Source organism: Hymenobacter segetis (genome assembly GCF_038448715.1).
GTDB lineage: Bacteria > Bacteroidota > Bacteroidia > Cytophagales > Hymenobacteraceae > Hymenobacter > Hymenobacter segetis.
On sequence record NZ_JBCEVZ010000011.1, the window covers coordinates 1 to 57671 of the forward strand.

Below are 57671 nucleotides of genomic sequence, written 5' to 3' on the forward strand. Positions count from 1 at the left end.
ATAATAAGCTCGTCATCTACCAATTGATGACGCGCCTGTTCGGAAACAAAGTGGCGCTGAACAAGCCCTACGGCACCATCACGGAGAACGGCTGCGGCAAATTCAACGACATTACCGATAAGGCCCTCGAAGAAATCAAGGGCATGGGCGTGAGCCACGTGTGGTACACCGGCGTGATTGAGCACGCCACCATGACCGACTACACCAGCGCCGGCATCCCAGCCGACGACGCCGACGTGGTGAAGGGCCGCGCCGGCTCGCCCTACGCCATCAAGGATTACTACGATGTGGCCCCCGACCTGGCCGTGACGGTGAAAAACCGCATGTCGGAGTACGAAGCCCTCATCAAACGTACCCACGACCACGGCCTGAAAGTCCTCATGGACTTTATCCCGAACCATGTGGCGCGGTCTTATAAGTCGGATGCCAAGCCCCAGGGCGTGGTGGATTTGGGTGCTAATGATGACAAAAGCAAGGCTTTCGCGCCCAACAACAACTTCTACTACCTGCCCGGCAAAGCCTTCGTGGTGCCTGCCAACTACAACCCGCTCGGCCCGCTGAAAGGCCCGCGCGAGGACGGCAAGTACGCCGAGAACCCCGCCAAAGCCACCGGCAACGACGTTTTCTCCGAAGCACCGAGCGTGAACGACTGGTTCGAAACCGTGAAGCTGAACTACGGCGTGGACTACGTGAACGGCCGCAAAACCTACTTCGAGCCCGTGCCCGATACCTGGAAGAAGATGCGCGACATCCTCGTGTTCTGGGCCGGCAAGAACGTGGACGGTTTCCGCTGCGACATGGTGGAAATGGTGCCCGTCGAGTTCTGGGCCTGGGTCATTCCGGAGCTGAAAAAGGCGAAGCCCGGTCTCGTGTTCATCGGCGAAGCCTACAACCCCAAGGAATACCGAACCTACCTGGAGAAAGGCCATTTCGATTTCCTGTATGACAAAGTGGGCCTCTATGACGACCTGCGCAAGCTGATGCGCCAGGAAGGCACCACCGAGGACATCACCAAAGTATGGAAAGAGGAAAGCAACGGCTTCTCCTCGCACATGCTGCGCTTCCTGGAAAACCATGACGAGCAGCGCATTGCCTCGCCGGATTTCGCCACCGACCCGCGCCGCGCCATCCCGGCCATGGCCGTGGCGGCTACTCTGGCCAGCGGCCCAGTGATGCTCTATTTCGGGCAGGAAGTGGGCGAGCCCGCTCGCGGTACCGAAGGCTTCAGCAGCGAGGACGGCCGCACCAGCATCTTCGACTACTGGGGCGTGCCCGAGCACCAGAAGTGGCTGAACCAAGGCAAGTTCGACGGCGGCAAGCTCAGCCCCGAGCAGAAAAGCCTGCGCGACTACTACCGCCGCCTCCTCACCCTCACCAGCAGCAGCGAGGCCATCCGCAAGGGCCGCTTCTACGAATTGCAGGACGCAAACAACCTGGGCAAGGAGTACAACCAGCGCCACCTCTACACCTACCTGCGCTACACCGACAAGCAGCAGCTGCTCATCGTGGTCAATTTCAGCGCCGACAAAACCTACAAGCCTACCCTCAACATTCCCGCCGAGGCCATGACAGCCATGGGCCTGAGCACCAAGAAATTCTACACCTACACCGACCTCCTCGCCGACGGTGAGCCCCGCAACGCCCTCAACCTGACGTTGGCCCCGCTCTCAGCCCATATTTTCGAGATAAAGGCTCGGTAACACTGCCTGATTATTCCGGCGAATCAGTAAATTCGATAATCGCACTGCGCTCATTTTCAGGGCGCATCTCCCACATTTCTTCTCCACTTCCACATGGCTGCTCCCACCGCCGTCGCCACCTCCTCCAGTACCCGCGAAAAACCCCGGCTTAGCTTCTGGCAAATCTGGAACATGAGCTTCGGCTTCCTTGGCATTCAGTTCGGCTTTGCGCTGCAAAACAGCAACATGAGCCGAATTTTTGAAACCATGGGGGCCAAAACCGACGAAATTGCCTTCCTGTGGCTGGCCGCGCCCATCACGGGCCTACTGGTGCAGCCCGTCATCGGCTACCTCTCCGACCGCACCTGGAGCCCGCGCTGGGGCCGCCGCCGGCCGTTCTTCTTCGTGGGGGCGCTGCTGGCCTCGCTCGCGCTAATCGTGATGCCCAACGTGACGGCCCTGTGGATGGCCGCCGGGATGCTCTGGATTCTCGATTCGAGCATCAACATTTCGATGGAGCCTTTCCGGGCGCTGGTCGGCGATTTGCTGCCCTCGCAGCAGCGCACCACCGGCTTCGGGGCCCAAACGTTTTTCATTGGCGTGGGGGCCATCGTGGGCTCGTCGCTGCCCTGGATGTTCGCCAACTGGTTTGGCATTTCCAATACGCCCGAGCCCGGCCACATCTCGCTTTCGCTGAAATACGCCTTCTACGTGGGCGGCCTGGTGTTCTTCCTAGCCGTGCTCTGGACCATCCTGCGCACCAAGGAATACCCGCCCGAAAACCTGGCCGAATTCGAGGCCGAGAAGGCCCGCACCGCTGGCTTCGCCAACGGCTTGAAAGAGTCGTTCGAGGGCATCTTCCACATGCCCAAAACCATGCGCCAGCTGGCCGTGGTGCAGTTCTTCTCGTGGTTTGCACTGTTTTCGATGTGGATTTATACCACCCAAGCCGTCACCAGCCACATTTTCCACACCACCGACACCACTTCGGCCCTCTACAACAAAGGCGGCGACTGGGTGGGCGTGTGCTTCTCGGTGTATAACGGCCTGTCGGCGGTGGTGGCGCTGCTGCTGCCCGTGGTGGCCCGCGCCACCAGCCGCCGCTTCACCCACATGCTGGCCCTAGTGATGGGCGGTGTGGGGCTAATTTCGATTTATTTCATCCAGGATTACCACTACATTCTGGTGTCGATGGTGGGCGTGGGCATTGCCTGGGCCAGCATCCTGAGCGTGCCCTACGCCATGCTGGCCGGCGCGCTGCCGTCCAACAAAATGGGCTACTACATGGGCGTGTTCAACTTCTTCATCGTGATTCCGCAGGGTGTAGCCGGCCTGATTCTGGGGCCGCTGACGAAGCACGTGTTTCACGACCAGCCCATCTTCACGCTGGTACTCGGCGGCGCGTCCATGATAATCGCGGGCCTGCTGACCCTGCGCGTACACGACGCCGACGACATCCGCCTCCCCGCCGAGCCAGAGCCCGCCGAATCCCTCGGCTACGATGCCCTGCCCCCCGCCAACCCGCAAGTGTAACTGTTATTTTTGAATACAAAAAGGCCCGTTTCTTCAGTGAAACGGGCCTTTTTTATTGTGATACAACTCTGGTCAAATTAGCTTTTGACAATCATCTCGGCCACTTCGCGGCCGGTGGCCAATGCCGCGTTTAGCGAGGGATAGGAGGTCCAGTCGCCGCAGCGGTAGAGGTTGTCGGCCAGTTTCAAGGGTTGCTCCACGGGCTGACCGGGCAGGTACACGGGCAGCGCTGCCGGAATGCGATAGGTGCGCAGATGCTCCCACTGCCGGGCGGCCGTCCCGAACCAAGCGGCCAGCTCCTCACGCAGGCGGGCCGTCAGCTCCTCTTCGCCAAGGCTGCGCTCGCCGTGGGTGCTCACCGATATCAGGGCGCGGCCGGCTGGGGCGTACGCGCCGCTCACATCGGAGGGGAAAGCCACGTTGTGAGCCAGGCACGAGGAGGCCGCGTTCAGGCGCAGCAGCTTGTCGTTGCGGCCCGGCGAGTGGCCGCCGGGCGTGGCAAAGTACGTGCAGGTGGTGATGCGGGCCGCCGTGGGAAAGCCGGCCGGCTGGGCGGTCAGGCTGTCGTCGGGGTTGCCGCTGCGGCCGCCCAGCAGGCGCAGCGTACTTAGTCCATCGGTGGCCAGCACCACGGCCGAACCTTGCACTACCTGGCCGGTGGTGAGGCGGACATGCGTGCCATCGACCACGCCGGCTACCGGCGAATTGAGCCGCACGGTGCCGACGGGCAGACGGGCCGCCAGCTGCTCGGGCAGCTGCTGCATGCCCAGGGCGGGAACGGCCGCCTCGCCGGTCACGAACTGCTGGAACACGAACTCGAAGAAATTGCTGGCCGTGGTCAGCTCCCTATCGAGAAAAACGCCGCCGAAAAATGGCTTGAAAAACGAGTTTATCATCTGTTCGCTCCAGCCGTAGCGTTGCAGGAAGCCGAGGGTATCGGTGGCCGGGCGGGCCAGCAGTTCCTCGGGCGTATACTTCAGCACGTGCCGCACCAAGCTGAGGATGCGGAGCTTGTCGGGCAGCGTGCCGATGGGCGATTTGAGGGCCGAAAGCGCCGCCAACGGCGCTTGCAGTGGGTTTTGCAGGGTGGTTTCCTGCCCATCGGCCAACCGTATGACGGCCCCGGAGCGGAAGGCTTTCAGATTGAGTACGCCGTAGTCGAAGATGCGCCGGGCCTCGGGGTAGTTGGTGAGCAGCACCTGAAAGCCGCGGTCGAGCCGGAAGCCTTCGGGGGTAATATCGGTGCGCACGCGGCCGCCCACGGCGTCGGCCGCATCCAGAACAAGCACGGCGTGGCCAGCACGGTGCAGCCAGGTGGCGCAAGCCAGCCCGGCCATGCCCGCGCCGATGATGATAACGGGTTTGGAATCAGAAGAAGTCATAAGGAAACAGCAGACAGGGTTTCGCGCAGCGTTTCCTTGTTTCACGTCACGGAGCGCGAAAGGTTGGGCTTACCGCAACTGTTTGGCGTGTATTGTTTTCATCGACTGTCATCCTGAGCACCGCGAAGGACCTTATTACATCAAACATTTTGCAGCAATTCTAACGGCGCAAATGTGACAAGGTCCTTCGCTGCGCTCAGGATGACAGGAATGCCCAACTGGTAGCAGTGGCCTGATGCCCTCGCCCTCAAAACAGCTTCGGCATCTTGTGCTCCTTCCATTTCTTGCGCGTTTTCATCGTCCAAAACTCGGCCACGCCGGGGCGTTGCAGGCTGAGCTGCCACGCACCCATGGGCTGGCCCAGCCGGTAGCCAGTGGCTTGGTCCTGCGGGAATTTCTGCTTGATAACCGCGTAATCAGCCGCCGAAATATCCTTGCCGACTTCGCCGTGGCACCGCAGGCATAATTGGTTATTAAGCACAATAGGCCGCTGATAGAAAAACACCTCCTGCGACAGCCGCTTGATGGTGCGCACCGTGTCGGGCTGCATTTCTTCGGCCAATAGCGGGACCTGGCTGGCAGGGTTGCGCGGCCGCTCGCTCACGCGGTGGGCCGTGGCCTTGAGCACGCCGGCCAGGGAATCGACGGCCCCGTAGGTTTCTGGTTTGCAGAAGGCCATTGCGTGGGCCACGCCCCCGGCGGCCAGCTCGCGGGCCAGGGTACGGCGTAGCAGCGAGTCGGCGGTGGCGGTGAGGGAATCGCCGGCCCAGCGGGTGGCGTGCAGCAGGTCCTTAGGCATGATGCGCTTCACCTCCCAGTTTTCGGCCTCGATGCCAATGCGCTTGCTGTCCTTGAGGTGCTCCACTTGGTCGGGGCGGCAGGCGGTGAAGGCCAGGGCCAACGCCGGCAGGGCAATTTTATACAGCAGGTTTTTCACGGAAGCAGGCATTGGGCTGATTTTACGCAAAGGTCCGAACCGCCGCCCCAATGGCCCAAGCTGCCGCCCGGCTACATCAGGTAGGCTTTCAAATCTTCGTAGTTAACCGCCAGCGACACGCTTCGTTTGGCCCGCCCCTGCAAAGCCTGCACCACGGCCGGCAGTTCGATGGCCCGGCCGAGAATGGGCTCTACTACATCAGGAAATTTCACGGGGTGGGCCGTGGCCAGAATCAGGCCCGCTGAGCCCGGGTGCTGGGCCTGGTAGCGGCGCAGGGCCGTATAGGCCACCGCGCCGTGCGGGTCGAGCAGGTAGTCGTCGCGCTCCCACACCTGCCGGATGGCGGCTACGGTATCGGCGTCGGTCACGGTGTCGGCGCTGAGGGCGGCGCGTAGCTTGTTCAGGTCGTTATCGAACAGCTCCAGAATACGCACGAAGTTGCTGGGGTTGCCCACGTCCATGGCATTGGAGAAGGTGGGCACGGCCGGGCGCGGCGTGAACGTGCCCGTGCGCAGGTACACCGGCACTGGCTCGTTAGCGTTGCAGGCCGCGATGAAATGCCCCAACGGTAGCCCTGAGGCTTGGGCCAACAGCCCTGCGCACAGGTTACCGAAGTTGCCGCTCGGCACCGAAACCACCGGTGCGGGTGCCCCAACCGGCCACTGCTGCATGGCAAAGCAGTAGTACAGTTGCTGCGGCAGCCACCGCGCCACGTTGATGCTATTGGCCGACGTGAGAAAGCGCTTCTGCGCTAGCTCGGAGTCCAGAAACGCCTGTTTCACCAGCGCCTGACAGTCATCGAAAGTGCCGGCTACTTCCAGCGCCGTGATGTTCTGGCCTAGCGTGGTGAGCTGCTGCTCCTGCACCGGGCTCACCTTGCCCGAGGGGTAGAGGATTACCACCTCCACACCCGGCACGCCCAGGAAGCCGCTGGCCACGGCCCCGCCGGTATCGCCGGAAGTGGCTACCAGCACGGTCACGGGCGGCGTGTCGCCGCGCTGGGCGAAGTAGCCCAGACAGCGGCTCATAAACCGCGCCCCCACGTCCTTAAACGCCAAAGTCGGCCCATGAAACAGCTCCAGCGCCGACACCTCCGCCGCCACCGGCACCAGCGGAAACTCAAAATCTACCGCCTCGGCGCAGATACGCTGCAAGTCGGCCTCGGCGATGGTGCTGCCCACGTAGGGCCGCATCACATTAAAGGCCACGGTGGCCTTGCTCAGGCTACGCAGCTCGTGCAGGAAGCCGGCCGAGAATTTCGGAATGCTTTCGGGGAAATACAGGCCGCCATCCGGGGCCTGACCGGTGATGGTAGCGGTGCGGAAATCAACCAGCGGCGACTGGTGGTGGAGGCTGTAGTATTTCATTTTTTGTTATCTGTTATCTGCAGAAAGCCCGTCATGCCGAGCGCAGCCGAGGCATCTCGCGTGCTGTAGTAACTCATTCGTGAAGCCGATAATAATTAGCGGTAGCACGCGAGATGCCTCGGCTACGCTCGGCATGACGGGCTTTTTATTCTCTGAAATCTATTCCTCCTCAACCGCCCGTGCTCCCGTCGTGCCCACCGGCCCCACGTACACGTTGCATTCAATCTTCAGCTCCGTAAACACGCTGCCCATCGCCTCGCCCACGGCCTGCGCCGTTGCCTCCGTCCGGTTCAGCATGAAAATCGAAGGCCCCGAGCCCGAAATACCGCCACCAATGGCCCCCGCGGCCAGCGCCCGCATCCGTGCCTCCGCCAGGCCGGGGATGAGCGGCAGCCGCGCCGGCTCCACGATGTAGTCGTCGAGCGAGCGGCCGATGAGGTCATAATCAGCTAGCAGGAATCCTGATACCAGGCCCGCCACGTTGGCCCACTGGCGCACGGCCAAGCCCAGCGGCACGGTGGCCGGCAGCACCTTGCGCGAGTCGCTAGTTTTCACCTCAATCTGCGGGTGCACCACCGCCACCCACAACGGCGGCGCGGGCAAGGCAATAATATCAATGACCGGCTCCAGCGCCCGCACCACCGTGAAACCGCCGAAAATGGCCGGCGCGATGTTATCAGCGTGGCGTGCGCCGGAGGCCACGGCCTCGCCTTCCATCGCAAAATCCACCAGCTGCATTTTGCTGAAGCGGTTGCCCAGCAGCGCATTGGCAGCCACCACGGCCCCGGCGGCACTGGCCGCGCTGCTGCCCACCCCACTGCCCGGCTTGATACCTTTGGTGATTTCCAGCTCGAACCCCACGGCTTCCGGCACCTGCTTTAACAAAGCCAGTAGCGCCACTCCAGCCACGTTGTGCAGCGGGTCGGTGGGAAGGTTGTACGGGTCGTGGTGCTGAATGCGGATGCCCGGCTTATCGCTGCGGGTGAGACGAATAATGTCGTAAGGCTCGGCCAGGGCCAGGCCGAATACATCGAAGCCGCAGCCCAGATTGGAGAGCGTGGCGGGGGAGTGAACGAGAACGGAATCAGGCATAGTAGCGCGGACTTTTAGTCCGCGAGTAAGCAGGTTGAGTAATGGTTAGACGAGCATAGAACCACATAGTCGCGGACTAAAAGTCCGCGCTACAGCCTTGCGGCGCGAATGATATCCGCAAATACGCCCGAGGCCGTGACCTCCGCCCCTGCCCCAGCGCCCTTCACCACCAGCGGCTGGTCCACGTAGCGGTCGGTGTAGAAGAGCACCACGTTGTCCTTGCCGCGCAGGTCGTACAAATCGTGTCCGAGCGCTACAGTTTGCAGGCCCACGGCGGCGTGCCCATCAGCGTAGCGAGCCACGAATTTCAGGCGCTTGCCGGCGGCAGTGGCGGCGTCATAGAGGGCACGGAAGTGGGCTTCGTGCGCCGCCATCTGGGTGTAGAAGGCTTCCACATCGCCTTCGAGGCATGCGGGCGGCAGGAAGGTATCGATTTCGATTTCGCTCATTTCCATTACCTGGCCGGCTTCGCGGGCGAGGATGAGGATTTTGCGGGCCACGTCCGAGCCGCTCAGGTCGAGGCGCGGGTCGGGCTCGGTGTAGCCTTCGGCCTGGGCCTGGCGCACCACCTCGGCGAAGGGCCGGGAGCCGTCGTAGTTGTTGAACACGAAATTGAGCGTGCCGGAGAGCACCGCCTCCATGCGCCGCACCACGTCGCCGCTGCGCGTGAGGTCGTTCAGCGTGCCGATGATGGGCAGGGCCGCGCCCACATTGGTTTCAAACAAGTAGCTGGCGTTGAATTCCTTCGAGAGGCTTTTGAGCTTGGCATAATGCGCGTAGTCCGACGACGCGGCCACCTTATTACAGGCTACGATAGCCACGCTTTTGGCCAGCAAGTCGGCGTAGATACTGGCGGCGGCCGGGTTAGCCGTCACGTCCACGAAGATGGAATTGCGCAGGTTGCGGGCGATGATGAGTTGGGTGAATTCCTCCAAAGTTTGGGCCGGGGCTTGCGCCAGTTCCTCGGGCCAAGCAGTCAGGTCGAGGCCGTTTTCATCGACCAGGCAGTGGCGGCTGTTGGCAATAGCCACCACGCGCACCTGCAAACCCAGCTTTTCGAGCAAGTGCGACTGCTGCCGCGCCAGCTGTTCCAGCAGCTTGCTGCCCACGTTGCCGGGGCCGAGGATGAACAGGTTGACCTGCTTCTTGGTGGCCTCGAAAAAGGCCTCGTGCAGCACGTTGATGGCCTTGCGCACGTCGGCGGCACGAATCACCGTCGAGATATTCTTCTCCGACGCGCCCTGCGCGATGGCCCGGATATTCACCCCATTCTGCCCCAGCGCGCCAAACAGCTTGCCGCTGATGCCGGGGTGGTTTTTCATGTTCTCGCCCACCAGCGCCACGATGGCGAGGTCGGTTTCGGGCCGCAGCGGCTCGATGCGGCCGGCCGCGATTTCCGTGGCAAACTCCTCATCCACGGCCAGCTGGGCGGGCGCGGCATCCTGCGCGTTCACCCCCACGCAAATGGAATGCTCGGAGGAGCTTTGGGTAATGAGAATCACGTTGATGCGCTCGCGGGCAAGGGCTTCAAACAGCCGCTTCGAGAAGCCGGGGATGCCCACCATGCCGCTGCCTTCCAGATTTAGCAGCGTGAGGTTGCCGATGCTGGAAATGCCCTGCACCACGGCCGGCGTGCGCGGCGGCTCCACTTCCACCAGCGTGCCGTAGTCGTCGGGGGCGAAGGTATTTTTTATCCAGAGCGGAATTCCGCGTTGCATCACTGGCTGAATAGTAGGCGGATAGAGCACCTTCGCGCCGAAGTGCGACAGCTCCATGGCCTCCTGATACGAGATGTGCGCAATAGGCCGGGCGCTGCGCACGAGGCGCGGGTCGGCGGTCATCATGCCGCTCACGTCGGTCCAGATTTCCAGCACTTCGGCATCAAGGGCGGCAGCGAGCAGGGCGGCCGTGTAGTCGGAACCGCCCCGGCCCAGCGTGGTGGTAGTACCGTGGGCATCAGCCGCGATGAAGCCGGGTACTACCCAGATTTTTGCCAGGTTTTCGGCTTTAAAGGCGGCTACTTTCTCTTCCGTGGTGGCCATATCAACTTCGGCCGTGCCGAAGCGCGAATTGGTGCGGATAAGCTGCCGGGCATCGGCCCATATGGCATCTAAACTCTGCACTTTGGCCACAGACGCAATGAGGTGCGACGACAGCAGCTCGCCGTAGCTCATGAGTTTATCCAGCGTTCTGGTTGATAATTCACCCAACGCGAAAATGCCGTTGCACAGGCTGGTCACCTCTCCAAACTGGGCTACCAACTGGCCTTCGGCGGCCGTGTGCGCGGCGGGCAGCAGTTCCTGCACGGCCGTGTGCGCGGCGGGCAGCAGTTCCTGCACGGCCGTGCGGTGGCGGGCGGCCAGCTGTAATAAAGTATCGCGGTAGCCCGCGTCGCCCGCAGCGGCGGCCCGGCCCGCGCCAATCAGGGCATCAGTAGTCCCGCCCAACGCCGATACGACCATGACGACTGGTGCGCGTTCAGCGGCTCTGGCTACAATGGCCAGCGATTTGCGGATATTCTCGGCAGAGGCCACCGACGTGCCTCCGAATTTCAACACTTGCATTGCAGTTTCTGGTTGGTGAAGTAGCGGTGCCGCTTGGGTGGGAAGTGCGAAACCAGAAGAGTTTGAGAGCTTGAACGAGTATGGCTGAGGGCGTAAAAAAAGCTGTTTGGCGGGGTGAGCACCGGGATGAAATAGCTGTGCTACCCCACCGCCCGGCCCCGGCCGCGCCCAAACAGACGGGCGCAATGTAGGGCGCGCCGGGGCCATTTTCCGCATCCATTCGGCGGTTTGTTTGGTGCGCTGGCTTGCTAGTAGTATTCACCTGACTAAGCCAGCGAACCAACGTACTGAATAGCGGTGTTTAGAATCCGTATCTTTGCCCACTATCTGATTATTTCCCGAACACCCGATGCTCGATAAACTAGAAGCCATCAACCAGCGCTACGAAAACGTCAACGAAGAGCTGATGCAGCCCGACGTGATGTCGGACCTGAAGCGCTACAAGTCCCTGAACAAGGAGTATAAGGAGCTGGGCAAGATTGTGGCCCAGTACCGCAACTACCAGCAGGTGCTCAGCAACATCGAAAACGCCCGCGAAGTCATTGCCACCGAAAAGGACCAGGACTTCCGCGAGATGGCCAAGGCCGAGCTCGACGAGCTCCAGCCCGAGCAGGAGCGCCTCGAGGAAGTGATTAAAGACCTGCTGCTGCCCAAGGACCCCAACGACTCGAAAGACGTCATCATGGAAATCCGGGCCGGCGCGGGTGGCGACGAAGCGGCCATTTTTGCCGGTGACTTGCAGCGTATGTACATGCGCTTTGCCGAAAAGCAGGGCTGGAAAATGGAGCTCATCGACGCTATGGACGGCACCGCCGGCGGCTACAAGGAAATCATCGTGGCCGTGCGCGGCGAGGATGTGTACGGCAAGCTGAAGTTCGAATCGGGCGTGCACCGCGTGCAGCGCGTGCCGGCCACCGAAACCCAGGGTCGTATCCACACCAGCGTGGCCTCCATCGTGGTGATTCCCGAAGTGGAAGAATTCGATGTGGAACTGAACATGAGCGACATCCGCAAGGACTATTTCTGCTCCAGCGGCCCCGGTGGCCAGTCGGTAAACACTACCTACTCGGCCGTGCGCCTCACCCACTTGCCCTCCGGCCTCGTGGCCCAGTGCCAGGACCAGAAATCGCAGCTCAAAAACTTCGACAAAGCCTTGGCCGTGCTCCGCTCCCGCGTGTACGATATGGAGCTGGCCAAGAAGAACGAGGCCGACGGCATCGTGCGCAAAAGCATGATTGGTGGCGGCGACCGTTCGGATAAAATCCGCACCTACAACTACCCGCAGGGCCGCGTGACTGACCACCGCATCGGCTACACAGTGTATAACCTGGCCAGCGTGATGGAAGGCAACGTGGACGACTTCGTGGAGCAGCTCCGCATCGCCGAAAGCGCCGAGCGCCTGCAGGAAGGCGTGACGAAATAAGCAGAACGACCAACTCCCCTCCTTACCAAGGAGGGGAGTTTTTGCGAAGCAAAAACGGGGGTGGTTGCGGGTGTTGAACGATGCCGGAACTGCTTGCGCATAATGCTCTCATATACTTATTTCCCAGCGTTCGGCGTTCACGCCCACAACCACCCCAGCGTCCGCTACGCGGCCGCGTCCCCTCCTTGGTAAGGAGGGGAGTTTGCCCCGCCTGCCCAACGCCTGCTTATGCGCCACCTCTTCCCGCTGTTTCTGGTCCTGAGTTGTTTGCTCACCTTCCTGCCCGGTTGCGAGCCGAAAGAGGATTTGGTGCAAACCTCCGGCAGCCTGGAGTTTGCCACCGACACGGTGAAGTTTGACACGGTGTTCACCACCATCCAGACGGTGACGAAGCGGCTGTGGGTGTACAACCGTAACAGCGGCGCGGTGAAAACCGATGTAAGCCTCGCCGGCAAGCTGGGCACCACGTACTCGCTGATTATTAACGGCGATGCCGGCCCGAGCATCAGCGGCATCACCATCCGGGGCAAGGACAGCCTACTAGTGCTGGTGCGAGCCGTGCTGGGTGACAACGGCAAAGACATTAAACCTTTCTTGTTGGAAGACCAGGTGAATTTCCGCACCAACGGCAACGAGCAGAACGTGAAAGTGCTGGCCTTCGGCCAAAATGCCTATTTCCACCGGGCCGATTACATTACCGCTAACACGACTTGGCGCACGGACAAGCCCCACGTCATTATTAATGCGAACAAAGTGCTTCCCGGCGCAACTACGCCTTCCTTATTTGGGGTACTCGTGGGCCAGGGTGTCACCCTAACTATTCCTAAAGGAGCCCGCATCTATTCCCACGCTGGCTCTTACATTCAGGTGAATGGTACGTTACGAGTTAACGATGACTTCGTGCCCGGCACCGGCCTTACTGATACCGTAAAGGCCAAAAATCTCAACCTCGTCCGTTTCCAGGGCGACCGGCTGGAGCCGTTCTATGCCGACATTCCCAGCCAGTGGGGCGGCATCATTTTCACCAGCACCAGCCGCAACAACAGCATCCGCTACGCGGAAATCAAGAACGCCACGTTCGGCGCATTGCTCTACAACCGCGATGCGTTGCCGGCTCACCCCAATCTGACGCTGAACAACACCGTTTTCCGGAATATCTCGGGGTCGAATGTCTCCTTTGCCAATGCGAACCCCGGCACCGGCGGCGGCGTCATCAGCTATTCCGGCGATGTTACGGCCACCAACTGCCTCTTCACCAACTGCGGCGAATACGCCATGGTAGGCATCGGCGGCACTTATAATCTGAACTTCTGCACCATCGCCAACTACACGCCCGCATTTCGGCGCGAAACCTCTTCCCTCACGTTCACCAACGTGGACGATGCCCTGAAGAACCCGCCGAAAATGACCACCAGCGTCACCATCCGCAATTCCATTGTGTGGGGTTCTTTTGAGGATGAGCTGTTTTTGCAGAACAACGGTGACGCCGGTTTCACCTTCAATATCCTGAACTCGCTGCTGCGCACCAAGGAATATCAGGCTACTACTGATGCCACCGGCAAGCCTGGCCTGGCCCTCGCCGCCCGCGCCAATATCGTCAACAAAGACCCGCTGTTCGTCCGCACCTCGCTCACCAGCAGCCAAGCCGATTACAGCCTCCAGGCTACCTCGCCGGCTACCTCGCCCCGCCAGCCCATAGCACCAGGTTCAACAATACTTTTACGCGACCTCATCAATCTGCCGCGCAACAACCCGAATATGCCCAGCCTGGGTGCCTACGAGCACAAATAAGCCGTGCCGGTAGCCTTACTCTACTCGCCCGGCCGCCGAGTAGCGCAACGTATCAAACAACACCAACTTCTGGGTTCCCACCACCTCGTAAGTGCGCAGCTGGCCATTTTCCAGCTGCACACGCAGCTGCTTCTGCGCCGAAAACAACGGGTTATTCTGAATAATAGTAGCCGCGATTTCCTGCGGCACCGCGCCTTGCTGCACCACCGTCAGGCTGGCCACGGGCGCATTGGGCTGGCCCGGTAGCCGCGTGTAGGTGTGGCGCAGCAGCCCACCGGGCAGCGCCACAGAATCCACGGCGTAAGCCCCGCGCAGGGCGGCTTTATTAATGTCGGCCTGAAAGAAGATTTGGAGCTCGTCGTTCCACTTCACGGTGGGCACGCGCACGGTTTCGGGCGCGTTGCCACGTAGGCTCACGTGCTTGGTCACGGCGGCGTGGCGCTGCTCCAGCTGCGCCACCTGCCGCGTGAGCAGGCCTTTCACATCGAAATACAGCGGCTTGCGGGCGGCGGGCGCGGCCGGGCCGGCCTCGCCGCAGCTGGCCAGTAGCACCACACCCAACGCCCACCCGCCTATCGCCAGGCCGCGCTTACGCATTCGGGGCGGTGCTGGGCCGCAGGATGCTTACGCCCGTCATCTCGGCTGGCTTGGGGATGCCCATCAGCTCCAGGATGGTGGGGGCCAGGTCGCCGAGCTTGCCATCGGCCAGGGTGCCGTGGTAGTCGTTGTCGGCCAGGATGCAGGGGACCAGGTTGGTGGTGTGGGCGGTGTTGGGCGAGCCGTCGGCGTTACGCATAAACTCGGCATTGCCGTGGTCGGCTATGATGATGCTGGCGTAGCCAGCTTCCAAGGCGGCTTCTACCACGGCGCGGGCGCAGGCGTCGGTCGTTTCCACGGCCTTCACCACGGCCTCAAATACGCCTGTGTGGCCCACCATGTCGGGGTTGGCAAAGTTCAGCACCACGAAATCAGCCGACTTGGCCTTCAGCTCCGGCACCAGCGCGTCGCGCAACTCGGCGGCGCTCATTTCGGGTTGCAGGTCGTAGGTCGCCACTTTGGGCGAGGCCCGCAGGATGCGCGTTTCGCCCTCAAACTCATTTTCCCGGCCACCCGAGAAGAAGAACGTGACGTGCGGGTACTTCTCAGTTTCGGCAATGCGAATCTGGGTTTTGCCGTGCGCCGCCAGCACTTCGCCAAGCGTATTGTTCAGGTTGTCCTTCTCAAAAATGGGCGTCACGCCCACGAACGTATCGTCGTAGTTGGTCAGCGTGAGGTAATGCAGGTTGAGGCGCTGCATCTGGAAGGCGTTCATGTCCTGCTGGGTCAGCACTTCCGTAATTTCGCGGCCCCGGTCGGTGCGGAAGTTGAAGCACAGCACCACGTCGCCCTCCTGAATGGTAGCCAGCGGCTGGCCATCGGCCCCCGTCTTCACAATGGGCTTCAGGAACTCATCCGTCACCCCTTCCTTATACTGTTCCTGAATGGTTTGAATCAGGTTTTGCGAAGGCGTGCCGATGCCGTTTACCAGCAGGTCGTAGGCAACTTTCACCCGCTCCCAGCGGCGGTCGCGGTCCATGGCGTAGTAGCGGCCCACCACCGAGGCGATTTTGGCCCCGCTGCGCACCATCGATTCTTCCAGCTCGTTCACGAAGCGCACACCGCTTTTGGGGTCGGTGTCGCGGCCATCGGTGAAGGCGTGCACGAACACGCGCCGCACACCCGCCTCGTGGGCAATGGTGCAGAGCGCCTTCACGTGGTCGATGTGCGAGTGCACACCGCCATCGGAAAGCAGGCCGATGAGGTGCAGCGGCTTATCATTGGCAATGGCGTAGTCGAAGGCTTTCACCAGCGCGGGCATCTGGCCCAGCTTACGCTCCCGAATGGACTTGCCGATGCGCACCAACTCCTGGTCGACTACGCGCCCGGCCCCAATGTTCATGTGCCCCACTTCGGAGTTGCCCATCTGGCCCTCCGGCAGGCCCACAGCTTCGCCCGACGCCTGCAGCGTGCTGTGCGGAAACCGCTGCAACAGCTCGTGAAAGAACGGCGTACTAGCCGCGTCTACTGCCGAAACTGCCGTGTTCGGGGCAATGCCCCACCCATCCAGAATTACCAATAATACCTGCTTACTCATGCTGCAAAGATACGGCGGGTCCGCGCCTCTGGTTGAAATTTTCTACCTTCGTACCCGCTTTAAGTTGGGACATTTTTCGGCTGCTTTTCGGCTCGGCTGAAGCCATTCATTACTTACTGGCACCATTTTCGCTTGACTGCTTTTGTGTATGACGCACTTATTACCCTTATAATGAAACGCTATTTAATTAGGACTCTATTCATCGGATGGCTGTTCCTGCTCGGTTCTGTCGCGGCTCACGCGCAGGCCGATAACCTCGGAGCCGTTCGGTCGGCCTTGCGCAACGCCTCTTCCCGCGAGTTGTCGCAATATTTTGCTGCTACCGTTGAAATTGGTTTCGATGGGGATAAGCAGGGCTACAACGCCACCCAGGCCGAAATTGTCATCAAGGATTTTTTCGGCAAGACCGCGCCCAGCAGCTTTGAATTTATTCATCAGGGCGAAAGCCAGGAGCATATTCAGTACGCCATTGGCCGCTACGTGGGCCGCAGCGGCACCTACCGCGTGTATGTGAAGCTCAAACCCTCGCGCGGCGCGCCGGTGATTGACACGCTGGATTTCACGAAAGAATAACCTTAGCCCCGGCCCCCACAGGCCGGGGCTTTTTCGTGAGAATCTTCCGCTTTATTGGCCGCCGCAAGGGCCGTACCTTTGCGCCGTGCAAACTCCCTCCGCTTCCTATTCTTATCTCACGCCCGAAGCGCTGACCACCTTCATCCGCACGGCTTTGGCCGAGGATGTGGGCGACGGCGACCATTCGGCCCTGGCCTCCATTCCGGCCGATGCCCGCAACCGCGCCCATCTGCTGGTGAAAGGCGAAGGCATTCTGGCCGGCATGGCCTTGGCTCCGCTCATTTTCAAGGAAGTGGATGCCTCGCTGGTGGTCACGCCCCTGCTTGCCGATGGCGACCGGGTGAAGCATGGCGACATTGCCCTCACCGTGGAAGGCCCGGCCCGCAGCATTCTCACCGCTGAGCGACTGGTGCTCAACTGCATGCAGCGCATGAGCGGCATCGCCACCTACACCGCGCACCTGAACACGCTGCTGGCCGGCACCTCGGCCAAGCTGCTCGACACGCGCAAAACCACGCCCAATTTCCGCATCTGCGAGAAGTGGGCCGTGCTCATCGGCGGCGGCGTGAACCACCGCTACGGGCTGTTCGACATGATTATTCTTAAGGATAACCACGTCGACTACGCGGGCGGCATTGCGCAGGCCATTGCGGCCACGCACGCCTACCTCGCCAAGACTGGCCGGCAGCTCCCCATCGAAATCGAAACCCGCTCGCTCGATGAAGTGCAGCAGGCCCTGGACGCGGGCGGCATCGACCGCATCATGCTCGACAACATGAACCCCGACCAGCTGCGCGAGGCCGTGGAACTCATCGCCGGGCGTTTTCCGACGGAAGCCAGCGGCGGCATCACCGAGAAGACCATTGCCGAAGTAGCCCGCACCGGGGTTGATTATATTTCAGTGGGTGCCCTCACACACTCCGTCAAAAGCCTGGATTTGAGCCTGAAGGCATTTTAGTTGTCGGTTGTTGGTTATCAGTTGTCAGGGCATGGCCCATCAAAACTGAGACTAACAACTGACAACCAACAATTAACAATTACCCCATGAACCAACCTAACCAACGCGGCGGCGGTGGCGGCTTCCGCCAGGCCCAGCAGGCTCCGTCGCTGGCCATTCGCACCAAGAAAACCCAGCTTACCACCGACACCTACACCAAAATGGTGATGGGCGAAGTGTGGAAAAAAGACTGGGTATATGCCCTCATTCCCTTCGCGCTGGGGCTGCTGCCGGCCATTTTTGTGCACTCGTGGTGGTGGATTGTGCTGGCCGTGGTGCTCACTATTCTGTTCGTGCTATTCCGCTCGGCGCAGGTGACGGGCGTGACGCAGATGGAGCAGAGCAAGCCCCTGTTTGAGCGCATGGCGTTTGAGATGGACAACAAGCAACTGTTGCTGCGCGTGGGCCCGGAGAAGGAAGGCAAAGCCATGCAGCTGACCTGGGACATGATTGGCCGGGTTCGCCGCGATGTGGATGCCTACGTACTGTACCTCAAGCCCGGCACGCCCCCGGAGGGCATGGCGGCTTGGCGTTTGTGGCTGGCGCGCACGTTCGATGTGCCGGTGTTTTTACATTTGCCTTTCAAAATTTTCAACGCCGACAACGACCGCCGCTTGTTTGAGTCGATGTTGCGCCGCAAAAACCTGCTGCCCGCCGAAGCCGGCGCGGCCACCGTCTAAATTTCAACCCCTGCTAATTTTACTTCGATGAAATTGACCTCCACCCTGTTGCTGGCTGTTTCCGCCGCTACTTTGGCCCTGACTTCTTGCAGCAGCGAGCCCTCCGACTGGCGCCCCGATGAGAAAGTATCGACCGACGTGGTAGCCCCCGGCACCCGCGACGACGAGAACTTCGACCACTCGGTGCCGAACGGCTCCATCGAAAACGCCAACTCGCCCCTGATAAAAGAGGCCAAAGGCGAAGCTGCCGAAACCGAAGCCAAGCACCCGGCCGCTGAGTCGGCCATCTCGGCCAACGCTGAGGAAGGCATGCGCAAGCGCGGCCAGTTGCACGACGCCGGCAAATCGGGCCAGGCAGACACGGCCGAAAACGGCCACCAAATCCAGCGCTAAGGCGCGCTGATTTTCAGGTTTCTCTCGTTTGGGTGGCAGCTTTGCCCGCCGGCTGGCGGTAGCAGAGCTGCCGCTTTGCGTCATTTCAGAATGAAGAATGAGGAATGAAGAATGAGGAACTGACGCTTGTGCTGTCAGTCCTTCATTCTTCATTCCTCATTCTTCATTCCTCATTCTTTACTGTATGGGGTTTGCAATTTTTCTGCTGCTGCTCACGGTGCTGGGCGCGGGCGCGGCGGCAGCCTGGGTGCCAGTGGCGCGCGGCGGGCAGTGGCTGAAGCCGCTGCTGGCCTTTAGCGGGGCGTATCTGTTCACGCTCACGGTCACGCACATTCTGCCCGAGGCGCTGCAATTGCTGCCCGAACACCCGACACGGGTAGGCTACTGGGTGCTGGCCGGCTTTTTTGGGCAATTGCTGCTGGAGGTGCTCTCGCAAGGCGTGGAGCATGGGCACGTGCACCACGAAGCCGCCCACAGCCCGCACGAGGGTGTAGGCAGGGTGCCTTTTTTGCTGCTGGCAGCGCTGGTGGTGCACTCGTTTCTGGAAGGCAGCATTCTGGTGCACAGCCCGGAAGTGGGCCAAGTGAGCCAGAATTTCTACGCCATTGTGGTGGGCGTGGCGCTGCACCACATGCCAGCGGCCTTTGCGCTGGCCACGCTGCTGCGGCTGCGGCTGGGCAGCTTCCGGCGGGTGTGGCCGGGGCTGCTGATTTTCGCGCTGGCCTCGCCGGTGGGTATTATCATCAGCAACTATGTAGTGCTCTCGCAGCTGCTGAGCAGCGGCTGGTACGCGGCGCTACTGGGGCTGGTAGCGGGCAATTTCCTGCACGTTTCGACCACCATTCTGTTTGAAACCAGCCCGGAGCACCGGCTCAACTGGCCCAAGCTGGCGGCCACGCTGGCGGGGTTGCTGCTGGCGCTGGCCGTGGCGTGAGCCGACAGGGTGAGCTTAAGTTAGAAATAGTAGCGTGGATTTTATCGTTGCGGGCAGCATGTTAAAATAACTACCCTTATTTACATCTTATTTTTCTGCTAAACACCACTCATGGTGCTTCTAAAGAGAAGGAGGTGTAACATCCAATATGCGCGATAGAATGCCTTATACGTTTACCAGTGTCCGCCTAATTGTTGGGTGGGTGCTGTGCATCGGCTTGTTCTTGGGCAGGGCAAGCAGTCCAGTCCAAGCCGCCCCTCCGCGGCACTACACCATCGGGTTCTCGCAATGCACCACCGGCGATGCCTGGCGGCAAGCCATGCTGGCCGGCATGCGTAAAGAGCTGAGCTTCTACCCGAATGTGACATTCCGCCTGAAAGACGCGCGCGACAATAGCAACCGCCAGCAGCAACAAATTCAGGAATTTCTGAAGGAGGGAATTGACCTCTTAATTGTATCGGCCAACGAAGCCGAGCCCGTAACGCCGGTGGTGGAGGAAGCTTTCAATCGCGGCATTCCGGTGGTCATCCTGGACCGGCGCATTGCCTCCAAGTTGTACACGGCCTACGTGGGAGGCAACAACCTGGAAATAGGCCAGGCTGCGGGGCGGTACATCGGCAGCCTGCTCGCTGGTCGCGGAAATGTATTGGAAATCGAAGGGCTGGCCGGGGCATCGCCGGCCGTCGACCGGCACCGCGGGCTGGCCAACGCCCTGGCGGCCTACCCCGGCCTTCACCTGGTGGCCCGGGTGCAAGGCGACTGGAAGCGGCCGTCGGTGATTACCCGCCTGCCCGCCGTGCTGCGGGCCCACCCCGAGGTGAATGTGATTTTTGCGCACAACGACCGCATGGCCCTGGGGGCCTACCAGGTGTGCAAGCAGCTGGGGCTGGACCGCCGCATCCGGGTGGTGGGCGTGGACGGGCTGCCGGGCCTGCACGGCGGCATTCAGTTTGTGCAGGACGGCGTGCTGACGGCTACGCTGCTCTACCCGCCGGGCGGCGAGGAAGCCATTCGCACGGCCATGAACATCCTGGAGCACCGCCCCTATGCGAAGGAGAATATTCTCGGCACCATGGTTATCGACTCGACCAACGTGCTGACCATGAAGATGCAAACCGAGCAGCTGTCGAGCCAGCAGCAGGACATTCAGCGGCAGCAGCGGCTGCTGCAGCAACAGCGCGATACCTACGCCAGCCAGCAAACCGTGCTGTACGTGCTGGCCGGGGCGCTGCTGGTGGCAGCGGCGCTGGGCCTGCTGGCGTGGCGCGCGCTGCGGGCCAACCGCCGCATTACCCGCGTGCTGGCCGGGCAAAACGATGAAATCCGCTCTCAGCGCAACCAGATTCAGACGTATGCCGAGCGGGCGAAGGTGGAGACCGAGGCCAAGCTGCGCTTCTTCACCAACTTCTCGCACGAGCTACGCACGCCGCTCACCCTCATTCTGGGGCCGGTGGAGGAAATGCTGACCAGCGGCACTTCCTTTGATGCGGCCCACCGCCACGACCTGGGCCTGGTGCGCCGCAACGCCCAGCGCCTGCTGCGCTTGGTGAACCAGCTCATGGATTTCCGGAAGATTGACGTGGGCAAAATGCCGGTGCACGCCACCGAGGGCAACCTCGTGGCCTTTGTGCGGGAAATCCTGGATTCCTTCGAGAAGTCGGCCCGGCAGAAGGGGGTGACGCTTTGTTTTTTGCCCGCCGAGCCCGTCATCAGCCTGCCCTTTGATGTAAACATTCTGGACAAGGTGTTCTTCAACCTGCTGGCCAACGCCCTGAAATTCACCCCGGAGCACGGGCAGGTGACCGTGAGCATTGAGGCCCTGCCCACTGAGCGCACCGTGCGGGTGAGCGTGGAAGATACCGGCCGGGGCATCAGTGAGCAGGACCAGGCGCACATCTTCGAGTGGTTTTACCAAGGGCAGCACCCGGGCGCGCAAGGCTCGGGTATGGGCCTGGCCCTGGCTCTGGGGCTCACCCGTTTGCACCTGGGGCAGCTCACGTTTGCGAGCCGGCCGGGCCAGGGCAGCACCTTTGTGGTCACGCTGCCCCTCAACCTGCCGGATGCGCTGCTGGCACCGGGCAAAGCCAGCATGCCCAGCCTGGGGCCGCTGGTAGAGGAAGCCCTGGTGGCGGCCCCGATGGCGACCGATGAGGACTTCGAAGCCCGCTTTGCCACCGGCGAAGGCCGGGACGCGCTGGTGCTGATTATCGAAGACAATGAGGAGGTTAACGCCTTTCTGGCCCAGAAGCTGCGCCCGCATTTCCAGATACGCACGGCTACCGACGGAGCGGCGGGCCTGCGCCTGGCCGCCGAGTTGATTCCCGACCTCATCGTGAGCGACGTGATGATGCCCGAAGTCAGCGGGCTGGAGCTGGTGGTGCAGCTAAAGGGCGACTGGCGCACTTCCCACATTCCCATTGTGCTGCTCACGGCCCAGGGCGCGCCCGAGCAGCAGGTAGAGGGCGTGCAGGCCGGGGCCGACCTCTACCTCACCAAGCCCTTCAACCCCACCTTCCTGCTCGAAAGCCTGCGCACGCTGCTCGGCAACCGCGAGCGGCAGCGCGAGCACTTCCGCCGCGAACTGAGCGTGGACACGGCCACCGTGGCCCCGGCCCAGCGCGTCGACCAGAGATTTCTGGCCACCTTCTCGGCCATTGTAGAGGCCAATCTGGAGCGGGCCGACCTGAGCGTGGAGGACGTGGCGCGCAGCTTGGGCATCTCGCGGGTGCAGCTCTACCGCAAGGTGAAGGCCGTGCTCGGCACCAGCCCGACGGACTTTATCCAAAGCGTCCGGCTTACCAAAGCCCGCCAGCTATTGCTTGATGAATCCCTCACCATTGCGGAGGTGGCTTATCAATTGGGGTTCAATTCGCCCTCCTACTTCTCCACCAGCTTTAAGGGGCGTTACCAGATTTCGCCTTCCGAGTACCGCGCCTTACACATTGCGCCCGTGGGCTGAACGGAAAGTGAAAGCCAGGTAACATGGGTGTAATCTGAAATAGATTCCCAATCGTTTGCAATGACGTAAGTAGTTGACAATCAAAAAACAAAATACATTTCATGCAGTGAACGAATAGTTAACGCTTTTGAGAGGATTGAGCAAGCCCGCCGGGGATTGCCGCCGGAAATTTGAATCATCAATCAACCCGCTGCTTAGGGTAGCCGGGAGGTGACTGGTTCTTTTCTCTGCTGTTTCATCCCACTCAAAAACGCATGAACTCACTGCTACATTCTCTTCCGCAAGCGGCGCTGGTGGCGCTGCTCGCCGGCGGCCCGGCCCTGGCGGCGGGCCCCGCCGAAGCCGGCCGGCCGGCCGGCCCCGCTCACGCCAAGATGGCCGACCGGCCTATCACGGGTAAGGTGACCGACGAGAAAGGCGAAGGCCTGCCCGGCGTGACGGTACTTGTGAAGGGCACGGCCCTGGGCACCAGCACCGGCCCCGATGGCAGCTTTGCCATCAGCGTACCCGACAACGCGACGCTGATTTTCTCCTTCGTGGGCTATAAAACCCAGGAGGTGCCAGTGGGCAGCCAAACGACGGTAGCGGCCCAGCTGGCCGCCGACGTGGCCGCCCTGGATGAAGTAGTGGTGACCGGCTACCAGACCCAGCGCAAGGCCGACCTGACGGGGGCTGTGTCGGTCATCAAGGTAGATGAGGTGAAGGGCATGGCCTCGAGCGACGTGACGCGCAACCTGCAGGGCCGTGTGCCGGGCGTGAACATCACCACCGACGGGGCCCCCGGCAGCGGGGCCACGGTGCGCATCCGCGGCTTCGGCACGCTGGGTAACAACGACCCGCTCTATGTCATCGACGGCATTCCGACCAAAGAGGGCATCGGGCAGATTAACCAAAACGACATCGAGAGCATTCAGGTGCTGAAAGACGCTTCGGCGGCCAGCATCTACGGCTCCCGGGCCGGCAACGGCGTGATTATTATCACCACGAAGAAGGCCAAGAAAGGCGCCACCCGCGTCGATTTCTCCACCTTTTTTACCCTGCAGAAAGCCGGGCCGCACATTCAGATGCTGAACACGCTGGACTACGGCAAGGTGTACTGGCAGGCCTCCGCCAACGACCACACTCCCCCCAGCATCCCGTTTTATAGCTATCAGTCGCACCTGGATGCCACCGGCCAGCCAGTGCTCGACCAGGTGGTAGTCCCCGAGTTCATCGATGCCGACAAGACCATGCGCTCGGCCGATACCGACTGGTTTAAGCAAACCCAGCAGGATGCCCTCATCCAGCAGTACAACCTGAGCGTGAGCAGCGGCGGCGAGCGGGGCGGGGCGCTGTTCTCGCTGAACTACTACGACAACTCCGGCACGCTGAAGTACACGGGACTGAACCGTTTCACGGCCCGCCTGAACTCGGATTACAACTTTTTCGGCGGCAAGCTGAAAGTGGGCGAAAACCTGACGCTGGCCAAAACCCAGCAGGCCCAGTACGACCTGAACCTGATACGCGACCGCAGTAGCCAGCTGCCCTCCATCGTGCCGGTCCACACTGTGGACGGCGTGGGCTGGGGCGGCCCGGTGGCCGGCATGAGCGACCGCGACAATCCGCTGCGCCTGCTCACGGATAACCAGCAGAACCGCTCCAATACCGGCCGGGCGTTCGGCAACGTGTTTGCCGATGCGGAAATCCTGAAGGGCCTGCACCTGCGCACCAGCTTCGGCGTCGACTACAGCCTGTTTAAGTACACCGAGCTGTATAAGACGTTTAAGGCCGGCTTTCTTTCCAACCAGGATAACCGGGTGACCGTCAACAATAATTTTGGGGGCAGCTGGACGTGGCAGAACACGTTGAACTACAGCGTGCCCCTAGGCGAAAAGCACCAGCTGGACGTGCTGCTGGGCAACGAGCGCATCAGCTACAATTTTGAGAGCACCTACGCCTCGCGCACCAACTTCGCCACCGAAGACCCCAACTACGTGGTGCTGGACGCCGGCTCGGCCAATAAGGACAACGGCGGCTCGGCCACGGCCTACCGGCTGGCCTCGTACTTCGCTAAGGTCAACTACGCGTTTGCCGATAAGTACCTGGCGTCGGCCACCATCCGGCGCGACGGTTCGTCGCGCTTCGGAGCAGCTAACCAGTTCGGTATTTTCCCGGCGCTGTCGGTGGGCTGGCGCCTGAGCGAGGAAGCCTTCGTGAAGAACAGCGCGCCGTTTATCTCCGACTTCAAGCTGCGGGCGGGCTGGGGCCAGACGGGCAACCAGGACATTGCCAACTTTGCCTCCCGGGGCCTGTACCAGTCCCTGCTGGGCACCCTGGACCCTAACTTCGACTACGACCACGGCACGGCCTACGACATTTACGGCAACAACACGGCCCTGCCCTCGGGCTACCGCCGCGTGCAGCGCGCCAACCCCAACCTGAAGTGGGAAACCACCACCCAAACCAATGTGGGCGTGGACTTTGGCTTCCTCGACAACAAGCTGACGGGCTCGGTCGACTACTTCGTGAAGAACAGCAAGGACATTCTGGTGAACCTGCCCTACCTAGCCGTAGTGGGCGAGGGCGGCGACCAGTTTGTGAACGGGGCCTCCATCCAAAACAAGGGCTGGGAATTCCTGCTCGGCTACCAGAACAAGCTGGAGAACGGCCTGACCTATAACATCACAGGCAACGTCTCGACCTTCCGCAACAAGCTGACTTTTCTGCCCGATGAGGTGATTAACGCCTACGGCGGCAACGGCAAGGACGTGACCCGCCTGGGCCACTCCATCAACGCCACCTACGGCTACGTGGCCGACGGCCTGTTCCAGAGCGCCGCTGAGGTGAGCGGGGCCGCCACCCAGGTGGGTGCCGCCCCCGGCCGCATTCGCTACAAGGACCTGAACGGTGACGGCAAAGTCGACAACTTCGACCAGACATGGATTTCGGAGGGCGTGCCGGCCTACAGCTACGGCCTGAACTTAGGCGCTGGCTACAAGGGGTTTGACCTGCAGGTTTTCCTGCAAGGGGTGCAGGGCCTCTATGCCTACAACAACTCCAAGTTCCGCACCGACTTCTCCTCGCTGGCCTCCGGCGAGAACTGGGGCCAGCGCCTGCTCGATGCGTGGACGCCCTCGAACACCGGCTCGACCATTCCGGCGGCCACCCTCATCAACTCCAACAATGAGGGCCGCGCTTCTACCTACTTCATCGAAAATGCTTCTTACCTGAAGCTGCGCAACGTGCAGCTGGGCTATTCACTGCCCACAGAGGTGGCCGGTAAAGTGAAGCTGCAAGGAGTGCGCATCTACGTGCAGGCGCAGAATTTCCTGCTCGGCAAGAGCAAGCAGTTCACCGGCCCCGACCCCGAAGTGACGAACTACCAATACCCGGTGCCGCTGATTTACACCACCGGCCTTAACCTCTCCTTCTAAAGCCAGCAAAATTCCCTCGCCATGAAATCGATTAAAACCCTCGCGCTGGCCTGTTCCCTGCTGTCGCTCTCCTTCGGCTGCTCCGACAAGAAATTCCTCGAAGTAGACCCCACCGGTGCACTGACCGATGAGCAGCTGAATACCCCCGCCAACATTGAGAAGCAGGTGATTGCTGCCTACTCGCAGCTGGGCAACGACGTGTACCGCACGCCCTACACCTCCATGTGGCCCTACGGCAACGTGCGGGCCGGCGATGCCTACAAGGGCGGCGGCGGCACCGCCGACGTGGACGCCTTCCACTTCTACGAAACCTTCGCTTTTAACCGCGTCGACGTGGGCAACACCGACGAGCTGTGGTTTCTGCTCTACATCGGCGTGTCGCGCGCCAACGATGCCCTGCGCCGCCTCGATGCCGTGAGCGACGCGGCCATGCCCAACAAGGCCATTCGCCAGGGCGAGGCCCGCTTCCTGCGCGGCCACTTCTACTTCCTGCTGAAAGAGGTGTTCAAGCGCGTGCCCTACATCGACCAAACCGTGGCCACGAATGACTACGCCACCGTTTCGAACGTGGCCCTGAGCAACGACGCGCTCTGGGGCAAAATTGCCGATGACTTCCGCTTTGCGGCGGCCAACCTGCCGGCCACGCAGCCCGAAGTCGGCCGGGCCACCAAGTCGGCCGCCCAGGCTTATCTGGCGAAAACCCTTCTCTACCAGGCTTACACGCAGAACGATAACAACGCCGTGACGGGCATCGACCAAGCGAAGCTGACGGAAGTGGTGTCGCTCTGCGACCAGGTGAGCACCGCCGGCTACGCCCTGAACGCCGACTACGCCACCAACTTCCTGACCGTGGGCGACAACAGCCGCGAATCGGTGTTCGCCATCCAGTTTTCGCGCAACGACGGCACGCCCAAGGGCCGCACCGACCGCGGCAACGAGCTGAACTACCCCATGAACCCCGACTACGGCTGCTGCAGCTTCCACCAGCCCAGCCAGAACCTGGTGAACGCCTACAAGACCGACGCGCAGGGCCTGCCGCTCTTCACCACCTTCAACAACAGCGACCTGCGCGCCGATGTGCCCGCCGACTTCCAGGCCAACGCCGTGGACCCGCGCCTCGACCACACCGTGGCCATCCCCACGCACCCTTACAAATACGACCCCACGTTCGTGTTTCAGAACTCGTGGGTGCGCGTGCCGCAGGTGTACGGCTACTTCATGTCGATGAAGGAGAATGTGTTGCCTTCCGACCCCAGCTTCCAGAAGAACCCGCCATTCATGAGCACTTCGAAGAACTGGACCGTCATCCGCTACGCCGACGTGCTGCTCTGGAAGGCCGAAGCCCTGATTGAGCTCAACCGGGCGGCCGAGGCACTGCCCATCATCAACCAGATTCGCCAGCGCGCCCAAAACAGCACCGCCCGGCTGAAAAACAGCGCCGGCCAGCCCATCTCCAACTACCGCATCGGCCTCTACCCCAGCAGCGGCTGGACACAGGCCTACGCCCGCGAAGCCCTGCGTTTCGAGCGCCGCCTGGAGTTTGCCATGGAAGGCTACCGCTTCTTCGACCTCACCCGCTGGGGCATCGCTGCCACGTACCTGAACACGTATTTCAGCGTGGAAAAAACCAAGCGCCAGTACCTGACCACGGCTAATTTCACGGCCGGCCGCGACGAGTACATGCCCATTCCGCTCAACCAAATCAACTTCAGCCGAGGACTATACCAGCAAAACCCCGGCTGGTAGTGCCGCGCTTACCCAACTCAGCTTCTGCCCCGCGCCCCGGCGGCGTGGTGGGAACAAGTGCCCCGGCAAGTGGGGCGGGAGTTTGAGTTGAGGCGCATGGTTTCACCTTTTCATCAATCCATTGTGAAAAATAACGTCTTCTTCTGGTCCATCGTGGTGGCGCTGGGCGGCTTCCTGTTCGGCTTCGATACGGCCGTGATTTCCGGAGCCGAAAAGGCCATCCAGCAAGTGTGGAACCTCACGGCCTGGGAGCACGGCTTCACCATTTCCATCGCCCTCATTGGCACGGTGATAGGCGCCATCTTCGGCGGTATTCCGAGCGACGCGCTGGGCCGCCGCCGCACCCTCACCTGGATTGCGGTGCTGTACCTGGTGTCGGCGGTGGGCGCGGCGCTGTCGCCGGCCTGGGTGCCGTTTATGATTTTCCGCTTTTTGGGCGGGCTGGGGGTTGGCGCGTCGTCGGTTACGGCGCCGCTGTACATCTCCGAAGTGTCGCCGCCCGAGTCGCGGGGCCGCATGGTGGGCATGTTCCAGTTCAACGTCGTATTCGGTATTCTCATGGCGTACCTGTCTAACTATCTCCTGAAAGACATCGGGCCCGACGCCTGGCGCTGGATGCTGGGCGTGCAGGCCGTGCCGAGCATCGCCTTCTTCCTGCTGCTGTTCCGCATCCCCGAAAGCCCGCGCTGGCTGCTCCGCCAGCACCGCGTGGAGGACGCCCGCGCCGTGTTCGAGCGCATCGACCCCGCCACAGCCAACGAGAACGTGCAAACCATTCTGGTGGCCAACGCCGCCGAGGCCGGCCCTGGCGAGTCGCTGTGGGCGCCGCAGTACCGGCGGCCGGTGCTGCTGGCGGTGCTGTTTGCCATGTTCAACCAGCTGGCCGGCATCAACGCCATCATTTACTACGCGCCGCGCATTTTCGAGATGACGGGGCTGGGCCAGGGCACGGCGCTGCTGTCGTCGGCCGGCATTGGGCTGGTTAATTTCTGCTTCACGCTACTGGGCGTCAATATCATCGACCGGTTTGGGCGGCGCAAGCTCATGCTGGTGGGCTCGGTGGGGCTTATTGCCACGCTGGGGCTGGTGGCGCGTGCGTTCTACCTGCAGGAGTTTGGCGGCATGCTGGTGCCGGTGCTGCTGTTTGTGTACATCGGCTTCTTTGCCTTTTCGCAGGGCGCGGTTATCTGGGTGTTTATCAGCGAGATATTCCCCAGCGCGGTGCGGGCCAAAGGGCAGGCGCTGGGCTCCAGCACGCACTGGGTGATGGCAGCGGCCATTGCCTTCACATTTCCCTGGTTTGCCGAGCACCTGGGCGGCGGCAACACGTTTGCCTTCTTCTGCGCCATGATGGTGCTGCAATTGCTGTACGTCTGGAAAATGATGCCGGAAACCAAAGGCACCACCCTCGAAGCCGCTGATAAGGCACTGGTGCTGCATTGATTTCCCATGCAATTCGCTTGTCCTGACCACAAATAACTGACTACTGCTATGGCTATGTTTCCTTCTGTTGCCTGCTTCGGCGAAATCCTCTGGGACATCCTGCCCTCCGGCAAGCAGCCGGGCGGCGCGCCCTTCAACGTGGCCGTGCACCTGCACCAGCTGGGGCTTCCCGTGCGCTTCATCAGCCGCGTGGGCGACGATGAGCTAGGTACTGAGCTGCTCGATTTCGTGGAATCAAAAGGCGTGGCCACCGACCTTATCCAGCGCGGCAAAACCCACCTTACCGGCATCGTTAAAGCCAACGTGGACGACGCCAACGAGGTGACCTACAAGATTGTGCAGCCCGTGGCCTGGGACTACATTCACTTCGACGCCGCTCTGGAAACCGCCGTGGCCGGTGCCGATGCTTTCGTCTTCGGCAGCCTAGCGGCCCGGCAGGCCAGTACCCGCGAAACGCTCTACCGCTTGCTCGAAAGCGCAAAGTTCCGGGTGTTTGATGTGAACATGCGCCCGCCGCACTACCACCGCGAGGGGGTAAAATACCTGCTCAAAAAAGCCAATCTGGTGAAAATGAACCACCACGAGCTGGCCGAAATCATCGAATGGTTTGGGGTGGCCAGCGCGCCGGCCACAGCCATTCCCTGGCTGGCCCAGCGCTTCAACCTGGATGCGGTGTGCGTAACCTGCGGGGCCGATGGGGCCCTGCTCTGGACCAACAACCAGCTCTACCGGGCGGGCGGAGTATCGGTGCAGGTGCAGGATACCATTGGCAGCGGCGATGCCTTCTTGGCGGCTCTGCTCAAGGGCTGGGTTACGGGGCAAGCCCCGCAGCAGGCCCTAGACTTTGCCTGCGCGGCCGGGGCGCTGGTGGCCACCCACCAGGGCGCCACGCCGGCCTTTGAAGAAGCCGATATCCGAGCGTTGATGAGCGCACCGGTCACGCAGTAGTTCAACCCACCAACTTTTACCGTCCATGAAACGCCTTCTCCTTTCCGTGCTTTGCAGCGTGAGTTTGCTTGCCCATGCCCAGCAGGCCCCCGTGCCGCCCGCCACCCCCCAGTACCGCCCCGGCTACCATTTCAGCCCGGCCGCGCACTGGATGAACGACCCCAACGGCATGGTGTATTATGAGGGCACATATCACCTCTTTTACCAGTATTATCCCGATGCTTCGGTGTGGGGGCCCATGCACTGGGGCCACGCCACCAGCACCGATTTAGTCAGCTGGAAGGAGTTGCCCATCGCCCTGTTTCCCGACAGCCTTGGCTATATTTTTAGCGGCAGCGCCGTGGTCGATGCCAAAAACACCTCTGGCTTCGGCAAGGATGGTAAGACGCCGCTGGTAGCTATTTTCACCCACCACGACCCCAAGGGCGAGAAGGCCGGCACCCACACCTTCCAGAACCAAAGCCTGGCTTACAGCCTCGACGCCGGTAAAACCTGGACCAAGTACGCCGGCAATCCCATGCTAAAAAACCCCGGCATTCACGATTTCCGGGACCCGAAGGTGAGCTGGAGCGAGGTGGCAAAGAAGTGGATAATGACCCTGGCCACCAAGGACCGCATCACCTTTTTCTCTTCACCCAACCTGAAAGACTGGACCAAGGAAAGTGAGTTTGGCGAGAAGCTGGGCGCGCATGGCGGCGTATGGGAATGCCCCGACCTGTTCCCGCTCACGCTCAATGGCAAAACCCACTGGGTGCTCATCGTCAATCTGAACCCCGGTGGTCCCAACGGCGGCTCGGGAACGCAGTATTTCGTGGGCAGCTTCGACGGCCACAAATTCACCCCGCTGAATGACAAGACCAAGTGGGCCGACTACGGCCCGGACAACTACGCGGGCGTAACGTGGGCCAACACCGGCGCCCGCAAGATTTTTCTGGGCTGGATGAGCAACTGGGAGTACGCCAACCAAGTGCCCACTTCGCCTTGGCGCAACGCCACCACCATCCCCCGCGAGCTGGGCCTGCGCCAGGTCGGGTCGGAAATCTACCTCACCTCGCAGCCGGTGAAAGAGCTGGCCAAGCTGTCCCCCCGGCCGGCGGTGGTGCTGCGAAACCTCAAAGCCTCTACCAGCGCGGTTAATCTGACCAACCGCCTGCAGTTTACGGGCGATAAGTTCTCCCTAGACCTGAGCACCGCGCAGCTACGCGATTTTGCGCTGGTGCTGAGTAATACGGCGGGCGAGGAATTGCGCATCGGCTACGACGCAAAGGCCCGGCAGTACTTCGTTGACCGCCGCAAGGCGGGCCCGTCGGGGTTCAGCACCAAATTTGCCGGGCGACACACCACCCCGCGCCTGGCCACGCTCCCCGCCGCCGACCTCACCCTATTCTTCGATGCTACTTCCGTAGAGCTGTTTGCCGATGGCGGCCTGAGCACGGGCACGGAGCTATTCTTTCCCAGCAAGCCGTTCACGGCCATTCGGCTGGAAGCCCCCGAGGGAATGACCATGCAGCGCCTGGCGTATAGCCAGCTAGCCAGCCCTTTGTTGAAACAGGCTGATTGATTGCTCCTTTCCCTGAACGGCTCCCTACTGCCCAATATTGGGGGAGTAGGCCTCTGCAGGGCCCGACGATTGGACAAAACCCGTCTACGAATCAACGTTTGCGAAATGCCCCGAAGGGATGAGTTTCGTAAACGTCAAACAAGAGCCGCCGGTCGTGCCCTGAGCGGAGAATAAAAACCATTCCAATCCCCAAAGCATCCGCTAAGCACCCTTTTGTTTAGCCACTTACCAGTAGCAACTGCGCCACTGCTGCCCGTTGTATTTTCCTACTGAAACAGGCTGCTCTCAGCTCTCAATATTCAGCACCTCCCCGCCGCCCAACAGGAAATTCTCCAGCTGCCGCGCCCGCGCCGTTTCACGGGCCAGGCTGGCTTGCAGGCGCACCAGCCGCTGGCGCATGGCCAGGATGATATCCAGCGCTTCCGGGGATAGGCCCAACTCATGGTGCAGGCGGGCGAGGCGGGGCAGGTCGTCAGGCTCGTCCACGATGACGGTTTCGGGGGCGGGGGCGGCGCGGAGCAGGCCGGCTTGCAGGAAGTCGCGCAGGTCAGCCGGGGCTAGGCCGTAGCGCACCGAGCATTCCTGGAAGGTGAGGGTGATGAAGGTCGTTTCCATGCTGAACAAGAGGATGGGTTAGGCTTCGGTAGGGCGCAGGGCTGCCAGCTGCTGAATCAGTTCTTTTTCCTGGTCGGTGAGGTGCTGGGGCAAGGTCAGGTTCAGGCGCAGGTAGAGGTCGCCGAACTGGCCCTCCTTTTTATACACCGGGAAGCCCTTGCCGCGCAGCCGCAGGCGGGTACCGTTGGCCGTTTCGGGTTTGAGCTTGATTTTGACGGAGCCACTGAGGGTTTCCACGGTTTGCTCGCCGCCCAGCAGGGCCTTGTAGATGCTTACGGGCACGTCCTGCGTGAGGTCGTCGCCGGTGCGGGCATAGCGAGCATCGGGCCGGATGCGGAAGGTGATGAGCAACGCGCCGTTGGGGCCGCCGTTGCGGCCGGGGCCGCCCTGGTCGCGCAGGCGGATGGTCTGGCCGTCGGCCACGCCGGGCGCGATGGTCAGGCGCAGGTTTTTGCCGTTGACGGTGATGGTGCGGGGGCCGCCGTGGTAGGCTTCCTCCAGGCTCATTTCCAACTCGGCCTGGTAGTCGGGGCCGGCGCCGGGGCGGGTGCCGCCGGGCCGCCGCCCGCCGCCGCCCATGTTGCCGAAGAGCGAGCCGAAGAAATCCGAGAAGTCTTCGCCCTCGCCAAAGGGGTTGCCGCCGCCCCCGCCGCCTTGGGTGTACTGGCTCCAGTCGAAGCCGCCGCCGGGCTGGCCGCCGCGGCCCGCGCCACCGCCGGGCTGCTGCTGGTAGCGCTGCCAGTCGGCCCCGAACTGGTCATACTTCTTCCGCTTCTCGGGGTCGCTGAGGACTTCGTTGGCCTCATTGATTTCCTTGAATTTCTGCTCTGCACCCTTGTCGTTGGGGTTCACGTCGGGGTGGTGCTGGCGGGCCAGCTTGCGGTATGCCTTCTTGATTTGCTCGGGCGTGGCATTTTTATCCACGCCCAGCGCCTTGTAATAGTCTTTGTAGTCCACGGGATGGGGGAAATGCGATGGAGTTATTCGGCGGTCAGGGGCGGCCGGCCGCCCTGCAAATTCAGCATTAATGCCCAATTTCTGCTGCGGGCAATTTTGCGGGGAGCATTACGCTACGAGCCGCCCGTTCTCGTATAGTGATTCCGGGCGATGCAGAAACGGAGACGCTTGATTTTCGGCACCAAAGTTGGATACCCTACTGAACGCAAGCGGTGCCAGAATGTTGACTTTTCGTCCCCATTAATCACAAATCCTATTTTGCACTCCTCTCTAACATAACACAACTGTTATGTTCTGAAAAAGGCTTATATTTGCCTACTGGAAGCATTTATTGTTGCGCTTTTCCTTATTCTATTTTTAAATTTTCCATGAAAATCAAAAACTCCCTCCTCGGTGCTTTTGCGTTGGCTTTGCTGAATATGGCCGTGGCGCAGGCCCAGACGGCGCGGCCGGGCCGCGTGCAGCCCAAGCCGCGCGTAGCCGCCGCTACTACCGAAGGGATTAAGGACGGTATCTCGATGCAGAAGGGCCGGGTGGTGCTCACCGAACTCGGCATCAGCAACCCGCTCACGGCCGATAAAAAGCTGATTAACGGCACCACCATCACCCCGGCCGGCGTGGTGACGGCCTCCGACGGCACCACCACCCAAATCACCGAGGGTGACTACGTGTCGCTCACCGGCCGCGTGACCAGCCGCAAGGCCATTGCTGATGCCGACAGCATTGCCAAAGTCATGGTTTTCGACGCCAAATACCCCGGTAAGCGCAAGAAAATGGAGGAAGCCGCTGCCAAAAAAGCCAAAGAGAAAGAAAAGCGCGACGAAGAAAAGGCCAAGGCGAAAGCCAAGGCCGAAAAGAAAAAGAAGAAGTAGCCCGCCGCTCATCGCAGCAGCAGCAAGCGCCGCCAAGCCCCTGGGTTTGGCGGCGCTTGGCGTTTGGGGGCGGCGCGGGCCTATCTTTCGGGGCCACACGCCGTATTCCCGCCCATGCTCTTTTATACTGTGATGAAACCGCTGGTGCAGGTAGCGCTGCGGGTCTTTTTCCGCCGCATCGAGGTGCGGCACCCCGAACGCCTGCACCTACCCGGCCCGCTCCTGCTGGCCGGCAACCATCCCAACACCCTCATGGACCCGCTGCTGGCGGCCGTGAACCGCCGCCAGCCCATCGCCTTCCTGGCCAAAAGCACGTTTTTCGTCAACCCCATTCTGCGGGCCATCATGGAATCGGGCAACTCCATTCCCATCTACCGGGCGCAGGACGCGGGCCAGGGCGGGCCAGTTACACCCGAGCAGCGGGCGGCGCAGAATGAGGCTACGTTTGGCCGCTGCTACGATTATTTGGGTAAGGGCGGCACCATCATGATTTTCCCGGAGGGCACCAGCGTGAGCGAGCGCCGCCTGCGCCCCCTCAAAACCGGCGCGGCCCGCATCGCGCTGGGGGCCGAGGCCCGGCACCACTTCAAGCTGGGCCTAAAGGTGGTGCCGGTGGCTACCAATTATTTCGACCCCAGCAAATTTCGGTCGGATGTGCTGCTAAACGTGGCCCCGCCCATCATCGTGGCCGACTACGCCACCGCCTACGCCCAGGACCCCGACCTGGCCGCCGACCAACTCACCGAGGCCATTCGGGTGGCGCTGGAACGCCGCCTGGTCATCACCCGCGACGCGGCCGAGGACACCTTTGTGCAGCAGATTGAGCGCACGTTCGGCAACCACCTCAACCCCGACGACGACCCCGACACGCTCTACGACAACTTCCAACTGAGCCGTACCCTGCTGCAAGCACTGCCCTGGGCCGAGCAGCACTTTCCCGAGCGTCTTACCGCTGCCCGCACCCAGTTTGCAACCTACCTGGCCGACCTGCGCCGCTACGGTATTACCGACGAAGCGCTTGATAGCCAGCGACGCGGCTCCGTGGTGGGCCTGCTCAACCTGGTGTTTGGCGCGCCGGTGTGGCTTTATGGGGTGATTAATAACTATTTGCCCTACATTCTGCCCTCGGCCGTGGCCAAGCGCGCCACCAAGGATGTGGAGTTTGTAGCGCCCATCATGCTGGTAATGGGTATGATAACCTTCCCGCTGGCCTATGCGCTGCAAGCAGCGGCCGTGCAGCACTACCTCACCCACGACTGGCGCCTGACGGCCCTCTACGTGCTCAGTCTGCCCCTCACCGGCTTCTACGCCCTTAGCTATTGGAACACGCTGGAAGCCCGCCTGCGGCGGCTGCGCGCCGCCCGGCTGTTCCGCCGCACTCCAGACGTGGGGGCAGAACTGCTACGGCAACGCGCTACCCTATTGGTCGAGCTGGAGGATGCCCGGATGGCTTATTTAACCGCGAAATCGGAGGTTTGAGTTAAGCCCCCATCAGCGCCCCCGCCAGCAGGGCCACGGCAATGATGACCACGCTCGGCACCTTTTCCCAGAGCAGCAGCAGGAAGGTGAGGCCCACCAGCAGCGGGTTCAGGGGAAGCGAGTCGATGGGGCCGAGGTGGAACGGCAAATCCAGCAAGCGGTAAGGCAGCGGGTGATAGAGCAGGAACGTGGCCGCGCACACCAGCCCCGCGCTCACCGCGTTGATGCCTTCCAGCGAGGCCTGCACCACCCGGTACTGCCGCAGCCGGTCCCAGAAGCGAATCACGAAGAAGATGAGGAAAGTGCCCGGCAGAAAGATACCCGCCGTGCCCACCGCCGCGCCCAGCACCTGCATGCCGGTGCCGCCCTCCGGCCGCATCGCCAGCGCCCCGATGTAGGCCGCAAAGGAAAAATTAGGCCCCGGCATGGCCTGCACCAGTCCCAGCCCCGACAGAAATTCTGGCCCCGTGAGGTACTTCTTGAACTCCACGAACTCGGCGTAGAGTAGCGGGGCCAGCACCTGTCCGCCCCCAAACACCAGCGAGCCGTTGCGATAAAAATTCTCGAACAGCCGCACCGGCAGCCAGCGCGTGTAGTGCCCCAGCACCGCCGCCCCCACCAGGATGCCAAACCAGAGGAAAAAATTGGCCCATTCTACGCGCAGGGGCTTTTTCTCCTGCACGATGGCGTGCTTGCGATAGCGCACCGTGGTCACGGCCCCGCCGGCCAGCAGCAGCAGCGGCAGCATCCAGGGCAGCTGGAAAAAGTAGGCCATCATGGCGGCGGCCACCATCAGGGCCACGGCCGTTTTGGTGTGAATAACCTTCTCCGCAATCTTATAGGCCGAAAACGCCACAAACCCCACCGCCACCGGCTGCACAAACTGCACCAGCGCCGTCACCCGGGCCGGGTCGAGGTGGCTAAGGGTAAGGCCAGCCAGCGTCATCAGCGTCACCGCCGGCAGCATCCACACCAGCAACGTGAGGTAGGCCAGATTAGGCCCCCCCAGCCGGAACCCAATCACGGTAATGGTCTGGGTCGAAGTCGGCCCCGGCAGCAGCGCGCACAGCGCCTGCAATTCCAGCAGTTCGGCCGTGCTGATGTAGCGCCGCTTATCTACCAGCAGCCGGAAAAACATGGCCATGTGCGCTTGCGGCCCGCCAAAGGCTGTGAGGGCCAGTACGGCCACATCCTTCAAAAAAATAATGCCCCGCACCCGCCGCGTGCGCTTGCCCGAGCGCCGCGGGGGCGGCGTGAGCGAAACGGGGGCGGCGGGGTGCGGGGCAGGATTCGGAACGGAGGCCGGAACGGTCATACTAGGACAAAAAAGAACGTCATGCTGAGCTTGTCGAAGCATCTCTACCGCTTCGTTGCTCCGATTGGATTACTTGCGTGGTAGAGATGCTTCGGCTACGCTCAGCATGACGTGCTGATGGCGGTTTTACCCAACCTTACTTCTTCTTCAAGCCCAGCTCAATCAGGCGCTCGTTCAGGAACTCGCCGGCCGTGATGTCGGCCTCCTTCTTGGGGTTGTCGGGCGTGATGCAGTGCTCCAGAGCCGCTAGGCTCATTTCCGAGCGCGGGTGCATGAAGAACGGGATGCTGAAGCGCGAGGTGTTCATTTTCTCACGGGCGGGGTTCACCACGCGGTGGATGGTGCTTTTCAGCACGCCGTTGGTGAGGCGCTGGAGCATGTCGCCCACGTTCACCACAATCTGGTCGGGCAGGGCCGTGATGGGAATCCACTTGCCGTCGCGGCGCTTCACTTGCAGGCCGTCGGCGCTGGCGCCCATCAGCAGGGTGATGAGGTTGATGTCGCCGTGTTCGGCGGCGCGCACGGCATCGGCGGGCACCGCATCCGGGTCTTCGATGGGGAAATAGTGAATGGGGCGCAGGATGCTGTTGCCATTTTTCACCTTGTCGTCGAAATAATTCTCGGGCAGGTGCAGGTACAGCGCGATGGCGCGCAGCACGTCCTTCCCTGCCGACTCCAAGGTGCGGTAGGTGGTCAGGGCCGTGTCTTTAAAGGTGCTGAGCTCCTCGGGCCAGATGTTGTCGGGGTATTCGCTCTTGATGGGGTCCTCGTCCTGAACTTCCTGGCCGACGTGGTAAAACTCCTTCAAGTCGCCGGTATTGCGGCCCTTGGCGTGCTCCTTGCCTTTGCTGATGTAGCCGCGCTGGCCGGCCAGCTCGGGCTTCTCGTAGCGCTGCTTGGCCTCGTCGGGCAGCCGGAAGAAGGCCTGCACGTCGGCGTATAGCTGCCGCGTTTGCTCGTCGTTGAGGCCGTGGTTTTTCAGGGCTACAAAGCCAATGTTTTGGTAAGCCTCGCCGAGCTGCTGCACGAAACGGGCTTTGCGCTCGGGGTCGCCGGAACGGAAATCGGCGAGGTCGAGCGAGGGAATATGGTCAAGAAGTTGGTCTTGCATAATAAAATTGAGTTTACTTTGGGGCCGCGTAGGCCTGTTGGTGGGCAACGGCGCAAGTTAAGCAAAACCCGGCACCGGTCCTTCACCGTAAGCGACTTCGTTTATGGTTCCTATCAAATAAACCACTACCTCTTTTTTTAAAGTTCGATTCTATGAAACGCCCCCTCTGGCTGCTGTGCAGCACTACCGTTACGCTGGCATTGCTGGCTAGCTGCGAAACGAGCAAGCCCGCCACCGACGTAAGCGCCAATGCCGGCGGCAACAGCCCCAGCGCCACCCGTGCCGGCGGCAGCGGCGAAAGCATGGAATCAAACGGTATCCGCCTCACGCCCTTCGGCGATTCGCCCAAATTCCCCGAAGCCCAGATGCAGCTGCGCGCTCCCATCGCCGGCTCTACCGTACCCAGCGGCGAAGTAGCGTTCGACTACCAAATCAGCAACTTCCTGCTCACCAAAATGAGCGGCGGCCCCCACATGGCCGAAATGGCCAACTCGATGAAAGGCCAGCACATCCACAACATCGTGGACAACGAGCCCTATACGGCCCACTACGAAACCAAATTCAGCAAACCGATTCCTGACGGCCAGCACGTGGTGCTGTCCTTCCTGTCGCGCTCCTACCACGAGAGCCTGAAGCACCGCGGCGCCTACGACCTGCGCATCATCAACGTGGGCAACACCCCGGCTCCCGCCACGCCAATCATCGACACCAAGGCTCCGAACCTGTTCTACAGCCGTCCCAAAGACACGTATTCGGGCGCTGATGCTAAGCGCATCATGCTCGATTTCTATCTGGTGAACACCACGCTGGAGCCCGGCGGAAACCGCGTCCGCGCCACCATCAACGGCACCGAGTTCATGCTCGACCGTTGGATGCCTTACATGATGGAAGGCCTGCCCGCCGGCGAAAACACCGTGAAACTGGAACTGGTAGACGCCAGCGGCACCATGATTCCCGGCCCGTACAACTCGGTAACCCGCAAGTTTACGGTAGCGCCCTAGTCTCGGAGGCGTTATTTCTTCGTTACGATTTCATCTTCAAAAGTCTCTCGGCCCGGCCGGGGGACTTTTTTGGTTAAAGCCGTTTGTTATCCCGGTTCTACCTTGCTTGCTATGCCCGTTGCCCCTGCCGAATCCACTCCGCTGCTCACCCGCGAGCAGGTGCTGCGCGCCCTGCGCCAGATAGCGCGCGAAGGCCGCCCACTGCCGCCCAGCACCGTGTATGAGCTGGTGTACCGGGGCCGGCGCTACCCACCCCGCGCCGTGGCCGAGCTGGCCTACCGCCTGGCCACCGGCAATCCCGCCGCCCGTTGGCCCCGCCCCGCCGGCGCGCCCACCAACGCCCTGCTCGAAAGCCTGGACTTCACCATCAGCACGAAGCGGCCGGTGCTCACGTCCGGCTCCGGCCCCGATGGCGAGGAAGTAGCTCACCAGCAAGCCGAGGACTTGTACACCGGCCTGGCCAAAAACGCTGATGCCCTGCCCGCCCACGTCGCCGAGCCGGGCACTGCCTACGCCGCGCCGGCTTATACCCGCGCCGATGCATTGGCCGAGCTATTTATTAATGAAGCTGACCTAGATGCGGCTTTGGCTGGCCTGACGCGCCGGCGCAACCTGCTGCTGCAAGGCCCGCCCGGCACGGGCAAAACCTTTCTGGCGCGCCGCCTGGCCTGGCTCCTGCTGGGCGCGCAGGACGAAAGCCGCATCGAGCTGGTGCAGTTCCACCCCAGCTACGGCTACGAGGATTTTATGCTGGGCTTCCGGCCCGATGCCAAGGGCCGGTTCCACCTGGTGCCCGGCGTGCTGCCGCTGCTCTGCCAGCGCGCCGCCGCCGACCCCAGCCGGCCCTATTTCCTGCTGATTGACGAGGTGAACCGAGGCAACGTGCCCCGCATTTTCGGCGAGTTGCTGCTGTTGCTCGAGGCCGACAAGCGCGGCCCGGCCCACGCCCTGCGCCTGCCCTACGCCCCACCCGACGCCCCCAAATTCTTCGTCCCGGACAACCTCTACGTCATCGGCACGCTCAACCTGGCCGACCGTTCGCTCAGCCCGCTGGACTATGCGTTGCGCCGCCGTTTCGCCTTCGTGGCGCTGGGGCCGCAGTTTGGCGCGCCGCTCCGGCAGCAGCTGGCGGCCCGCCAGATATCTACCGACCTTATCGAACGGCTCTATACCCACATGGCCGCCCTCAACCAAACCATTGCCGACGACCCCGAGCTGGGGCCGGATTTTGAAATCGGCCACAGCTACTTCTGCCAACCGCCAGCCCGGCCAGAGCAGGCTTCGGAATGGCTGCGCCTGATTTTCGAGCAGGAAATCGGCCCGCTGCTGGCCGATTACTGGCGCGAGCAGCCCGCCACGGCCGCCGCCCAGCTGCGAAAGCTGCTGGTGTAGCGCCGAATCAGATGGAGCGGCAAGCAGGTATTTCCAGGCTTCATGGATAAAATACAAGTTGCATTATCGGCAGACAGCTTGCCTCAACTTACGCTAGACATTATATTTTTGGGAATAAGCTAGACATCAAGCCGCATAACTAGCTCAAAATGCATCACAACCTGATAGCAGCTTACCCAATTTGGGAATGGCTCAACCTTGGATTAAAGGCATGCGTTTGCAAAGTATATTCAAGCCATCAAGGCATTATATTAGAATAGTCATAGGATTCTGATACGATTCTGATACGGTTGCCCTCGGGCAATGGTAGGTAGCCGATGAACTCATCTTTAACCTACCGGCAAGCATTTGCCGCCCCATGTTAAGCAACGCAATAACTGCCACGGCCGCCCATCGGACTACTGTAGCGCCCCCGGAAACGACCACTGCCCCCACTGCCCAGCACCGCTACCTGCCTTCGGCGCAACCAGGCCAGCACCCACCGGCTAAGCTCAGCAAAGCCCAACTAGTGGCCCGCATCAAAGACACGATTGCGGAGTTGGTACACCGGGAAGAACCGCTCAAAATCAAAAACTCGCTATACCTCAGCCAGCAGCTTGACCAGGAGTACGCCTACCTGGCCCGGATTTTTTCGGCTGCGACGGGCAGCACCATCGAGCGCTACATCATCGCGCAGAAAATCGGCTGGGTGAAAGAGCTGCTTTTGGAAGAAGAACTCAGCATTAGCCAAATTGCTTATCGATTGAATTACAGCAATGTTGGGCATTTGTGTAATCAGTTCAAGAAGGTGACCGGAGTCACGCCCAGTTTCTTCCAGCAGCTCATGCGCCAGCGGGCCATTTCACTGAGCTATTTGAGCCAAGAGGTGGAAAATGATGTAATTATTTTCTGTAATCCCGTAATAATCAACTTAGTCCGACACTCGAATTTTGCACCGTGAAAACAATTTCACTCGCAATCTTCCCGTTGTATGTCAGTACGTTTATCCGGATTTCTATTACCCTTGCTATGCTGTTTTTTCGCGCAGGCCAGCCAGGGCCAAGCCCTAGCTCCTCCTTTGGGCACGGCGACGGGCTTCGCCTTGTTCACGGCCGCCGGAGCCTTCAATAACTCGGGGCCAACCGTGGTACAGGGCAATATCGGTACGCAGGTTGGGGCTTTCTCCGGGTTTCCGCAAGGCACCGTTACCGGTAGCATCAACGTTGCCAATACCTACGCCGGCCAAGTGGCTACCGATGTGGCCACGGCCTACACCTACCTCACCACCTCCGTGCCCTGCGGCACCACCGCCATCTCGACACTGGGCGGCAGCCCCGCCCAAACCCTGCTACCCGGCGTGTACTGCCTGGGCGGTGCCCAAACCCTAACCGACCAGCTGATTTTGGACGGAGGCGGCAAAGCCAATGCCGTGTTCATCTTTAAGCTGGGTGGGGCGCTAACCACGGCCGATTTATCCACCATCACGCTCATCAACGGCGCTAATGCCGACAATGTGTACTGGCAAATAGGTGGCCGGGTCGACCTAGGGGCTAACTCCGTTTTTAGAGGCACGATAGTAGCCGACGGGGCCATCAACCTGATATCCGGAGCCGCGCTGCTGGGCCGGGGCTTATCCATTGCCGGGGCCATCAGCCTGGATACCAACATTGTGACTGGCCCGCTGGTGGAAGCACCCCTGCCCGTTACGCTGGTCACGTTTTCGGCTACCAAGCAAGGCCGCGCCGTGTTGCTGCAATGGTCTACGGCCAGCGAAAGCCACACCCAGGACTTCACGCCCGAGCGCAGCACCACAGGCACCACCGGCTGGGAACCCGTTGGCACGCTGCCGGCGGCGGGCAGCAGCAGCACCCTGCGCCAATACCGCATGGCCGACAACGGCGAGCGCCACCAGGCCTGCTACTACCGCCTGCGCAGCACCGATACCGACGGCACCTTTTCCTTCAGCCCGGTGCGGTTTGTGGCTTTCGACGACACCGCAGCCCCGCTGGCGGCCTTCCCCAACCCCGCCGCCAATTTTGTAGTGGTAACGGGGGCCGCCCCCGGCAGTACCCTCACGCTGGTGAACATGGCCGGCAAAATCTGGCAGCAACCTTCAGCCACTGAAAACGGGGTGAATTATCTGGAAGTCAGAAATATTCTACCCGGTACGTACCTGCTTAAGGCTGTTTCTGCAACTGGTGAAGTTACCAGCACCAAGCTGGTGAAGGAGTAGCGTCATTGGCCGGCCAGGCCACCTGATTCAGGCATAGAAAGGTCACCCAAAGGCCCGGAGTCAGAAATTTTCCATCAGTGGAAGATTTCTGACTCCGGGCCTTTGCGATATCGGGCCGGAAGCGCACCCGTAACTTTCCCCTATTGATACCGCTCCCGACCCTCTACTACTTCCTCTGCTACGCCTGGAACCGGCTGCCTGAACCCGCCGTGCTGCTGGCCAGCGAGGCCACGCCCTTCGAGCGGCCGCTGGGGCTACTGGCGCAGGTGCTGCTGCACGCCACCCGCCGCCTGCTACGCACCGGCCTGCCGCGCACCTTCGAAACCCAGCAGGCCGAACTTACCAGTCTGCGTGGCCGCGTGGAACTGGCTCCCACGCTGGGCCGGGGCCTGCTGGGCCAGGGCCGCGCCATCTGCACCTTCGATGAGTTGAGCACCGCCTCGCCCCTGCACCGCCTCATCGCCCAAACGCTGGGCGTGCTGGGCCGGGCGGCGGCTTTGCCTCCAGCATTGCGGCGCGAGTTGCACCAAATCGGCCAGCGGTTTCCGGCGGGGCTGAATGATACTACGCTACCGCCGCCGACTGCCGCCACGTTTCGGGAGCTACGGCGGCAGCGGCCGGATAGCCAAGCGGCGTTTCTGATGCACATCTGCGAGTTGGTGTGGCTCACGGCCCTGCCCGAACCTACTGCTACCGGCCGCAAGCGCTTCACCGATTTCCGGCGCGACGAGGTACTGATGGCGCGCATCTTCGAGCAGTTCACCCGCAATTTTTTCCGGCGCGAGCAGCGCCGCTACCGCGTATTTGCCGAAACCATTGCCTGGCAGGCCGAAGCCCCATTGCCCGCCCACCTCGACCTGCTGCCCACCATGCTCACCGATACCACGCTGGAGGCGCCCGACCGCAAAATCATCCTCGACACCAAATATTATGCTGCCGCCCTGCGCCCGCGCTACGACCGGCAGCGCCTCATCGCCCCGCACCTCTACCAGCTCTACGCCTACCTCCAAAACCAGCGCCCCGCCCCCGGCCAAGCCCTGGAAGGCATTTTGCTCTACCCGGCCGCCACGCAGGACGTGGACGTGCGCTACACGCTGGGCGGCCATCCGGTGCGCGTCGTCACTCTCAATCTGCACCAGCCCTGGCCCGGCATTGCCGCCGATTTGCTGGCGTTGGTAGTATGATGCGTGCCAAAGCGGTTGACCACAGCCTAAACGATTCAGAGCAAACAAATTGCTGCTTAAAAAAGCAGAGTGTTACCCTGTTGCGATATTCACTGAACCGGACAAACCCCCAAGGCTCATTCCGCTTCGATTAAGCACTTATTGCCCTTAGCTAACTGCAACTCCGCAACTGTTAATTAACCATTGAGGCAGAGCCATTTGGCTTTTGCTTTTTTTATGCCCATTTTTCCCAAAACCAATCCCGTTTTCTATGAAAAAACCATTTACTCATCTTTTCATGCTGCTGGCGCTGACTGTTGGCGCGGCCTCCTCGGCCCGGGCCCAGACGACCTACAGCCTGGTGCCGCTGACGGCGGCCAGCTTCACGGCCGACATCGTGGCCAACGGTGCGGCGGCCAGCCCGCCCACCGCCTCCACCACGGCCGATGTGGACGGGGCCGGCTACTACCTGATTTCGCAGGACTACTACACGGCTACTACATCTCATACCTCGGGCATTCCCAACAACGGGGCTATTTCGAACACCATTGTCGGACCGGCGGCCCTGACTTACCAGCTGGCTTCGCTGAGCGCCAACAACGCGCTCCGGCTGGCCGGTGCCACCAGCGGAACCCTCACGTTTGCTACGCCCATAACGGCCTCCGATGTTTATGTGCTAGGGATTAGCGGTTCGGGCGTTTCGACGGTGGACGTGACCGTGAACTACGCCGATGGCACGACCACCGCATTTACGGGCCAAACCTACCCCGACTGGTTTACGGTGGATGCTACTCGCAACGTGTTCGGCACCTCGGGGCGGGCCAGCGTGACGACGCCCGTTTCGGCTACGGCAGCGTCTAACACTGCGCCCTTCCTTACCCAACTAAGGCTAACGGTGCCAACGGCCAGCCTCAACAAGAACATTACCAGCATCACGTTTGGCAAAACCTCTATCGGGGGCGTGCTCGACCTGCTGGCCGTGAGCGTGGGCTCGACCCCGCTCTGCAACGCCGTGCCTACCGGCCTGACGACGGTGGCCAGCACCACGGCCGCCGGCGGCACGGCCCTGACCACGGCCTGCTCCGGCACCAGCATCTACTTGTCGGTGAGCGGGGTGCCGGCCAACGCGGGCTATACCTACCAGTGGCAGTCGAGCACCACCAGCGCTACCACCGGTTTCGCTAACATCAGCGGCGCTACCGGTGCCACCTACACCGCCACCGGCCAGACGGCGGCTACTTACTACCGGGTGCTGGTGGGCTGCCAGTTTGCCACCGGCAGCACGCCCACACCCTCGACGGCGGTGCAGGTGACGCAGTCGCCCGTTACGGCCTGCTACTGCACGCCCACCTACAGCAACGGCGGGAGCGGCGACATAGTGGCCCGGGTGCAGTTGGGCACGCTCGACAACAACACGACCGCCGCCGGCAACGTGGCACCGTACTACCACGACTACGCCGGCCAGCAGACTGGCACCGCACCCACGCTGCAAATTCCGACCCTGGTACCGGGCAGCACCGCGACGGCAACGCTAACGTTCGGCACGGACGGCACCCAAAACAGTGCTATCTGGGTCGATTTCAACCAGAACGGTACGTTTGAAGCATCGGAGTTTTTCGTAGGTGCCCGGGCCGGTGCCAGCGGCACAACCCCCATAGCCATAGCGGTGCCGGCCACGGCCACGGTGGGCACTACCAAGCTGCGCGTGCGGGGCGGCGACGACGCCGCCCTGACCAGCGGGCAGGCCTGCGGAGCCAGCGGCTCCAGCTACGGCGAAGCGGAGGATTACCTGGTGAGCATCTCGGCGGCGACCTGCACGCCCTCAACAGCCACCTTCAGCTACGGCAGCACCAGCAGCTATTGCGTAAGCGGCACCACCAACCCGACCGTGGTGCTGGCCGCAGGGGCCACGGCAGGCACTTTCAGCTCCACCACCGGCCTGGCCATCAGTGCCACCACCGGCGCAATTACGCTCAGCAGCAGCACACCGGGCACCTACACGGTGACGAATACCGTGGCCGGCACGGCGACGGCCTGCGCCTCAACGGCCACTGCTTCGGTAACGGTCACGGCACCTCTCACGGCGGGTTTCAGCTACGGTGCCGCACCGGGCCCGGGCGCTGCCTGCGCCGGAGGCTCGGGCACGTTTACGCCCGCGCTGGCTGCCGGAGCTACCCGGGGCACGTTTACTTCCACGGCGGGCCTGGCCCTGAACGCGACGACAGGCGTCATCAGCCTGACGGGCTCGACGGCCGGCACTTACACCATCACCAACGCGGTGGCGGCCAGTGGCGGATGCGCGGCGGCCACCAGCACGGCCACCTTTACGGTGAATGCCCTGCCGCCGAGCCCCACCCTGACCGTGAGCGGCACCCCGGCCACGGGCATCACCCTAACTTCCTCGGCCGCCACGGGCAACCAGTTTTCGCTCAATGGCACGGCCATCACCGGCGCCACGGGCCAGACTTATCTCGTCAATTCAGGCACCCGCAACGGCTCGTACACCGTGACGGTTACCAACGCGGCGGGCTGCTCGGCCACCTCGGCGGCCCAGAGCGTGACCGTGACGGCCACCGCGCCCGCACAGGCCGCCACCGGCATCACCGCATCGCCCAACCCCACTGCCGACGGCTACCTGCTGCTGGAGCTGACCGGCTTCCGCGAACCGGTGGCCCTGACGGTAGTAAACATGCTGGGCCAGCGCGTGTACGAAGGCCACGTATCGGGCACCTCCCCGAAGCAACAACAGGCCCTGGACCTGCACCGGCTGCCTACTGGCGTGTACCTGCTGCACGCCCGCACGGCCAGCGGCCTCGCCCAGACCCTGCGCTTTGCGCGCGAATAGCCCCTCGCACAGCCGCGTCCCGAGCGGCCGGGTAAAATTAAAAAAGGCCTGCCGATAATTCGGCAGGCCTTTTTTATTGCTTGCGGCAATCAGTTCCGGCACCAGCCCGCTGCCGATTTGCTGCGGCTGGTGGAATAATGACAGGCGGGCACAAAAAAACAGCCCGGACTTTCCAAAAGGAAAATCCGGGCTGTTGGCGTCGAATGACGAAGATTTGCGCTGGCCACGCGGGCCAGCAGCAAACTACTTCTTCACTTCGGTCGTAGTCGTGGTGGTAGCAGCAGGAGCAGCAGCGGGAGCAACCGAGTCAGCAGCGGGAGCAGCCATAGCGGTGGTGTCGGTGCTGGTGGTGGTGGTGGTCTCCGTGCCGGTAGCAGGGGTCTCAACGGTGGTGGTTTCTTCGGTCTTCTTTTCGCCGCACGAAGTCAGACCAGCGGTGAGGGCGAGGCCCAGGGCAGCAGCTTTAAACAGATTTTTCATCTTTGGGGGTAATTTTGGAAACGGTTAACTTTTAAACCGCCCTTTATCCCCGCTTTTCGGAAAGGTAACCCGCCCCGGAAAAAAATTATTTCGGCGGGTTACTTGTAGCCTTCGCCAGTATTAACTCCCAAAGTGAATGAGCAGGGGCAATCCAACTTCCTCTTCTTTGACTCCTACCGACGACGCGCTGATTGCCGCCATTCGCGGCGGCGATGAGCGGGCCCTGGCCCACCTCTACCGGCTGCACTGGCCCATGGTGTCGCACTTCGTGCTGCAAAACAGTGGCACCGAAGACGATGCCCAGGACGTGTACCAGGAAGGCGTGATGGTGTTTTATGAAAAAGTACGCGACGGCTCCCTCGAGCTCAGCTGCCAGATTAAAACATACCTATACGCCGTGTGTCGCCGCCTGTGGCTCAAGCGCCTGACCAGCAAAAGCCGCTTCGGTGTGCGCTTGCTGGACGACGAGGAGCACGGCCCGTACCTGAACACGGGAGCCGAAGAAGACCTGCTGGCCGCTGAGGAACAGGACCGCCGTTTCGCCACCATGAGCGAGGCCCTGAACCACCTCGGCGAACCGTGCCGCTCGCTTTTGGAAGGCTTTTACCTGCTCGATAAGTCGATGCAGGACCTCACGGCAGAATTCGGCTACACCAACGCCGACAATGCCAAAAACCAGAAATACAAGTGCCTGGTGCGCTTGAAAAAATTATTCTTCGCCCATTATAAAGAAGAGCCTATCTGATATCGTTAGCCGTCGGCAATAGTCGGCGGAACCTCCCATCCGCTTACCGCCGCCGGCCCTGGCCAGCAGCATTTACCCATGATGACTGAAGCAGACTATTACGCATTATTTGAAGCCTACTCGAACGGCGAGTTGGCCGGGCCCGCCCGCGCCAACCTCGAAGCGCGCCTGGCAGCTGACCCGGCCCTGGCCCTGCGCTATGCCGACTTCACCGAGATGACCGGCACGCTGCGGGCCTACGGGCAGCGCCAGCAGGCCCGACAGCAGCTGCGCGGCATTCACGCCGCCATGCTGGCCGCCGATGCCCCCGAAGAAATTGCCCTGCCCGCCACCGGCCTCACCCACACCGTGCACCCGATGCTGCGCATTTCGCGCACCGAGCGCAAGCTCCGCGAATTCTGGAGCGGGCACCGCGCCACCGTGGGCGTAGCCGCCTCGGTAGCCGTGATGGCGGTGTTTGCCACGCTTTTGGGCTTGGATTTGTGGAAAACTTCCCACCTGCCTGTTCCGGCCAGCTACCAAGCGCTTCGCCGCGATATAAACAACCTCAAGCACAACCAGAAGGTGCTGAACAGCACTATCAAGCGTATTGATGGCAGCGCCACGCCGCCGCTGGCCCCGGTGAGCAAGTTCAGCGGCACGGGCTTCGCGCTTACCTCGGAAGGCTATTTGGTGACCAGCTACCACGTTATTCAGGGTGCTGATTCGCTGCTAATTGAAGGCCGCAACCACCAGCGCTACCACGCCGAGCCGGTGTATTCGGACATCAAGCACGACCTCGCCATCCTGCGCATTACCGACAAGAAATTCACCGGTTTCGGCCGCCTGCCTTATGCGGTGAAGTCGGGCCAGGCCGATTTGGGCGAGCGGGTGTTCACCCTCGGCTACCCGCGTGAGGATGTAGTTTATGGCGAAGGCTCGCTGAGCGCCCGCTCAGGCTTTGAGGGCGATACCGCCTTTTACCAGGTGAGCATTCCGGTGAACCCGGGCAACTCGGGCGGCCCGCTGCTCGATGAGCGCGGCAACCTGATTGGCGTGGTGAGCGGCCGGCAGAACGACGCACAGAGCGCCGCCTTCGCTACCAAGTCGTCGTACCTCGTACGGCTCGTTGATTCGCTGGCCGCAGCTAAATCGGCTACTACCTACCCCTACCATTTGCCTCGCTTCGGCCAGCTGGCCGGCACCGGGCGGCCCCAGCAGCTCCGGAAGCTGCAGGACTATGTATTCGTAGTTAAGGTGTTTGAATAGGCTGGCATTCGAAATCTATGCTGGGCAACGGCCTGTTTCTTTATCGAAGCAGGCCGTTGTTTTGTAATGGCTTTTCGAGCGGGGCGATTATTGTGCGTAGAACATCGAAACAAGCCGGTTATTCTAGCGTTTGGGGAGGCTAATGCACGGCTTTTTCATAACCTTAGGTTCCGTAATGTAGTATTCAAGCTTAGATGAGCGGTGCTTGTCCTTCAATTCTTTCGTCTTTTTTAACCTCCGCATTCCGTGACTCAAAACCAACAAACCCCGCCGAGCAGCAACGACGTTGCTGGTTCCGCTATTTTCAAGAAGTTTCTGAATACCGCCGAGGGCTACATCAAGCAGCCCACGCGCATGAAGTCGTTGCTGACCGATGCCTATAAAAAGGCCAGCGAGAAGAACGACGTGGGCACGCTGGCCCACGAAGCCTGGGAAACCCTCCAGACCATGTTCCGGCTCATTAAGGCGTCGATGTCGGGTGAGTACACGGGTGTGCCCGGCACCACGGTGGCAGCCGCTGTAGCCGTGCTCATCTACTTCCTGAGCCCGATTGACCTGATTCCGGACTTCATTCCGGTGCTGGGCTTGCTCGATGACGTGGCCCTGGTAGCCTGGTTCTCGACCACGCTAAAGGGCGAGATGGACAAGTTTCACGAGTGGGAGCTGACCCGCCCCGCCGAGGTGAAAACCAGCGCCACGGACGTTACCAACACCGCCAGCGGCCTGACGCCGAAAACGGCGACTCCTGCCGCCCAGCCCTCGCATTCCAACGACCCGGCTGCTCCCACCGCGCACGTAGCCGAAGAATCGGCTAAGCACGCCGGCACCGGCAGCATAGCCGCCAATACCACCGACAGCAGCCGTGAGCCCAGCACCACGGCCACCGATACCGGCGGCAACGTACGTTAAGCGGCACAGCAGCCAGAAACAAAAAAGCCCCCGCAACCTGAGTTGCGGGGGCTTTTTTTACGGGTATAATAATGCTAGGCGGCGGCGGCGTGGTCGCGCACGAAGCGAACGAAGTCGCCCACGGTGTAGAGCGGCACTTCGTCGGGGATGGTGATGCTGAAGTTGCGCTCCAGTTCCAGAATAATATCTACTACGTCGAGGGTTTCGAAGCGCAGGTCGCGGGCGAGGCTGGCGGTTTTGCGCACGCGGCTGGCCCGGATGGCCTTGCGCTTGCTGATAATGCGGAATACCTGCTGCTCGATAGTAGGTGTGTGCGTGGAGCTAATGGTGGATACGTACATAATAGAGTTGCGGAAAAAGATGGTGAGGCAAGGGCTGGTGCTTGGTTTCAATAGCGCCCCGCGGCGGCGGGGGAAAGTGCCCACCGGCGGCCGCTGCTGCAACAACAGCCGACCAGCGGGCACCAACGCCAGAAACGTTAGGCTAGTACAGCCGGCGTAGCCGCCTGTATTTCTTCAGAGTCCACCTCCTCGGAAATGGTTGCAACGTTGTCGGGGTTTTTTCCGGAAATTTTTCCCTTCAGCGATTCGCTCAGCAAATACATAACTGGCACGACCAGCAGGGTGATGCCCGTGGCGAACACCAGACCGAAAATAATGGTCCAGGCCAGCGGGCCCCAGAACGTTACCGACTCGCCGCCGATGAAGAAGTGGGCGTTGCCGGAGTTGAACAGCTCGTAGAAGTCGATGTTCAGACCAATGGCCAGCGGGATGAGGCCCAGCGTGGCGGCCGTGGCCGTGAGGATAACCGGGTTGAGACGGGTGCGGCCGGCCAGCACGATGGCCTCGCGCAGCGGCATGCCCTGCGCCCGCAGCATGTCCATGAATTCGACCAGTAGAATCCCGTTTTTCACTACGATACCGGCCAGGGCGATGATGCCCACGCCCGTCATCACGATGCTGACGCTCTGACCCGTGATGGCCAAGCCCCAGAACACGCCGGCGATGGAGAACAGCACTTCGGAGAGGATGATGACCGGCTTGCTGAACGAGTTGAACTGCGTGACGAGAATCAGGAAGATGAGGCCCAGTGCGCCGATGCCAGCCAGCGGCAGGAAGTCGCTGGTTTCTTTCTGGTTTTCCTGAGCGCCGCCCATGTTGATGGTGTAGCCGGGGGGCAGCGGGAACGACTTGAGGGCCGTCTGGATGTTGCGCACCACGTCGGGGCCGGTGTAGCCGCCCAGCACGTTCGAGCTGATGGTGATGATGCGCTTGGTGTCTTTGCGCTTGATGCCGCCGTAGGTGCTGCCGTAGGTGACATCGGCCACCGACGAGATGGGCACTTGGCGTACAGCGCCGGTAGCGTCGCGGAAGGTGAGCGGAGCGTTGATTACGGCGTCCACGTCGTCGCGGTAGGGCTTGGCGTAGCGCACCTGAATGGGGTATTCGTCGTCGGCCGTTTTGAATTTGCTGGCCTCGGTGCCGTAGATGGCGGTGCGGACTTCCAGGCCAATCTGGCCGGTGCTGATGCCTTCGCGGTTGGCGCGGGTGCGGTTGATGTTGACGGCGATTTCGGGGTTGCGGTCTTCGAGGTTGGAGCGCAGTTGCTCGACGCCGCCGATTTTCAGCGAGTCGACGTAGCGAATCATCTTTTTCGAGAGGGCAGCCAGTTTGGGGTAGTCGTCGCCGGCTAGCTCGATGGCGATTTCCTTGCCCGTAGGCGGGCCGCTGGCTTCCTGGTCCACCGATACTTCAGCGCCGGGAATGCCTTTCACCACTTCGCGGATTTTATCCATGTAGGTGTGGGTGGCCGGGCCGGTACGCTCGCTGAGCTCTTTGAAGGCCACGCCGACTTTGCCCATGTGCGACTGCGACACGCCGGCGGCGGTAGCTTCGCCGGGGTCGCCGGCACCGATGGCAACGTTGGTAATCACCGATTCCACGTCGTGGTTATGCTCGCCGATTACGCCGTAGATGCGCTTTTCCAATACTTTGGTAATCGAATCGGTGACGGCTACGCGGGTGCCGACGGGCATTTTCAGGTAAGTGTAGATGAACTTGGGGTCGCCTTTGGGGAAGAAAGCAACCTGGGGCTTGCGGATGCCCACGGCCACAAACGAGCCGATGAACAGCAGGAACACACCCACCATCACCAGAACCGGGTGGCCGATGGCCCAGCGCACGAGGTTGGCGTAGCCGTTCTGGAAACGCGGCAGGGCGCGCGTCTGGAACCAGGCAATCATCTTCACAAACACGAACTTATCGAGGAAGCAAAGCAGGATAACCGTGATGGACAGGTTGCCCACGAAAGTCGAGTGCGACACGTAGCCGATGATAGCAATCAGCAAAAGCACGCCCATGGCAATCATGAAATTGCGGGTGAGCTTGGGCTTGCTGTGCAAATCCTCCTCAAAATGTTCTTCGCGCTCCATGAAGCTCACGGCGAACACCGGGTTCATGATGAAAGCCACGACCAACGAAGCCATCAGCGTGATGATGAGCGTCACGGGCAGGTAGTACATGAACGAGCCCACGATGCCGGGCCAGAACAGCAGTGGCACGAACGGCGCCACCGTGGTCAGGGTACCGGCCAATACTGGCACGAATACCTCGCCGGCGGCGAATTTGGCGGCTTTCGGCGTGGTCAGGTTGGGGTGCTCGTGGAGGAGGCGGTGGGTGTTTTCGATTACCACGATGGCGTCATCGACCACGATACCGAGGGCCAGCAGGAAGGCGAAGAGCACAATCATGTTCAGCGTGAAGCCGAACACGGGGATGACAAGGAAGGCCAGGAACATCGAAATCGGCACCGAGAGGCCCACAAATAGGGCGTTGGTGGTGCCCATGAAGAACATCAGAATCAGCGTCACCAGCAGGAAGCCGATGATGATGGTGTTGATGAGGTCGTGGAGCGTGACGCGGGTGTCGTTGGAGGTATCGCCGGTTACGGTGATGGTCAACTCCTTGGGCAGGCTAGCTTTCGATTCTTCAATCAGGGCCTTGATTTTGTCCGATGCGTCAATCAGGTTTTCGCCCTGGCGCTTCACCACGTTCAGGGTAATGGCGGGCTTGCCGTCGAGGCGGGCATAGCTTTCACGGTCCTTGAAGCCGTCGGTGACGGTGGCGATGTCGCCGAGGCGCACGGGCGAGCCGTTCAGGTTCTTAATCTGGATGTCGGCAATGTCGGCGGCCCGGACGTACTGGCCGGCCACGCGCACGGCACGTTTCTGGCCGCCTACGTCGATGGAGCCGCCCGAGATGGTGAGGTTTTCGCCGCTGATGGCGCGGGAAATGTCCGTGAAGCCCAGGCGCGAGGCGCGGAGCTTGTTCAGGTCCACGTCCACGTTCACCTGCTGGTCGAGAGCACCCACGATATCCACGCGGGTGATTTCGGGCAGGGCCTCAATCTTGTCCTGGAAGTCGTCAGCGAACTTCTTGAGTTGGGCGGCGGGGAGGTTGCCGGCCAGGTTGACGAACATGATGGGCTGCTCGGAAATGTTGATTTCCTTCACCAGCGGCGCGCTCGGCAGGTCGTTGGGCAGCTCGGTGCTGGCCTTGTCTACGGCATCCTTGATGAGCTGCTTGGCGGCCTGCACGTCCACGCCGGATGTGAATTCCACGTCCACGATGCAATAATCCTGGTTCGAGGTGGAGTTGATGTGCTTCACCCCGTTCACGGATTTAATCTCCTTTTCGAGCTGGCGCGTGACGAGGTTTTCGATGTCGGTGGGCGAGGTGCCGGGGTACACCGTGGCCACGATGATGCGCGGAATCACGATGTCGGGAAATTTCTCCTTGCCGAGCTTGATGTAGGCAAAAATGCCCGCCACGCACAGCAGCACCGTGATGATGTAAATGCTGGTCTTGTTATTAATGGACCAACTGGTTGGGCCAAATTCTTTTTCGATGTCCTGCATGGTTTCTTCTCTAAAAGCTTGAGAAATAATTGCGTCTCTACGCGCCCTGCACGGCCACTTTCTGGCCTTCGTTCAGGTTCTGGTAGCCGCCTGAGATAATCTGGTCTTCGGCGGTGAGGCCGCTGGTCACCTCTACTTTGCCGTTGTAGGTGTTGCCGGTTTTGATGACGCGCTTCTTGGCCACGGCCTTGCCGCCCTCCTGGGCCACCACGTACACGTAGCTGTTTTCCTCGTCGTGCTGCACGATATCAACCGGGATAACCGTGGCGTTGGTCGCGTTGTAGTTCTGGATGCGCACCGTGGCCACCATGTTGGGGCGCAGGTTGGCGGCTTTGGCGCTTTTCAGGCGCAGCTCCACGGTGAAGGTGCGGCTGGTGGCGTTGATGCTCCGGCTCACCACGCGCACGGTGGCGGGCATTTCCTCGTCGCCCAAGTCTGGGATGGTTACCACGGCGTTGTCGCCGGCCTTGATGCTGTTGCCGTAGGCTTCCGATACATCGGCCAGGATTTTGCCGCCGGTGCCGCTGGTCAGGCGCACCACCGGCGCGCCGGGCGCGGTGATTTCGCCCAGCTTGGGCAGTACCTCATCCACGGTGCCCGAGAACGGGGCCACTACACTGTATAGAGCGCGCTGCTGGTTGAGGGTGGCCAGGTTGCGTTGCAGGGCCTGGTAGTTGTTCTTGGCTTGCAGGTACTGGATTTCGGTGCCAATCTGCTGGTCCCAGAGGCTCTTCTGCTTCTCGTACACCGTCTTGGCGAGGTCCATGCGGGTGCGCAGCTCGGCGGCGTTCGCATCGAGGATGCTGGCATCGATGGTAGCCAGCACCTGGCCTTTGCTCACACGGTCGCCGCGCTGCACGCGGATGCTGGTGAGCGAGCCGGCGGCGCGGGCACCCACGGTAGCGTTCTGGTCAAAATCGACGCGGCCCTGCACTTCGAGGTAGCTTTTGAAGCTCTCGGGCTTGGCGTTCATCACCGAAACCGGCGTGGGGGCCACAGTGGCCGGGCCACCGGTTTTGGCTTCCAGCTCGGCAATTTTAGCCTGCGTGGCGGCCTGCTCGCTTTTTAGCTTTTCGAGCTGGGCTTTGGGGTCCTTATTAGAAGAGCCGCCGCAGGAGGCGAGCAGCAGGGTGCCGGCGAGAAACAACGCGGCGGGTTGGGTTGAGGAGAAACGCATGGGTAAGCGGGGTATTTTGAGCGTAGGGGCGGGGCCTGCCCCCGCCCGTCGTTGAACGAAATCGTTGAGATGGCGCGAACGCCGGGCGGGGACAGGCCCCGCCCCTACTCGTTATTTTTTAACCTGGTTAAACAGCTCACCAGTCGCTTTGTCACGGTCGACTTTCGCCACCAGCACGTCGTAGATGGCACCGTAGTAGTTGGTCTGAGCCGAGCGCAGGTCGGTTTCAGCCGTAATCACCTCCAGGTTGGAGCCTACGCCGGCGTTGAACTTGATGCGGGTGACGCGGGCCACGTCGGTGGCCAGGTCGAGGTTGGCTTTCTGGTTGTCCAGCACGTCGAGGGCGTTGATGAGCGTGGTGCGGCTCTGGGCGTCCTGCAAGTCAATGCTTTGCTTCAGTGTTTCGAAACCCTTCTCGATGGTTTGCTGCTGCAAGCGGCTTTGCTGCACTAGGTATTTGCGGCGGAAGCCGTCGAACACCGGTACCTGCAAGCTCAGGCCCACGTTGCCGAAACCGAACCAGTTCTGGTTGGCAAAGCCGTTGCTGTTGCGCGAGTCCGGACCGCGGAAGGCGAACAAATCACCCGGCGTTTTGGCTGAGCCGGTGAAACCGTAAGCTCCCGTGAGCACGAGGCGCGGATATGCGCCGGCCTGGCGGTTACGCAGGTCGAGGCCAGCCAAGGCCTGCTGCGTTTCGAGGGTCGAGAATTCGATACGGTTGTTGTAGTTCAGGGCACCCAGCGCGGCTATCGGCCGGCCGCCGGAGAGGGCATTCTGCTGGTCGAGCCGGTTTTGGGCGGCGACATCGGTCTGGCCGGGGGCCACGGGTGCGGTGGGTACGGCATCCAGGCCCGCGCCACCATTCGTCAGGCTGGCCGCGCCGAGGCGCTGGCGCAGGGCACCGGCATCCACCACGGCCGCGCCGAGCGAGTCGGTGAGCTGCACGGCCTGCTGCTGCGGCAGACCCATCTGAAACTTGAGCAGGGCCACGCTCAACTCGGTGAGGCGCTGGGCTTTCTGCTGCTCCACCACCAGGTTGTTGCGCTGCACGCGCAGGCGGTCCACGTCGAGCTTTTCAGCAAAACCAGCCTTGAAGGTCTGGTTGGTTTGAAACAGCACGGTGTCGAGGCGCTGCACGTTGCGGGCCAGTAGGGCGAGACGCGAGCGGGCCACCAGCGTGCTGTAATAGGCCTTGCTCACCTGCTCCACCACGTCAATTTCGGCTTGCTGGGTTTGCTTCTGCGCCAGCTCGGTGTAAACCTTAGCGGCTTTCAAACCAATCAGATACGCGCCATCAAACAGCAACTGCGATACCGAGGCGCTGGCGTTGCCGGCGTATTGCAGGCCGAAGGCGAAGGCCGACGGCGGCTGCGGCGTGCTGGGCAGCGTGATGGGCTTAATATTCACCGTCTGGCCCGACTGGGCAGCGGCAATATCGGCCGCCGTGAGCGGCGTGGCCGAGGAGCCGCCGCCGAGGGCCGAGAAATCGACCAGGCTTTTTTGCAGCTTGAAGTTGTCCGACACCGTGGCGGCCACGTTCACCTGCGGCAGGCCGGCGCTCTTGATTTCGCCAACTTTGGCGGCCGCCGTGGCCTCGCCCAGGCGGGTGGACAGCAGCGAGGGCTTATTCTGCACGGCGTAGCTGATGGCCTGTTGCAGGCTCAGGGGCATGGTGCCGGCCGTGGGCGTGGTCACCAACGCCGCGTTGGGCCGGGTTTGGGCAAGCAGCGCCTGGGGCACGGCCGCGCTCAGGGCGGCCACCAGCAGGAATCTGGTTCGTAACAGCGTGTTCATAAAAACAGCAAAAAAGAAAACGGGTAAGCGGGGAAAAGCGGGGGGTTATTCTTCGTCGGTGACGTTGCGGTACTGGTTGATGAGCCGGTGGCCCTTCAGCGTGGCCACACCGAGCATGAAGTGCTCTAGCAGCGCCACCGACACGCGCTCCTTGGCAAAGTCGCGGGGCGGGAACAGTTCTGGGTCGAACTGCAGCTCAATCTGGGCCAGGCGCAGGCGGGCCAGCACTTCCATGTCGAGGTCGGCCTGAAAAAGGCCTTCTTCGATGCCCCGACGCAGGTTTTCCTTGATTTGGGTAAGGATGAACTCGTGCTTGTGGGCCTGCCAGAGCTGCCAGGTGGTGGGATGAAACTTGCGGAGGTCGTAGAAAATGCTGGGGTGGACGTTGCCAAACTCCTGCTTAATCCAAGTCAGCATCTGAAACAGTTCGTCGATGGCCGAGGAGGCGGCTTTTATCATCACCTTGCACTCGTTCTGGGTGCCGTCGAGGTGGCGACTCATGGAGGCTTCCACAATCTGGTCCTTGTTTTCGAACCACTTGTAGAGGGTCTTTTTTGACATGGCCAGGTCGGCGGCGATGTCGTCCATGCTCACGCTTTTGATGCCGTTGCGCATGAAAAGCTGCTGGGCGTGATTGAGGATTCGGTCTTTGATTTCCATAACTAGCGCCGCAAAGATACAATGGAAACTTTTAACGTGCTCAAAGTTTCCAACGCATTTTTACGGTCTGCAACCAGTGCAAGGCCTTTTTGCGCGTAGCCAGACGCGCATGGCTCCCGTTTACTTTAGCCCAATGCGAAAAAAAGTATTCAGCCCCTTGCATGACTAACTAATTTAATTGGTAATACAAAGCTAATAAATTTAGTTTAATAGTATTCCCAAATCAGATTA

At 61.4% G+C, this 57671-nt stretch carries 42 protein-coding genes and 1 pseudogene; 26 read left to right on the forward strand and 17 right to left on the reverse strand.

From position 1 onward, the window contains the following. Together AAFH49_RS06585 and AAFH49_RS06590 are read left to right on the forward strand one after the other, a co-directional pair. On the forward strand, positions 1 to 1700 hold a 1700-nt coding region (locus AAFH49_RS06585; protein ID WP_342296758.1), incomplete at its 5' end, for an alpha-amylase family protein. Positions 1701 to 1793: 93 nt separating this feature from the next. Beyond that, a complete protein-coding gene (locus AAFH49_RS06590) occupies positions 1794 to 3212 on the forward strand; it encodes an MFS transporter (protein ID WP_342296760.1) in 1419 nt (472 codons plus the stop codon). A gap of 77 nt (positions 3213 to 3289) precedes the next feature. On the opposite strand, the gene AAFH49_RS06595 is transcribed toward AAFH49_RS06590, so the two are convergent. The 5 genes from AAFH49_RS06595 to thrA all read right to left on the reverse strand — a co-directional run bounded on the left by AAFH49_RS06595 (position 3290) and on the right by thrA (position 10554). Further along, on the reverse strand, positions 3290 to 4594 hold the full coding sequence (locus AAFH49_RS06595; protein WP_342296762.1) for a protoporphyrinogen/coproporphyrinogen oxidase: 1305 nt from the start codon (positions 4592 to 4594) through the stop codon (positions 3290 to 3292). A gap of 247 nt (positions 4595 to 4841) precedes the next feature. After that, complete coding sequence (locus tag AAFH49_RS06600) at positions 4842 to 5543, reverse strand: c-type heme family protein (protein WP_342296763.1); 702 nt, start codon at positions 5541 to 5543, stop codon at positions 4842 to 4844. Positions 5544 to 5602: 59 nt separating this feature from the next. After that, positions 5603 to 6898: a threonine synthase gene (gene thrC, locus AAFH49_RS06605; RefSeq protein WP_342296764.1), complete on the reverse strand. Its 1296-nt coding sequence runs from the start codon at positions 6896 to 6898 to the stop codon at positions 5603 to 5605. A gap of 159 nt (positions 6899 to 7057) precedes the next feature. After that, complete coding sequence (locus AAFH49_RS06610; protein ID WP_342296766.1) at positions 7058 to 7990, reverse strand: homoserine kinase; 933 nt, start codon at positions 7988 to 7990, stop codon at positions 7058 to 7060. A gap of 89 nt (positions 7991 to 8079) precedes the next feature. After that, positions 8080 to 10554, reverse strand: coding sequence for a bifunctional aspartate kinase/homoserine dehydrogenase I (gene thrA, locus AAFH49_RS06615; RefSeq protein WP_342296767.1), 2475 nt, complete (start codon positions 10552 to 10554; stop codon positions 8080 to 8082). A gap of 349 nt (positions 10555 to 10903) precedes the next feature. Between thrA and prfA the strand changes: the two genes are divergently transcribed. Together prfA and AAFH49_RS06625 are read left to right on the forward strand one after the other, a co-directional pair. Next, positions 10904 to 11977, forward strand: a complete 1074-nt coding sequence (gene prfA, locus AAFH49_RS06620) for a peptide chain release factor 1 (protein WP_342296769.1) — start codon at positions 10904 to 10906, stop codon at positions 11975 to 11977. 228 nt (positions 11978 to 12205) lie between these two features. Beyond that, positions 12206 to 13768 (forward strand): hypothetical protein, encoded by a 1563-nt coding sequence (locus tag AAFH49_RS06625; protein ID WP_342296770.1) that lies wholly within the window; start codon positions 12206 to 12208, stop codon positions 13766 to 13768. Positions 13769 to 13783: 15 nt separating this feature from the next. Here the strand turns inward: AAFH49_RS06625 and AAFH49_RS06630 are convergent, their stop codons facing one another. Together AAFH49_RS06630 and gpmI are read right to left on the reverse strand one after the other, a co-directional pair. After that, a complete protein-coding gene (locus tag AAFH49_RS06630; protein WP_342296771.1) occupies positions 13784 to 14365 on the reverse strand; it encodes a hypothetical protein in 582 nt (193 codons plus the stop codon). Further along, positions 14358 to 15902 (reverse strand): 2,3-bisphosphoglycerate-independent phosphoglycerate mutase, encoded by a 1545-nt coding sequence (gene gpmI / locus AAFH49_RS06635; RefSeq protein WP_342296772.1) that lies wholly within the window; start codon positions 15900 to 15902, stop codon positions 14358 to 14360. Before gpmI ends, AAFH49_RS06630 begins: the two co-directional genes overlap by 8 nt. A 171-nt stretch (positions 15903 to 16073) precedes the next feature. Here gpmI and AAFH49_RS06640 point away from each other — a divergent pair, with 171 nt between their 5' ends. The 11 genes from AAFH49_RS06640 (at position 16074) to AAFH49_RS06690 (ending at position 31549) form a co-directional block, all read left to right on the forward strand. After that, a complete protein-coding gene (locus AAFH49_RS06640) occupies positions 16074 to 16475 on the forward strand; it encodes a DUF4783 domain-containing protein (RefSeq protein ID WP_342296773.1) in 402 nt (133 codons plus the stop codon). Positions 16476 to 16560: 85 nt separating this feature from the next. Then, positions 16561 to 17433, forward strand: coding sequence for a carboxylating nicotinate-nucleotide diphosphorylase (gene nadC / locus AAFH49_RS06645; RefSeq protein WP_342296775.1), 873 nt, complete (start codon positions 16561 to 16563; stop codon positions 17431 to 17433). 86 nt (positions 17434 to 17519) lie between these two features. Then, positions 17520 to 18152, forward strand: coding sequence for a hypothetical protein (locus tag AAFH49_RS06650; protein WP_342296776.1), 633 nt, complete (start codon positions 17520 to 17522; stop codon positions 18150 to 18152). 27 nt (positions 18153 to 18179) lie between these two features. Further along, the gene (locus AAFH49_RS06655; RefSeq protein WP_342296778.1) at positions 18180 to 18545 is read left to right on the forward strand and encodes a hypothetical protein; all 366 of its coding nucleotides are present in this window, start codon (positions 18180 to 18182) and stop codon (positions 18543 to 18545) included. A 184-nt stretch (positions 18546 to 18729) separates the two neighbouring features. Continuing rightward, a complete protein-coding gene (locus AAFH49_RS06660; RefSeq protein WP_342296780.1) occupies positions 18730 to 19479 on the forward strand; it encodes a ZIP family metal transporter in 750 nt (249 codons plus the stop codon). Positions 19480 to 19639: 160 nt separating this feature from the next. Then, complete coding sequence (locus AAFH49_RS06665; RefSeq protein WP_342296782.1) at positions 19640 to 22438, forward strand: substrate-binding domain-containing protein; 2799 nt, start codon at positions 19640 to 19642, stop codon at positions 22436 to 22438. 254 nt (positions 22439 to 22692) lie between these two features. Further along, positions 22693 to 25851 (forward strand): SusC/RagA family TonB-linked outer membrane protein, encoded by a 3159-nt coding sequence (locus tag AAFH49_RS06670; RefSeq protein ID WP_342296783.1) that lies wholly within the window; start codon positions 22693 to 22695, stop codon positions 25849 to 25851. A 21-nt stretch (positions 25852 to 25872) separates the two neighbouring features. Next, positions 25873 to 27597, forward strand: coding sequence for a RagB/SusD family nutrient uptake outer membrane protein (locus AAFH49_RS06675; protein WP_342296784.1), 1725 nt, complete (start codon positions 25873 to 25875; stop codon positions 27595 to 27597). A 96-nt stretch (positions 27598 to 27693) separates the two neighbouring features. Further along, positions 27694 to 29040, forward strand: a complete 1347-nt coding sequence (locus AAFH49_RS06680) for a sugar porter family MFS transporter (RefSeq protein ID WP_342296785.1) — start codon at positions 27694 to 27696, stop codon at positions 29038 to 29040. Between the two features lie 54 nt (positions 29041 to 29094). Further along, positions 29095 to 29988: a carbohydrate kinase family protein gene (locus AAFH49_RS06685; protein ID WP_342296787.1), complete on the forward strand. Its 894-nt coding sequence runs from the start codon at positions 29095 to 29097 to the stop codon at positions 29986 to 29988. A 25-nt stretch (positions 29989 to 30013) separates the two neighbouring features. Then, complete coding sequence (locus tag AAFH49_RS06690) at positions 30014 to 31549, forward strand: glycoside hydrolase family 32 protein (RefSeq protein WP_342296788.1); 1536 nt, start codon at positions 30014 to 30016, stop codon at positions 31547 to 31549. A gap of 285 nt (positions 31550 to 31834) precedes the next feature. On the opposite strand, the gene AAFH49_RS06695 is transcribed toward AAFH49_RS06690, so the two are convergent. Together AAFH49_RS06695 and AAFH49_RS06700 are read right to left on the reverse strand one after the other, a co-directional pair. Then, a complete protein-coding gene (locus tag AAFH49_RS06695; protein ID WP_342296789.1) occupies positions 31835 to 32164 on the reverse strand; it encodes a chaperone modulator CbpM in 330 nt (109 codons plus the stop codon). A gap of 18 nt (positions 32165 to 32182) precedes the next feature. After that, positions 32183 to 33121 carry a DnaJ C-terminal domain-containing protein gene (locus AAFH49_RS06700; protein ID WP_342296790.1) on the reverse strand — a complete coding sequence of 313 codons (939 nt, stop codon included), beginning with the start codon at positions 33119 to 33121 and terminating at the stop codon, positions 32183 to 32185. A 368-nt stretch (positions 33122 to 33489) separates the two neighbouring features. Here AAFH49_RS06700 and AAFH49_RS06705 point away from each other — a divergent pair, with 368 nt between their 5' ends. Further along, positions 33490 to 33993 carry a DUF6799 domain-containing protein gene (locus AAFH49_RS06705; protein ID WP_342296792.1) on the forward strand — a complete coding sequence of 168 codons (504 nt, stop codon included), beginning with the start codon at positions 33490 to 33492 and terminating at the stop codon, positions 33991 to 33993. Positions 33994 to 34107: 114 nt separating this feature from the next. Next, entirely contained in the window at positions 34108 to 35472 is a 1365-nt protein-coding gene (locus AAFH49_RS06710; protein ID WP_342296794.1) for a lysophospholipid acyltransferase family protein, read from the forward strand. Between the two features lies 1 nt (position 35473). Here the strand turns inward: AAFH49_RS06710 and chrA are convergent, their stop codons facing one another. Together chrA and AAFH49_RS06720 are read right to left on the reverse strand one after the other, a co-directional pair. Next, positions 35474 to 36787: a chromate efflux transporter gene (gene chrA, locus AAFH49_RS06715; RefSeq protein WP_342296795.1), complete on the reverse strand. Its 1314-nt coding sequence runs from the start codon at positions 36785 to 36787 to the stop codon at positions 35474 to 35476. A gap of 136 nt (positions 36788 to 36923) precedes the next feature. Next, positions 36924 to 37898: an isopenicillin N synthase family dioxygenase gene (locus AAFH49_RS06720; RefSeq protein WP_342296797.1), complete on the reverse strand. Its 975-nt coding sequence runs from the start codon at positions 37896 to 37898 to the stop codon at positions 36924 to 36926. A 152-nt stretch (positions 37899 to 38050) separates the two neighbouring features. On the opposite strand from AAFH49_RS06720, the gene AAFH49_RS06725 reads away from it, so the two are divergent. From AAFH49_RS06725 to AAFH49_RS06750, 6 genes are all read left to right on the forward strand, one after another. After that, positions 38051 to 38899 (forward strand): hypothetical protein, encoded by an 849-nt coding sequence (locus AAFH49_RS06725; RefSeq protein WP_342296799.1) that lies wholly within the window; start codon positions 38051 to 38053, stop codon positions 38897 to 38899. A 111-nt stretch (positions 38900 to 39010) separates the two neighbouring features. Further along, positions 39011 to 40291 (forward strand): AAA family ATPase, encoded by a 1281-nt coding sequence (locus AAFH49_RS06730; RefSeq protein WP_342296801.1) that lies wholly within the window; start codon positions 39011 to 39013, stop codon positions 40289 to 40291. A 358-nt stretch (positions 40292 to 40649) separates the two neighbouring features. Beyond that, a complete protein-coding gene (locus AAFH49_RS06735; RefSeq protein ID WP_342296803.1) occupies positions 40650 to 41231 on the forward strand; it encodes a helix-turn-helix domain-containing protein in 582 nt (193 codons plus the stop codon). Positions 41232 to 41294: 63 nt separating this feature from the next. Beyond that, positions 41295 to 42503 (forward strand): ice-binding family protein, encoded by a 1209-nt coding sequence (locus AAFH49_RS06740; RefSeq protein ID WP_342296805.1) that lies wholly within the window; start codon positions 41295 to 41297, stop codon positions 42501 to 42503. A gap of 143 nt (positions 42504 to 42646) precedes the next feature. Next, positions 42647 to 43687 carry a 5-methylcytosine restriction system specificity protein McrC gene (locus AAFH49_RS06745; protein ID WP_342296806.1) on the forward strand — a complete coding sequence of 347 codons (1041 nt, stop codon included), beginning with the start codon at positions 42647 to 42649 and terminating at the stop codon, positions 43685 to 43687. A 250-nt stretch (positions 43688 to 43937) separates the two neighbouring features. After that, entirely contained in the window at positions 43938 to 46511 is a 2574-nt protein-coding gene (locus AAFH49_RS06750; RefSeq protein WP_342296808.1) for a GEVED domain-containing protein, read from the forward strand. Between the two features lie 243 nt (positions 46512 to 46754). On the opposite strand, the gene AAFH49_RS06755 is transcribed toward AAFH49_RS06750, so the two are convergent. Further along, positions 46755 to 46991, reverse strand: a complete 237-nt coding sequence (locus AAFH49_RS06755; protein ID WP_342296810.1) for a hypothetical protein — start codon at positions 46989 to 46991, stop codon at positions 46755 to 46757. Between the two features lie 136 nt (positions 46992 to 47127). On the opposite strand from AAFH49_RS06755, the gene AAFH49_RS06760 reads away from it, so the two are divergent. The 3 genes and pseudogenes from AAFH49_RS06760 to AAFH49_RS22190 form a co-directional block, all read left to right on the forward strand. Next, complete coding sequence (locus tag AAFH49_RS06760) at positions 47128 to 47736, forward strand: RNA polymerase sigma factor (RefSeq protein ID WP_198069360.1); 609 nt, start codon at positions 47128 to 47130, stop codon at positions 47734 to 47736. A 78-nt stretch (positions 47737 to 47814) separates the two neighbouring features. After that, positions 47815 to 48984 carry a trypsin-like peptidase domain-containing protein gene (locus AAFH49_RS06765; RefSeq protein WP_342296812.1) on the forward strand — a complete coding sequence of 390 codons (1170 nt, stop codon included), beginning with the start codon at positions 47815 to 47817 and terminating at the stop codon, positions 48982 to 48984. A 447-nt stretch (positions 48985 to 49431) separates the two neighbouring features. Next, a pseudogene (locus AAFH49_RS22190) lies at positions 49432 to 49593 on the forward strand (YkvA family protein); the annotation flags it as partial. Between the two features lie 374 nt (positions 49594 to 49967). Here AAFH49_RS22190 and AAFH49_RS06775 read toward each other — a convergent pair. The 5 genes from AAFH49_RS06775 to AAFH49_RS06795 all read right to left on the reverse strand — a co-directional run bounded on the left by AAFH49_RS06775 (position 49968) and on the right by AAFH49_RS06795 (position 57440). After that, a complete protein-coding gene (locus AAFH49_RS06775) occupies positions 49968 to 50234 on the reverse strand; it encodes an acyl carrier protein (RefSeq protein WP_342296813.1) in 267 nt (88 codons plus the stop codon). 137 nt (positions 50235 to 50371) lie between these two features. Further along, positions 50372 to 53809 (reverse strand): efflux RND transporter permease subunit, encoded by a 3438-nt coding sequence (locus AAFH49_RS06780; protein WP_342296814.1) that lies wholly within the window; start codon positions 53807 to 53809, stop codon positions 50372 to 50374. A 37-nt stretch (positions 53810 to 53846) separates the two neighbouring features. Further along, positions 53847 to 54986 carry an efflux RND transporter periplasmic adaptor subunit gene (locus AAFH49_RS06785; RefSeq protein ID WP_342296815.1) on the reverse strand — a complete coding sequence of 380 codons (1140 nt, stop codon included), beginning with the start codon at positions 54984 to 54986 and terminating at the stop codon, positions 53847 to 53849. A gap of 111 nt (positions 54987 to 55097) precedes the next feature. Further along, positions 55098 to 56780, reverse strand: a complete 1683-nt coding sequence (locus AAFH49_RS06790; protein ID WP_342296816.1) for a TolC family protein — start codon at positions 56778 to 56780, stop codon at positions 55098 to 55100. A gap of 45 nt (positions 56781 to 56825) precedes the next feature. After that, entirely contained in the window at positions 56826 to 57440 is a 615-nt protein-coding gene (locus AAFH49_RS06795) for a TetR/AcrR family transcriptional regulator (protein ID WP_342296818.1), read from the reverse strand. Positions 57441 to 57671: the final 231 nt, after the last annotated feature.

What these genes read in the sequence shown, in the direction of transcription:
- AAFH49_RS06590 (WP_342296760.1), top strand. Translation starts at nt 1,794, where the DNA reads ATGGCTGCTCCCACCGCCGTCGCCACCTCCTCCAGTACCCGCGAAAAA.
- AAFH49_RS06595 (WP_342296762.1), bottom strand. Translation starts at nt 4,594, where the DNA reads ATGACTTCTTCTGATTCCAAACCCGTTATCATCATCGGCGCGGGCATG.
- prfA (WP_342296769.1), top strand. Translation starts at nt 10,904, where the DNA reads ATGCTCGATAAACTAGAAGCCATCAACCAGCGCTACGAAAACGTCAAC.
- AAFH49_RS06790 (WP_342296816.1), bottom strand. Translation starts at nt 56,780, where the DNA reads ATGAACACGCTGTTACGAACCAGATTCCTGCTGGTGGCCGCCCTGAGC.
- AAFH49_RS06760 (WP_198069360.1), top strand. Translation starts at nt 47,128, where the DNA reads ATGAGCAGGGGCAATCCAACTTCCTCTTCTTTGACTCCTACCGACGAC.
- AAFH49_RS06675 (WP_342296784.1), top strand. Translation starts at nt 25,873, where the DNA reads ATGAAATCGATTAAAACCCTCGCGCTGGCCTGTTCCCTGCTGTCGCTC.
- thrC (WP_342296764.1), bottom strand. Translation starts at nt 6,898, where the DNA reads ATGAAATACTACAGCCTCCACCACCAGTCGCCGCTGGTTGATTTCCGC.
- thrA (WP_342296767.1), bottom strand. Translation starts at nt 10,554, where the DNA reads ATGCAAGTGTTGAAATTCGGAGGCACGTCGGTGGCCTCTGCCGAGAAT.
- AAFH49_RS06690 (WP_342296788.1), top strand. Translation starts at nt 30,014, where the DNA reads ATGAAACGCCTTCTCCTTTCCGTGCTTTGCAGCGTGAGTTTGCTTGCC.
- AAFH49_RS06735 (WP_342296803.1), top strand. Translation starts at nt 40,650, where the DNA reads ATGTTAAGCAACGCAATAACTGCCACGGCCGCCCATCGGACTACTGTA.
- AAFH49_RS06640 (WP_342296773.1), top strand. Translation starts at nt 16,074, where the DNA reads ATGAAACGCTATTTAATTAGGACTCTATTCATCGGATGGCTGTTCCTG.
- AAFH49_RS06655 (WP_342296778.1), top strand. Translation starts at nt 18,180, where the DNA reads ATGAAATTGACCTCCACCCTGTTGCTGGCTGTTTCCGCCGCTACTTTG.
- AAFH49_RS06775 (WP_342296813.1), bottom strand. Translation starts at nt 50,234, where the DNA reads ATGTACGTATCCACCATTAGCTCCACGCACACACCTACTATCGAGCAG.
- AAFH49_RS06610 (WP_342296766.1), bottom strand. Translation starts at nt 7,990, where the DNA reads ATGCCTGATTCCGTTCTCGTTCACTCCCCCGCCACGCTCTCCAATCTG.
- AAFH49_RS06630 (WP_342296771.1), bottom strand. Translation starts at nt 14,365, where the DNA reads ATGCGTAAGCGCGGCCTGGCGATAGGCGGGTGGGCGTTGGGTGTGGTG.
- AAFH49_RS06695 (WP_342296789.1), bottom strand. Translation starts at nt 32,164, where the DNA reads ATGGAAACGACCTTCATCACCCTCACCTTCCAGGAATGCTCGGTGCGC.
- AAFH49_RS06660 (WP_342296780.1), top strand. Translation starts at nt 18,730, where the DNA reads ATGGGGTTTGCAATTTTTCTGCTGCTGCTCACGGTGCTGGGCGCGGGC.
- chrA (WP_342296795.1), bottom strand. Translation starts at nt 36,787, where the DNA reads ATGACCGTTCCGGCCTCCGTTCCGAATCCTGCCCCGCACCCCGCCGCC.
- AAFH49_RS06720 (WP_342296797.1), bottom strand. Translation starts at nt 37,898, where the DNA reads ATGCAAGACCAACTTCTTGACCATATTCCCTCGCTCGACCTCGCCGAT.
- AAFH49_RS06670 (WP_342296783.1), top strand. Translation starts at nt 22,693, where the DNA reads ATGAACTCACTGCTACATTCTCTTCCGCAAGCGGCGCTGGTGGCGCTG.
- AAFH49_RS06680 (WP_342296785.1), top strand. Translation starts at nt 27,694, where the DNA reads ATGGTTTCACCTTTTCATCAATCCATTGTGAAAAATAACGTCTTCTTC.
- AAFH49_RS06755 (WP_342296810.1), bottom strand. Translation starts at nt 46,991, where the DNA reads ATGAAAAATCTGTTTAAAGCTGCTGCCCTGGGCCTCGCCCTCACCGCT.
- AAFH49_RS06685 (WP_342296787.1), top strand. Translation starts at nt 29,095, where the DNA reads ATGTTTCCTTCTGTTGCCTGCTTCGGCGAAATCCTCTGGGACATCCTG.
- gpmI (WP_342296772.1), bottom strand. Translation starts at nt 15,902, where the DNA reads ATGAGTAAGCAGGTATTATTGGTAATTCTGGATGGGTGGGGCATTGCC.
- AAFH49_RS06750 (WP_342296808.1), top strand. Translation starts at nt 43,938, where the DNA reads ATGAAAAAACCATTTACTCATCTTTTCATGCTGCTGGCGCTGACTGTT.
- AAFH49_RS06785 (WP_342296815.1), bottom strand. Translation starts at nt 54,986, where the DNA reads ATGCGTTTCTCCTCAACCCAACCCGCCGCGTTGTTTCTCGCCGGCACC.
- AAFH49_RS06765 (WP_342296812.1), top strand. Translation starts at nt 47,815, where the DNA reads ATGATGACTGAAGCAGACTATTACGCATTATTTGAAGCCTACTCGAAC.
- AAFH49_RS06705 (WP_342296792.1), top strand. Translation starts at nt 33,490, where the DNA reads ATGAAAATCAAAAACTCCCTCCTCGGTGCTTTTGCGTTGGCTTTGCTG.
- AAFH49_RS06650 (WP_342296776.1), top strand. Translation starts at nt 17,520, where the DNA reads ATGAACCAACCTAACCAACGCGGCGGCGGTGGCGGCTTCCGCCAGGCC.
- AAFH49_RS06710 (WP_342296794.1), top strand. Translation starts at nt 34,108, where the DNA reads ATGCTCTTTTATACTGTGATGAAACCGCTGGTGCAGGTAGCGCTGCGG.
- AAFH49_RS06730 (WP_342296801.1), top strand. Translation starts at nt 39,011, where the DNA reads ATGCCCGTTGCCCCTGCCGAATCCACTCCGCTGCTCACCCGCGAGCAG.
- AAFH49_RS06665 (WP_342296782.1), top strand. Translation starts at nt 19,640, where the DNA reads ATGCCTTATACGTTTACCAGTGTCCGCCTAATTGTTGGGTGGGTGCTG.
- AAFH49_RS06625 (WP_342296770.1), top strand. Translation starts at nt 12,206, where the DNA reads ATGCGCCACCTCTTCCCGCTGTTTCTGGTCCTGAGTTGTTTGCTCACC.
- AAFH49_RS06780 (WP_342296814.1), bottom strand. Translation starts at nt 53,809, where the DNA reads ATGCAGGACATCGAAAAAGAATTTGGCCCAACCAGTTGGTCCATTAAT.
- AAFH49_RS06725 (WP_342296799.1), top strand. Translation starts at nt 38,051, where the DNA reads ATGAAACGCCCCCTCTGGCTGCTGTGCAGCACTACCGTTACGCTGGCA.
- AAFH49_RS06795 (WP_342296818.1), bottom strand. Translation starts at nt 57,440, where the DNA reads ATGGAAATCAAAGACCGAATCCTCAATCACGCCCAGCAGCTTTTCATG.
- AAFH49_RS06600 (WP_342296763.1), bottom strand. Translation starts at nt 5,543, where the DNA reads ATGCCTGCTTCCGTGAAAAACCTGCTGTATAAAATTGCCCTGCCGGCG.